General features: G+C 65.4%; 48 protein-coding genes and 3 pseudogenes (2 of these 51 cut by a window edge). 32 read left to right on the top strand and 19 right to left on the bottom strand.

From position 1 onward, the window contains the following. The 3 genes and pseudogenes from MYCSM_RS25670 to MYCSM_RS25660 all read left to right on the top strand — a co-directional run. Positions 1-1007, top strand: the 3' portion of a protein-coding gene (locus MYCSM_RS25670) for an ABC transporter ATP-binding protein (RefSeq protein ID WP_015309093.1). The gene continues 73 nt to the left of window position 1, outside the view; only the last 1007 of its 1080 coding nucleotides appear in the window; its start codon lies off the left edge, out of view; the stop codon is at positions 1005-1007. A 43-nt stretch (positions 1008-1050) separates the two neighbouring features. Continuing rightward, positions 1051-2304 (top strand): DUF4032 domain-containing protein, encoded by a 1254-nt coding sequence (locus MYCSM_RS25665; protein WP_015309092.1) that lies wholly within the window; start codon positions 1051-1053, stop codon positions 2302-2304. Positions 2305-2404: 100 nt separating this feature from the next. Next, positions 2405-3836, top strand: a pseudogene (locus MYCSM_RS25660) (DUF222 domain-containing protein). Positions 3837-3883: 47 nt separating this feature from the next. On the opposite strand, the gene MYCSM_RS25655 reads toward MYCSM_RS25660, so the two are convergent. Continuing rightward, positions 3884-4108 carry a hypothetical protein gene (locus tag MYCSM_RS25655; protein ID WP_015309091.1) on the bottom strand — a complete coding sequence of 75 codons (225 nt, stop codon included), beginning with the start codon at positions 4106-4108 and terminating at the stop codon, positions 3884-3886. A 31-nt stretch (positions 4109-4139) separates the two neighbouring features. Between MYCSM_RS25655 and MYCSM_RS25650 the strand changes: the two genes are divergently transcribed. Next, complete coding sequence (locus MYCSM_RS25650) at positions 4140-6425, top strand: ATP-dependent DNA ligase (protein ID WP_015309090.1); 2286 nt, start codon at positions 4140-4142, stop codon at positions 6423-6425. A gap of 80 nt (positions 6426-6505) precedes the next feature. Then, positions 6506-9487, top strand: coding sequence for a serine/threonine-protein kinase (locus MYCSM_RS25645; protein WP_015309089.1), 2982 nt, complete (start codon positions 6506-6508; stop codon positions 9485-9487). On the opposite strand, the gene MYCSM_RS25640 is transcribed toward MYCSM_RS25645, so the two are convergent. From MYCSM_RS25640 to MYCSM_RS25630, 3 genes are all read right to left on the bottom strand, one after another. Continuing rightward, on the bottom strand, positions 9480-10097 hold the full coding sequence (locus MYCSM_RS25640) for an FHA domain-containing protein (RefSeq protein ID WP_015309088.1): 618 nt from the start codon (positions 10095-10097) through the stop codon (positions 9480-9482). The genes MYCSM_RS25645 and MYCSM_RS25640 overlap by 8 nt on opposite strands. A 275-nt stretch (positions 10098-10372) precedes the next feature. Further along, entirely contained in the window at positions 10373-10789 is a 417-nt protein-coding gene (tsaA, locus tag MYCSM_RS25635) for a tRNA (N6-threonylcarbamoyladenosine(37)-N6)-methyltransferase TrmO (RefSeq protein ID WP_015309087.1), read from the bottom strand. 38 nt (positions 10790-10827) lie between these two features. Next, on the bottom strand, positions 10828-11589 hold the full coding sequence (locus MYCSM_RS25630) for an SDR family NAD(P)-dependent oxidoreductase (RefSeq protein ID WP_015309086.1): 762 nt from the start codon (positions 11587-11589) through the stop codon (positions 10828-10830). A 32-nt stretch (positions 11590-11621) separates the two neighbouring features. Here MYCSM_RS25630 and MYCSM_RS25625 point away from each other — a divergent pair, with 32 nt between their 5' ends. Then, complete coding sequence (locus tag MYCSM_RS25625; protein WP_015309085.1) at positions 11622-12680, top strand: helix-turn-helix transcriptional regulator; 1059 nt, start codon at positions 11622-11624, stop codon at positions 12678-12680. Positions 12681-12787: 107 nt separating this feature from the next. Next, positions 12788-13072, top strand: coding sequence for a hypothetical protein (locus MYCSM_RS25620; RefSeq protein ID WP_015309084.1), 285 nt, complete (start codon positions 12788-12790; stop codon positions 13070-13072). Here the strand turns inward: MYCSM_RS25620 and MYCSM_RS25615 are convergent. The 4 genes from MYCSM_RS25615 to MYCSM_RS25600 are packed head-to-tail and all read right to left on the bottom strand — an operon-like array spanning position 13069 to position 17618. Continuing rightward, complete coding sequence (locus MYCSM_RS25615; protein WP_015309083.1) at positions 13069-14910, bottom strand: CheR family methyltransferase; 1842 nt, start codon at positions 14908-14910, stop codon at positions 13069-13071. The two genes, MYCSM_RS25620 and MYCSM_RS25615, sit on opposite strands and share 4 nt — an antisense overlap. A 46-nt stretch (positions 14911-14956) precedes the next feature. Further along, entirely contained in the window at positions 14957-15715 is a 759-nt protein-coding gene (locus MYCSM_RS25610) for an STAS domain-containing protein (RefSeq protein ID WP_015309082.1), read from the bottom strand. Then, on the bottom strand, positions 15715-16722 hold the full coding sequence (locus MYCSM_RS25605) for a chemotaxis protein CheB (protein ID WP_015309081.1): 1008 nt from the start codon (positions 16720-16722) through the stop codon (positions 15715-15717). The genes MYCSM_RS25610 and MYCSM_RS25605 overlap by 1 nt, the downstream gene beginning before the upstream one ends. A 29-nt stretch (positions 16723-16751) precedes the next feature. After that, positions 16752-17618: a TIGR03619 family F420-dependent LLM class oxidoreductase gene (locus MYCSM_RS25600; protein WP_015309080.1), complete on the bottom strand. Its 867-nt coding sequence runs from the start codon at positions 17616-17618 to the stop codon at positions 16752-16754. Between the two features lie 213 nt (positions 17619-17831). Here MYCSM_RS25600 and MYCSM_RS25595 point away from each other — a divergent pair, with 213 nt between their 5' ends. Together MYCSM_RS25595 and MYCSM_RS25590 are read left to right on the top strand one after the other, a co-directional pair. Beyond that, positions 17832-18104, top strand: a complete 273-nt coding sequence (locus MYCSM_RS25595) for a DUF4235 domain-containing protein (RefSeq protein WP_015309079.1) — start codon at positions 17832-17834, stop codon at positions 18102-18104. Between the two features lie 92 nt (positions 18105-18196). Then, positions 18197-19408 (top strand): MFS transporter, encoded by a 1212-nt coding sequence (locus MYCSM_RS25590; RefSeq protein ID WP_015309078.1) that lies wholly within the window; start codon positions 18197-18199, stop codon positions 19406-19408. Here MYCSM_RS25590 and MYCSM_RS25585 read toward each other — a convergent pair. After that, the gene (locus MYCSM_RS25585; protein WP_015309077.1) at positions 19348-20064 is read right to left on the bottom strand and encodes a DUF4873 domain-containing protein; all 717 of its coding nucleotides are present in this window, start codon (positions 20062-20064) and stop codon (positions 19348-19350) included. The two genes, MYCSM_RS25590 and MYCSM_RS25585, sit on opposite strands and share 61 nt — an antisense overlap. Beyond that, positions 20061-20966, bottom strand: coding sequence for an AurF N-oxygenase family protein (locus MYCSM_RS25580; protein ID WP_015309076.1), 906 nt, complete (start codon positions 20964-20966; stop codon positions 20061-20063). The genes MYCSM_RS25585 and MYCSM_RS25580 overlap by 4 nt, the downstream gene beginning before the upstream one ends. A gap of 116 nt (positions 20967-21082) precedes the next feature. Between MYCSM_RS25580 and cobF the strand changes: the two genes are divergently transcribed. From cobF to MYCSM_RS25555, 6 genes and pseudogenes are all read left to right on the top strand, one after another. Next, complete coding sequence (gene cobF, locus MYCSM_RS25575) at positions 21083-21838, top strand: precorrin-6A synthase (deacetylating) (RefSeq protein ID WP_015309075.1); 756 nt, start codon at positions 21083-21085, stop codon at positions 21836-21838. Positions 21839-21843: 5 nt separating this feature from the next. After that, on the top strand, positions 21844-22245 hold the full coding sequence (locus tag MYCSM_RS25570; protein ID WP_015309074.1) for a phage holin family protein: 402 nt from the start codon (positions 21844-21846) through the stop codon (positions 22243-22245). Between the two features lie 15 nt (positions 22246-22260). Next, positions 22261-22503, top strand: a pseudogene (locus tag MYCSM_RS38445) (DNA-formamidopyrimidine glycosylase family protein); the annotation flags it as partial. A 147-nt stretch (positions 22504-22650) separates the two neighbouring features. After that, on the top strand, positions 22651-23124 hold the full coding sequence (locus MYCSM_RS38440) for a zinc finger domain-containing protein (RefSeq protein ID WP_232425844.1): 474 nt from the start codon (positions 22651-22653) through the stop codon (positions 23122-23124). 9 nt (positions 23125-23133) lie between these two features. Next, on the top strand, positions 23134-23883 hold the full coding sequence (locus tag MYCSM_RS25560) for an SDR family oxidoreductase (protein ID WP_015309072.1): 750 nt from the start codon (positions 23134-23136) through the stop codon (positions 23881-23883). Positions 23884-24078: 195 nt separating this feature from the next. Further along, positions 24079-24450, top strand: coding sequence for a hypothetical protein (locus tag MYCSM_RS25555; RefSeq protein WP_015309071.1), 372 nt, complete (start codon positions 24079-24081; stop codon positions 24448-24450). A 69-nt stretch (positions 24451-24519) separates the two neighbouring features. Here MYCSM_RS25555 and pgi read toward each other — a convergent pair whose 3' ends face one another. Then, on the bottom strand, positions 24520-26187 hold the full coding sequence (gene pgi, locus MYCSM_RS25550) for a glucose-6-phosphate isomerase (RefSeq protein WP_015309070.1): 1668 nt from the start codon (positions 26185-26187) through the stop codon (positions 24520-24522). 50 nt (positions 26188-26237) lie between these two features. Between pgi and MYCSM_RS25545 the strand changes: the two genes are divergently transcribed. Together MYCSM_RS25545 and MYCSM_RS25540 are read left to right on the top strand one after the other, a co-directional pair. After that, positions 26238-27686, top strand: a complete 1449-nt coding sequence (locus MYCSM_RS25545) for an NAD-dependent succinate-semialdehyde dehydrogenase (protein ID WP_015309069.1) — start codon at positions 26238-26240, stop codon at positions 27684-27686. A 77-nt stretch (positions 27687-27763) separates the two neighbouring features. Next, the gene (locus MYCSM_RS25540; protein WP_015309068.1) at positions 27764-29689 is read left to right on the top strand and encodes an acyltransferase family protein; all 1926 of its coding nucleotides are present in this window, start codon (positions 27764-27766) and stop codon (positions 29687-29689) included. On the opposite strand, the pseudogene MYCSM_RS25535 reads toward MYCSM_RS25540, so the two are convergent. Next, positions 29686-29970: pseudogene (locus tag MYCSM_RS25535) on the bottom strand (chorismate mutase); the annotation flags it as partial. The gene MYCSM_RS25540 and the pseudogene MYCSM_RS25535 overlap by 4 nt on opposite strands. 249 nt (positions 29971-30219) lie before the next feature. On the opposite strand from MYCSM_RS25535, the gene pcrA reads away from it, so the two are divergent. Further along, positions 30220-32532: a DNA helicase PcrA gene (gene pcrA / locus MYCSM_RS25530; protein WP_015309066.1), complete on the top strand. Its 2313-nt coding sequence runs from the start codon at positions 30220-30222 to the stop codon at positions 32530-32532. Between the two features lie 224 nt (positions 32533-32756). Here the strand turns inward: pcrA and MYCSM_RS25525 are convergent, their stop codons facing one another. Both MYCSM_RS25525 and MYCSM_RS25520 read right to left on the bottom strand, forming a co-directional pair. Beyond that, positions 32757-33269, bottom strand: a complete 513-nt coding sequence (locus MYCSM_RS25525; protein WP_015309065.1) for a hypothetical protein — start codon at positions 33267-33269, stop codon at positions 32757-32759. An 80-nt stretch (positions 33270-33349) separates the two neighbouring features. Continuing rightward, positions 33350-34429, bottom strand: coding sequence for a M23 family metallopeptidase (locus MYCSM_RS25520; protein ID WP_015309064.1), 1080 nt, complete (start codon positions 34427-34429; stop codon positions 33350-33352). A 250-nt stretch (positions 34430-34679) separates the two neighbouring features. On the opposite strand from MYCSM_RS25520, the gene sucC reads away from it, so the two are divergent. From sucC to MYCSM_RS25505, 3 genes are all read left to right on the top strand, one after another. Continuing rightward, entirely contained in the window at positions 34680-35846 is a 1167-nt protein-coding gene (sucC, locus tag MYCSM_RS25515; protein WP_015309062.1) for an ADP-forming succinate--CoA ligase subunit beta, read from the top strand. Between the two features lie 10 nt (positions 35847-35856). Beyond that, positions 35857-36771, top strand: a complete 915-nt coding sequence (sucD, locus tag MYCSM_RS25510; protein ID WP_015309061.1) for a succinate--CoA ligase subunit alpha — start codon at positions 35857-35859, stop codon at positions 36769-36771. 162 nt (positions 36772-36933) lie between these two features. Beyond that, the gene (locus tag MYCSM_RS25505) at positions 36934-38454 is read left to right on the top strand and encodes an acetyl-CoA acetyltransferase (RefSeq protein ID WP_015309060.1); all 1521 of its coding nucleotides are present in this window, start codon (positions 36934-36936) and stop codon (positions 38452-38454) included. 299 nt (positions 38455-38753) lie between these two features. On the opposite strand, the gene MYCSM_RS25500 is transcribed toward MYCSM_RS25505, so the two are convergent. After that, positions 38754-39602 (bottom strand): LLM class F420-dependent oxidoreductase, encoded by an 849-nt coding sequence (locus MYCSM_RS25500; RefSeq protein WP_015309059.1) that lies wholly within the window; start codon positions 39600-39602, stop codon positions 38754-38756. A 144-nt stretch (positions 39603-39746) separates the two neighbouring features. Between MYCSM_RS25500 and MYCSM_RS25495 the strand changes: the two genes are divergently transcribed. From MYCSM_RS25495 to MYCSM_RS25455, 9 genes are all read left to right on the top strand, one after another. Next, a complete protein-coding gene (locus tag MYCSM_RS25495) occupies positions 39747-40268 on the top strand; it encodes a hypothetical protein (protein WP_015309058.1) in 522 nt (173 codons plus the stop codon). Beyond that, positions 40237-41394 (top strand): type III PLP-dependent enzyme, encoded by a 1158-nt coding sequence (locus MYCSM_RS25490; RefSeq protein ID WP_015309057.1) that lies wholly within the window; start codon positions 40237-40239, stop codon positions 41392-41394. The genes MYCSM_RS25495 and MYCSM_RS25490 overlap by 32 nt, the downstream gene beginning before the upstream one ends. 68 nt (positions 41395-41462) lie before the next feature. Further along, complete coding sequence (gene sfnG, locus MYCSM_RS25485) at positions 41463-42593, top strand: dimethylsulfone monooxygenase SfnG (protein WP_015309056.1); 1131 nt, start codon at positions 41463-41465, stop codon at positions 42591-42593. A 78-nt stretch (positions 42594-42671) separates the two neighbouring features. Beyond that, positions 42672-43514: a DUF5336 domain-containing protein gene (locus tag MYCSM_RS25480; protein ID WP_015309055.1), complete on the top strand. Its 843-nt coding sequence runs from the start codon at positions 42672-42674 to the stop codon at positions 43512-43514. A 60-nt stretch (positions 43515-43574) separates the two neighbouring features. Further along, entirely contained in the window at positions 43575-44972 is a 1398-nt protein-coding gene (locus tag MYCSM_RS25475; protein ID WP_015309054.1) for a cell division protein PerM, read from the top strand. 21 nt (positions 44973-44993) lie between these two features. Then, positions 44994-45623 carry a phosphoribosylglycinamide formyltransferase gene (purN, locus tag MYCSM_RS25470; protein ID WP_015309053.1) on the top strand — a complete coding sequence of 210 codons (630 nt, stop codon included), beginning with the start codon at positions 44994-44996 and terminating at the stop codon, positions 45621-45623. After that, a complete protein-coding gene (gene purH / locus MYCSM_RS25465) occupies positions 45620-47215 on the top strand; it encodes a bifunctional phosphoribosylaminoimidazolecarboxamide formyltransferase/IMP cyclohydrolase (RefSeq protein WP_051073815.1) in 1596 nt (531 codons plus the stop codon). Before purN ends, purH begins: the two co-directional genes overlap by 4 nt. Before the next feature lie 145 nt (positions 47216-47360). Further along, the gene (locus MYCSM_RS25460; protein ID WP_015309051.1) at positions 47361-48743 is read left to right on the top strand and encodes an ATP-binding protein; all 1383 of its coding nucleotides are present in this window, start codon (positions 47361-47363) and stop codon (positions 48741-48743) included. Continuing rightward, entirely contained in the window at positions 48736-50712 is a 1977-nt protein-coding gene (locus MYCSM_RS25455) for a vWA domain-containing protein (RefSeq protein ID WP_015309050.1), read from the top strand. Before MYCSM_RS25460 ends, MYCSM_RS25455 begins: the two co-directional genes overlap by 8 nt. On the opposite strand, the gene MYCSM_RS25450 is transcribed toward MYCSM_RS25455, so the two are convergent. Then, a complete protein-coding gene (locus MYCSM_RS25450) occupies positions 50709-51290 on the bottom strand; it encodes a DUF1707 SHOCT-like domain-containing protein (RefSeq protein WP_015309049.1) in 582 nt (193 codons plus the stop codon). The genes MYCSM_RS25455 and MYCSM_RS25450 overlap by 4 nt on opposite strands. A gap of 499 nt (positions 51291-51789) precedes the next feature. On the opposite strand from MYCSM_RS25450, the gene MYCSM_RS25445 reads away from it, so the two are divergent. Both MYCSM_RS25445 and MYCSM_RS25440 read left to right on the top strand, forming a co-directional pair. Further along, positions 51790-52431, top strand: coding sequence for a hypothetical protein (locus MYCSM_RS25445; RefSeq protein WP_015309047.1), 642 nt, complete (start codon positions 51790-51792; stop codon positions 52429-52431). Then, positions 52428-53471 (top strand): HTTM domain-containing protein, encoded by a 1044-nt coding sequence (locus MYCSM_RS25440; protein ID WP_015309046.1) that lies wholly within the window; start codon positions 52428-52430, stop codon positions 53469-53471. Before MYCSM_RS25445 ends, MYCSM_RS25440 begins: the two co-directional genes overlap by 4 nt. Before the next feature lie 7 nt (positions 53472-53478). Here the strand turns inward: MYCSM_RS25440 and MYCSM_RS25435 are convergent, their stop codons facing one another. The 3 genes in view from MYCSM_RS25435 to MYCSM_RS25425 are tightly spaced (at most 13 nt apart) and all read right to left on the bottom strand, a layout consistent with a single transcriptional unit that may run on beyond the window. Then, positions 53479-54246: an enoyl-CoA hydratase family protein gene (locus MYCSM_RS25435; protein WP_015309045.1), complete on the bottom strand. Its 768-nt coding sequence runs from the start codon at positions 54244-54246 to the stop codon at positions 53479-53481. Between the two features lie 13 nt (positions 54247-54259). Beyond that, entirely contained in the window at positions 54260-55420 is a 1161-nt protein-coding gene (locus MYCSM_RS25430; protein WP_015309044.1) for an acyl-CoA dehydrogenase family protein, read from the bottom strand. After that, positions 55417-57351, bottom strand: partial view of an acetyl/propionyl/methylcrotonyl-CoA carboxylase subunit alpha gene (locus MYCSM_RS25425; protein WP_015309043.1) — the 3' portion only. It continues 3 nt past the right edge of the window; the window shows 1935 of its 1938 coding nt (coding positions 4-1938); its start codon lies off the right edge, out of view; it ends in the stop codon at positions 55417-55419. Before MYCSM_RS25425 ends, MYCSM_RS25430 begins: the two co-directional genes overlap by 4 nt.

Below are 57351 nucleotides of genomic sequence, written 5' to 3'. Positions count from 1 at the left end.
ACCTCGACATCTCCGACGGCGAATTCATCGTGCTGGTGGGTCCGTCGGGCTCGGGCAAGAGCACCGCGCTGCGCATGCTCGCCGGACTCGAGGACATCGACGAGGGTGCCATCGAGATCGGTGGCAAGGACATGACCGGTGTGCCTTCCAAGGACCGCGACATCGCGATGGTGTTTCAGAACTACGCGCTGTACCCGAACAAGACCGTTGCCGAGAACATGGGCTTCGCGTTGAAGCTGCGCGGCGTGTCAGCCGATGAGCGACGCAAGAAGGTCGAAGAGGCCGCGAAGATCCTGGATCTCACCGACTTCCTGGATCGCAAGCCGGCCAAGCTTTCTGGCGGTCAGCGTCAGCGTGTGGCGATGGGCCGCGCCATCGTCCGCGAGCCCCAGGTGTTCTGCATGGACGAGCCGCTCAGCAACCTCGATGCCAAGCTGCGTGTGCAGACGCGTACCCAGATCGCTGCGCTGCAACGCAGACTCGGCACCACCACCGTCTACGTCACCCACGACCAAGTGGAAGCCATGACGATGGGTGACCGAGTGGCCGTCCTGCGGTTCGGCAAGTTGCAGCAATTCGCTTCTCCCAACGACCTTTACGACAAGCCGGCCAATGCGTTCGTCGCGGGCTTCATCGGCTCACCGGCCATGAACCTGGTGACATTGCCGGTCACGGCGGACGGGGTCAAGATCGGTGACTCGACGCTGGAACTCGAACGCGATCAGCTGACCAAGCTCAGTGACGCAGGCCTGTCCGAGGTTACGTTCGGAATTCGCCCCGAGCAGCTCGAACTCACCGATTCGGGCGGCGTGGAGGTCGTCGTCGACCTGGTCGAGGACCTCGGTAGCGAAGCGTACGTGTACACACACGCAGGATCCGGTGTCGAGTTAGTGGCGCGGTGCAACCCGCGCACGGCGCCGAAACTGGCCGACACGGTGCGGCTACGCAGGCATCCCGAAGGGGCGGTTCACCTCTTCCATCCGCAGACGGGCGAACGCATCAACTGATCATGTGTGCGCTTCGGAGGGCGGGAGCGAAGCGACCCGGGAAATGACCGAGTTCCGGCTTCGCACACCATCTCCCGGGCTGCTGGCGCTGCCGTGGGACCGGCCGCTCTCGGAGTGGACCGTCCCCGATGTGCCACTGCGCGACATCGCGGTCGGTCCCAGCCGCCACCTGGTGAAGTTCGTCGACGCCGACGACACACTGTGGGCCGTCAAGGACATGCCACCGCGCATCGCGGCCAAGGAGTACGACGTGCTGCGCAGGCTCGAAGACATGGGCCTGCCTGCTGTGCGTCCCGCAGGACTGGTGCTGCAACCAGAATTCGACACCGCGATTCTGGTCACCCGTTACCTCGAGGGGTCCTGGCAGTACCGCCGGCTGTTCATGCGGCTGCCGCCCGATCAACCCAAGCACCGCGAGCGCCTGTTGGATGCCATGGCGGGCCTGCTGGTGGAACTGCATCGACACGGCGTCTTTTGGGGCGACTGCTCGCTGGCGAACACGTTGTTCTCCCGCGACGGCCAGATCCTTCAGGCCTGGCTCGTCGACGCCGAAACCTCGGAAGTGCACCCGACTTTGAGCCGCGGACAACGTGAACACGACCTCGACATCATGGTCGAGAACGTCGCGATGGGCATGGTGGATCTCGCCGAACGACTGGACCAGTCGGCGTTGGAGGATGTGTTGATCGCCGAGGCGGAGCAGACCAGGGACCGTTACAACAGACTGTGGGACGCGCTTCACGCCGAGCCGATGTTCGACTTCGCCGATCGCTACCGGGTCGAGGGAACCGTGCGCCGGCTCAACGAGCTCGGCTTCGCCGTCGACGAAGTCGCGCTGCAGCCGGTCAGCGACAGTCCGAGCCGCCTCAAAATCCGTGTCGCCGTTGGTGATCGGCGCTACCACGCGCAACGTCTGCAAGAGCTGACCGGCTTGGACGTCGGCGAGGGACAAGCCCAGATCCTACTCGGCGACCTACAGGCGTATCAGGCTGCGCTGTGCCGCGAGGCGGGTCATGACGTCGACGACTCGACTGCCGCGCGGCTGTGGGTCATCGAGGTGCTCACGCCATACGAGCGGCTGGCGCACGACGTCGTCGGCAACAAGGGCACGCCGATCCAGGCCTACTGCGACCTGCTCGAGGTGCGGTGGCTGCTGAGCGAGGAGGCCGGCCACGACGTCGGCACCAACAAGGCGCTTGCGGCGTTGGCCCGCGACGTGATCCCCGTCGACTCCGCGGCGAAACTCGCGATCGCAGAACTGCCGACCGCGCCGATGGCGGTGCTGCGGGACGACTGAATCCACTGTCTGACAGCGCTTTCCACACAGCAACAATCTCTCATCAATCTCTTCGAAAACACGTCGCAATGTCCGTAATAATCGAACATATGTTCGATTCATGGGTTCGGAAGCGGTGCAGGCCACGATTGCCGCGCTGCGCGCCGCCTACGACGGCCTGGCCGCGCTGCCCGTCGATGCGCTCACCAAGCCTGAACTGATCCATGCGCTTGACGAACTCGAAACGCTCACCTGTCAGCTGCCGTCGCAGAGCCATCGCACGCTGGCGCGCTTACAGGCCGAGACCACCGCCAAGGAGATGGGTGCCAAGTCCTGGCGTGATGTGCTGGCGACCCGGTGGCGCATCTCGACTAGTGAGGCCGGTCGTCGGCTCGACGAGGCCGCGCAGTTGGGCACACGCCGCACACTGACAGGCGACCCGCTCGACCCCGAGCTGCCCTGCACCGCGCTCGCCCAGGCTCACGGGTCGATCAATCGCGAACACATCAAGGTCGTGCGCGATGCGATGGACCGCATTCCGTCCGGGGTCGACTCCCTGACCCGGGCCCAGATCGAAGTCGATCTGGTGCGCATCGCCATCGGCGTTGGACCGAAGGAATTGAAGGACAACGCCGATCGCATCCTGTTCCTGCTCGATCAGGACGGTCCGGAGCCTGACGACATCGAGCGCGCTCGGCGTCGCGGGCTGTGGAGAGGACCCCAGGGATCCGACAAGACGATCCCGATCCGGGGCAACATGACTCCCGAAGCATGGGCGATATACGAGGCGATATTCGCCAAGTGGGCCGCGCCAGGGATGTGCAATTTTGACGATGGGCAGCCCTGCTTTTCGGGTACGCCGTCACAGGCCCAGGTAGAACGAGATCACCGTAGTCTGGCGCGGCGCCAGCACGACGCGCTCGTCGCGGTCGGGCGCAGCGTTATGAATAGCGGTGAGCTGGGCCAGCACAACGGGTTGCCGGCCTCGATCATCATCCGCACCACACTGCAGGACTTGGAGAGCCGGGCCGGAGTCGGTGTCAGCGGTGGTGGCACCGTGATTCCCATTGCCGACGTTCGTCCGGCTGGCGGCACAGGCCAGTCCCTATCTGGCGGTGTTCGATAAGGCCACCGGATCGGCGCTGGACCTGTTCCGCGCTCGACGCGTGGCCTCGCCGGCCCAGCGGATCATGCTCATCGCCCGTGACGGCGGCTGTACCAAGCCGGGCTGCACCGTGCCTGCCTACGGCAGCCAAGTCGATCACGCGGCTCGCGATTGGGTCGACGACGGACAGACGAACGTGGCTGAACTCGGCTTGGCATGTGGGCCCGACAACCGCATGGTCGGTCCCGGTGGTTGGGAAACGAGGATCAACCGAGACAACGATGTTGAGTGGATCCCGCCCCCGGCCCTCGACACGGGGCAAGCGCGCGTCAACGATTACCATCGCCCCGAGCGGCTTCGCCGGCCACTCGATGACGAAGATGGGGACGTGCGAAGCCCGAACGGGGACAACGAAAGTCGGGCAGGGCCAGAAGATGGCGCTGAGTGACCGCGCCATAGCGGCAGTGTCGGAGGGGTACGCGAATCAACCTCCGCCTACGTCAGTGGCTGTTCGCCCGGATTGGTGCCGAGCGGGACATCGGGGTTGGCGCCGGTCGCGTCCTCGGTGAACACCTGGTGCGGCATCGGCCTGCAGGTGGCGTTCATCGGCGTCTGGTCGCCAGAGCAGTAGGGGACGAGCTGGTCAGGATCGGCTGACGCGGCAGGGGCTCCGATCAGCGCGACCGCCGCGACCAGGCACGCCGCAAAGATCCTCGTCATAGTCCAACGGTACTGCGGGTAATACCGTGATGTGGTGGATCGATTCGGCCGGGTCAGGCTCACCAACCCGGACAAGGTGCTGTACCCGGCGACGGGGACCACCAAGGCCGAGGTCTTCGACTACTACGTCAACATCGCCGAAGTGATGATCCCGCACATCGCGGGGCGCGCCGTCACCCGCAAGCGCTGGCCCAACGGCGTCGACGAGGCATCGTTCTTCGAAAAGCAGCTCGCGTCGTCGGCCCCCGAGTGGCTCGACCGCGCCAGCATCACACACAAATCCGGCACTACCACCTATCCGCTCATCGACACCGTCGAGGGCGTCGCGTGGCTGGCCCAACAGGCCTCGCTGGAAGTGCATGTCCCGCAGTGGCGATTCGTCGTGGGCGGGCAGGACGGGCGGGCGAACGAGCAGGGGCCCGCCACTCGAATCGTATTCGACCTCGATCCGGGCGCGGGGGTGAGTTTTCGTCAGTTGTGCACGGTGGCCCACGAAGTCCGTGATCTGCTCACCGACATCGGGCTCACGACTTTCCCGCTGACCAGCGGTAGCAAGGGTCTGCACCTTTATGTGCCGCTCGAGGAGCCGATCAGCTCGCACGGCGCATCGGTGTTGGCTCGTCGAGTGGCCCAGCAGCTGGAAAAGACCATGCCCAAACAGGTTACGGCGACCATGACCAAGAGCCTGCGCACAGGCAAGGTCTTTCTCGACTGGAGCCAGAACAACGCTGCAAAAACAACCATCGCGCCGTATTCGCTTCGTGGACGTGAACATCCGACGGTGGCAGCGCCACGCACCTGGGATGAAATTGCCGACCCCAAACTGCGACATCTGCGTTTCGATGAGGTGCTGGAGCGGGTCGACAGGGACGGCGACCTGCTGGCCGATCTCGACGAGAGCGTGCCGCTGACCGATCAGCTGACCAAATACCGCAGCATGCGCGACGCGTCGAAAACCCCGGAGCCGGTTCCGAAAACACCGCCAAAGGCGGGTGATAACAACCTATTCGTAATCCAGGAGCACCACGCCCGCAGGCTTCACTATGACCTGCGCCTGGAGCGAAACGGTGTTCTGGTGAGCTGGGCAGTGCCCAAGAATTTGCCCGACACTCCTGCGGTGAATCACCTTGCCGTGCACACCGAGGACCATCCGCTGGAGTACTTGACATTCCACGGCACCATCCCGAAGGGGGAGTACGGCGCGGGCCAGATGATCGTCTGGGACACCGGGACATACGAGACCGAGAAGTTCAACGACGTACCCCCGGACGGCCCCGCCAAGGGTGGGGAAGTGATCGTCACGTTGCACGGCAAGAAGATCGAGGGCCGTTACGCGCTGATCCAGACCGACGGCAAGAACTGGCTGGCGCACCGGATGAAGGAACAGCAGCAGCCACAAGCAGGCGATCTCGCGCCGATGCTGGCGACGGAAGGGTCCGTCGAGAATCTCAAGTCGTCGCAATGGGCGTTCGAAGGTAAATGGGATGGCTATCGCGTCATCGTCGAAGCGAACCGCGGGCGGCTCAGCGCGCGCTCCCGACGCGGCCGCGACGTCACTGGTGAATATCCGCAATTCGAAGCGCTTGCAGCCGATCTCGCCGACCATCACGTGATCCTCGACGGTGAAGCCGTAGCGCTCGATGACAAGGGCGTGCCGAGTTTCAGCGAGATGCAGAACCGAGCACGGTCCACGCGCGTCGAGTTTTGGGCGTTCGACATCCTGCAGCTCGATGGCCGATCGTTGTTGCGCGCCAAGTACTCAGACCGTCGCCGGCTGCTCGAAGCGTTGGCCGAGGGCGGCGGGATCATCGTGCCCGACACGCTGCCCGGTGACGGCACCGAAGCAATGGAGCACGCCCGCAAACACCGCTGGGAAGGTGTGATCGCAAAGAAGCGCGACTCCACGTACCAACCCGGCCGACGCTCGTCGTCGTGGATCAAGGACAAGATCTGGTGCACGCAGGAAGTGGTGATCGGTGGCTGGCGGCAAGGCGAGGGTGGCCGCTCCAGCGGTATCGGCGCACTGATGCTGGGCATTCCCGAAGACGGCGGGCTGCATTTCGCCGGCCGGGTCGGCACCGGGTTCACCGAAAAGGAACTGACCAAGCTCAAGGGCATCCTCAAACCGCTGCACACCGACGAATCGCCGTTCAACACACGGCTTCCCACTCAGGACGCCAAGAACGTCACGTTCGTCCGACCCGAACTGGTCGGCGAGGTGCGTTACAGCGAACGCACCTCGGATGGCCGGCTGCGTCAGCCGAGTTGGCGCGGGCTGCGCCCGGATAAAGTCCCTGACGAAGTGCGCTGGGAATGATGCCCTAAATCCGGGTTTATGCAGGCTTTGCTCGGTACCTTTGGGGCAAAGCATCCGCTTTTCAAAGGGGGCGAGGCAACATGGCGGGCGAGATTGCGTCTGAGCTGGCTGCAGCCGGTTTCGAGGACGCCGTCGAAGTCGGCCGCGGGGGCGGTGGCGTTGTGTACCGCTGTTACCAGAAGTCCCTCGGACGGATTGTGGCCGTCAAAGTGCTGGCGTCCAATCTCGACGAACACGACCGCGAACGTTTCCTGCGTGAGGGCTACGCGATGGGGGGCCTTTCCGGCCATCCGAACATCGTGAATCTGTTGCAGGTCGGCATGACTGAAAGCAACCGGCCCTACATCGTGATGCCCTATCACGCAGCGGGTTCGCTCGCGGCGCGAGTTCACCGCGACGGCAGGATCTCGTGGCCCGAGGCACTGCGCATCGGAGTGAAGTTGTGCGGCGCGCTGGAAACCGCGCATCGGGCAAACACGCTGCATCGCGATATCAAGCCCGCGAACGTTCTCGTGAATGATTACGGCGAGCCGCAACTGAGTGATTTCGGGACCGCGCGCATCGCTGGTGGATACAAAACGGTGACCGGGTTCTTCACCGGAACGCTGTCCTACACCGCGCCGGAGGTCCTTGAGGGCAAGCCACCAACGGCCCGGGCCGACGTGTACTCCCTCGGTGCGACCCTCTATGCGCTGATCGCAGGTCACGCCGCGCATGAGCGCAAGACCGACGAGGAACTCGTCGCGCACTATCTGCGGATCACCTCGACGCCCGTGCCGGACCTGCGCAGTGAAGGTATTCCGTCCGATGTGTGTGCGGCGATCGAGAGGGCGATGTCGCTCGATCCGACCAAACGGCAGGCGTCGGCGGAGGAATTCGGCCGCGAATTGCAATTGGCGCAACGGCACAACGGGTTGATAGCGGACCCGATGGCCCTCAGTGAACCCGGCGGTCACCACGAGGAGCCGTCCGGGGGCACGCAATCAATGCCGCTGTCGGAGCCGATCGCGGTGGCCCCCCCGGCTGAAGTGCAGTCCAGCCCACTGAGCGAGTCGACGGCGTCAACGCCACCGCCGGACCCGAATATGTTCGCCCACACCGCGTCGGTCAGCGGGTCGAGCCTGCCGTGGCAAGCACTGAGCCCGGCGCCCGCGCCGGAAGGCCCGCCGCAAAAACGGAATCGCAAAAGAATTCTGATCGTCGCGGGCGCCGCTGCAGCAGCGCTGTTGTTGGTGATCAGCGGCATATTCATCGTCACGTCCTCGCGCAAATCTGGTGGCGGCGGAACTCCACCACCTCCGAGCCAACCGACCGTCGAAGCGCAGGCCGGTTGGCGCCCGATCGCCGATGCGCGCGTCGCGCTCGATGCAGTCACCGCCACCGAGGCCGACGGCACCATCTGGATTTTCGGCGGGATGGCGGCAGACAACCGCGTCACCGGCAGCCACGAGGGCTACGACCCTGCCATCGACAGTTGGAAGGGCGGCGAGGATCTGCCGGTTCCCGTGCAGCACGCGATGTCCGGGACATGGCAGGACACCCCCATCGTGCTCGGTGGCTGGCGAACCGAAGGCGCCAATTCGAAGGTCGCAACGGATCGGGTGTGGCGGATCGTCAACAGCCGCTGGACGGAGTTGCCGCCGCTGCTGCAGCCCCGCGCCGCAGGGGCGGCCGCCGTCGTCGGTGACCGTGTCATCGTCACCGGCGGTGTGGACGCCACCGGCAAGCTGCTGAACACCACCGAAATCTTCGACGGCACTTCCTGGAAGCTCGGCGCCCCCATGCCAACTCCGCGACAGATGCTGGGCGCCGCATCGGACGGCAAGCTGGTTTACACCGTCGGCGGCACCAACGGAACGGCTGACCTGTCGGCGGTGGAGGCCTACGACCCGGCTGCGGACACCTGGACGAGCCTGCCCGAAGTGCCGGGGCGACGCAGTGACTTCGGCGCGGCGATCACCGACGGACGCCTGGTGGTGGTCGGAGGCGTCTCGCAGGGTGAGGTGCTCAACAGCGTGGTCGCATTCGATCTCGCCACGAAATCGTGGAATGGGTTGCCGGACTTGGGAACTGCACGACACGGGCTGGCGGTGGCCGGTGTCGGGAAGACGGTGTTTGCGGTCGGAGGGTCGACCAGTGCCGGCGATGACCAAGTCACGTCGTCGGCTGAAGCGCTGAAGCTGGCGCCCCGTAAACCTCAGCCCGCACCGCAATGGCGCTCGTTGCCTGATGCGCCGACCGCGCGGCTGATGACGGCGTGGACGGTGCTCGGCGACGAGATCTGGGTCGCAGGCGGGATGAGGCACGGCGAGACCCTGCAAACAGTCGAGAGCTACAACACCCAAACACGCGAGTGGAAAGCGCAGCCGCCCTTGCCAATTCCGCTGAATCACGCGACTGCGGCGACATATCGCGGCGGGATGGTGGTGCTCGGCGGTGCCCAGGACGCCATCGCCAACGCCTCAAACAAAGTCTTCGCCTTCCGCGACGGCAAGTGGACGGAGCTTCCGCCACTGGCGCATGCTCGGGCAGCCGCGGCGGCGGCTGTCGTCAACGACAAGCTCGTCGTCGTCGGCGGCCAGAACGAAAAGAAACTCGTCCCCCAAACCGAAGTGTTCGACGGGACGTCGTGGACCCAGGCGGCCGACCTGCCGACGCCGCGCGAGCACCTGGCCGCAGTGTCCGACGGCGTCTACGTGTACACGATCGGCGGGCGGTTCTTGAGTGCCGACGACAACTCGTCGGCGTTTGAGCGGTTCGACCCGGGCTCAGGGAACTGGGAGAAGCTCGCGAACATGCCGACGCCGCGCGGGAGCTACGGCGCCGCGTTCATCGACGGCCGGATCGTGGCCGTCGGCGGTGAGGAGCCGACACAGGTACTGGCCACGGTAGAGATGTACGACATCGCCAGTGGGAAGTGGCGCTCGCTGGCGCCGATCAACACCCCGGTGCACGGCGAGGCGGTCGCTGCCGTCGGGTCCACTGTCTACGTGATCGGGGGCGCCGACCGACCGACACACGAAGGCCCGGTCGCGACGGTCGAGGCGCTGGACTTCATTTAGAGGTGTCGCGCAGCTGGGCGATGGTGACCGCGCCACGCCGCAGTGCCTCGTTAGCCAGCCGGACCCTGCGGTCTCCCTCCGACGGGATGGCGAACTTGTCGTACAGGTTCTGCAGGTGCTGCTTGACGGCGGCCTCGGTGACGAACAGCTCGCCTGCCATCCGCTTGACCGATGCGGGCTCGGGGAACGGGTCGTCGGAGACCAGGGGGCGACACAACACCACCAGCACGTCGAGTTCGCGCCTGGTCAGCTGCGGCGGCTGCTCGACGGGCTGCGCCATCACCGTTTCCTCATCGATCTTCCCTTCCCCGGAGTCGCGTACCTCCCAGAAGATCAGCCGCGTCTTGCCGACGCGAACCTCGTCCTTGGACCGCAGGACGCGTTCGGCGGTGATTCGTTCGCCGTTGAGATACGTGCCGTTGCGGCTGCCCATGTCTCGAATCGACCACGCGAACCCGAGGTTCTCCAACACGGCGTGCAGCCGGGAAACGGTTTCGTCGTGCTCGAGGGGCACCTCGTTGCTCGAGGCCTTACCGATGGTCACCCGCTGACCGATCAACGGGATCAATTCCCGGCCCGACGGCTTCGACACTTCCAAGTGGCACGACATGGTGGCAATTCTGGCCCAAGCACCGCGGGTCGTCGGTCGATTGCTCGACGACCCGCGGCGCGGGTGCGGCCAGGTCATGTGGTTTGGGGCGGACCGATGACCTTCCGGGCGGCCGCGATGGCACGCTTGACCGGCGCTGTTTCCAGGATTGGCGGCCAGGGCCACTCGCCACGGTCCCGTCCGGGCGGGGCCTTTGAGGAAGGCGAGCCCGAGGACGAAACCGAAGATCAAGTGCCCGATCAGAGTGATCGGTTTCCTATCCGCCAGGTATGGAGTCAGCGTTGGCCGCGGGGCTCGAGCGCGGACTTGACGTCGATGACCGGCGTCCCGTCGATCGCCTCGAGGCCATGGACCCGCACGTGGAGACCGTCGACTGCCAGCACGGTGACCTGGTGGATGCCGAGCGGATTCGGTCGATGCTGCGACCGGGTTGTGAACACGCCGCGCATCGGGCGGCTGATGTCGCCCCGCGGGTGCACTTGCAGCACGGTCCGGTCGGCCAGGTGCAGCCAGGTGACGATGACCATGTCGTCGCCGGGTTCCAGCCCGTCGAGCGCTGCTCGGACGTCGGGCTCAAACGCCAGCCAGCAGTCGGGAGCGCCCTCGTCTCCCTGGCGTGCGGCCTGCGAAGGATCGATCACCGTCGATTCGACACGCCCGATCGGTCGCAGTACGAGGTCAGGCGAATTCATTCGACGATTATGATCATCGGCCGCTCGCTCTGGCGGCGTCAGGTGATCGTCACGCCACCGTCGACGACGATGGTCTGGCCGGTGACGAACCCGCCGGCTTCGGACGCCAGCCACACCAGCGTCGCCGCCAACTCGACGGGATTGCCCATGCGGCCCAACAACACTCGCGGTTTGAGGCTCTCGATATAACCGGGCTTGTACGCGTCGGTCATCTCCGATTCGAAGAATCCCGGTGCTATCGCGTTGACGCGAATGCCTTTGCGAGAACCCCACTGCTGGGCCAGATCTCGGGTCAGCCCCGAGACGCCGGCCTTGCTCGCGCTGTAGGCAGCCTGCGGCAACCCGGCGGTGGTGATGCCGAGCACACTGGAGATGTTCACGATGGAACTGCCCGGAGCCATCACCTTCGCGCACGCCTGCGCTGCCCAATAGGACCCGTTGAGGTTGATGTCGATGACAGCGCGGAACTCGTCAGGTGTCTCGCGGGTGGCAGGCACCGCGGTGCCCACTCCAGCGTTGTTGACCAGCACATCCACCCGCCCGAACTCGGCCATCGCAGCGTCGACCATCGCCTGGCACTGCGCGGGATCAGCGACGTCCGTCGCGACCGTCAACGCGCGGCGGCCCGCCATCTCGACGAGACGCGCTGTGTCGTACAGCTTGTCTACGCGCCGTGCGGCCAGCACCACGTCGGCACCCGCCTCCGCGCACGCCTGAGCGAATGACACCCCTAAACCGGAGGACGCACCGGTGACGATGACGACCTTGTCGTCGAGTCGGAACTTGTCGAGTACGGACACCAGGTCAGGCTAATCGACGACATTGCAGGTGTATGGTGCGGATACCGGGGGTTGAGCCTGAGCCCTGCCGCTTCGTTCCCCCTGGGGAGTGGATCACAATCGACACGTTCACACCGAAAATTGATCAGCCGACGCAGTGGCAGGTCAGAATCACCGACGCCGGTGAAGCCGAACGGTTCCTCGAGGAGGCGTACGGCGTCAGATTTAGGCTCCGCTGGAACCGTGAACAGCGCCGCAATGACGCACTTCTGACCCACGTCCGTAGGGCGGCGGAGACATTCGCCGTTGACGAGGTGCGGGTGGCCGGCAACGTCGAGGCCGCACCGGACCCGATGAACAAGGTTGTCGGCATATGGCCTGCCGCCGGCAGCGTCTCCAGCGAGTGTGCCGGGTTGTCCGTCGACGCCGCCGCAGACGAGGTCGCGCTGCTGTCCCAGCCGGATCTGCCGCACCGTTCTATCGCCCGTGATCTGCGAGCGACAGCGGTCCTGCTGGATCCCGCAGTGGTGGCCAGTGTTGCGGCCGGCGTTCCGAACGGACAGGCACCTGCGCCCATCCGGTTCACGAGTCTGGAACCGGTAAACGAGGCCGCGGAACGGTTGTGGAAGAACACCGTCGCCTACGTCGCACGGACGGTGTTGTCCGGTGACGCCCCCGTCACGCCGCTGATCGCCGGCCATGCGAGCCGACTGCTGGCAGCGGTGATGCTGTCAACGTTCCCGAACACGGGCGGGCCGCAGTCGACGACGGCCGACCGCACCGACAGCAGGCCGGCCCTGCTGCGCCGCGCCATCGAATACATGGACGCCAACGCGACCAACGACATCTCGCTGGCCGACATCGCCGAGACCATTCACGTCACGCCGCGAGCGGTGCAGTACATGTTCCGGCGTCATCTCGATTCGACGCCACTGCAGTACCTGCGCCGGATCCGGCTTCACTATGCCCACCTGGAGCTCTCGGCCGCTGACCGCAGGAACGACACCGTCACCGAGATCGCCGCGCGCTGGGGATTTGCGCATACCGGACGGTTCGCGGTGCTTTACCGTCAGACGTACGGGCAAAGCCCTCACCAGACCTTGCGGGGGTGAACAACACGGCAAACGGGGACCAGTCGGCGCAATCGCGTGCAGATCGCGCCCGGGGACGCGCAGACGAATTGCGTACACGTCTCGACGAGCTGGCTCACGGATTGCCGGTGACGACCGCGGCGGCACAACAGGCGAAGGTTCGTGCGGGCGAAGCCCTCGAACGGGCGCGCCGGGCGCACCACGCCGCGGCGAACCGACACGTCGAGGCGGAAGACGCCCACCTGCGCGCGGCCGCGGTTCACGAGCAGGTCGCCATGCAGGCCAGTGATCGCAACGTCGGTCCTCATCAAGACGCCGCCGAACGGCACCGTCAAGCCGCGGAGTTCCACCGGTTGGCCGCGTTCGAACAATGGATCGCCGAGGACAACGACGCGCGGCAGCAGCAGCCCTAGTTCTGCGCCTCCATCAACAGCACTGCGCCGTTGATTGAGTTGGAGGAATCGCGAAAAGCCGTGCAGGACACGCGGATCCGTAAAGACCGCCCACGCCGGTTGATCGCGTCGACGGTTGTCTCGCCGAACGAGTCGAGGTCGACGAACGCCTTACCTATCAGGTGCTTGACCTCATCCATGGGCAGCCCGAAGTCCAGCTCCGACAGCATCGCCCCGACGGTCTCCTCCGTCCGCAAGCCCCATAACTCTTCGCAGCCACGATTCCAGATCAGCACCCGCATCTCCGTGTCGACGACCGTCATGCCAAGGTAGATCGAGTCGACCAAGGAGTCGACGAATGCTCTTGCGGTCTCGAGTTCGACACTGCGGGACTGTAATTCGTCGTTGATCGTATGCAGCTCGTCGTTTGTCGACTGCAGCTCCTCGTTCATCGTCTCGAGCTCTTCGTTGGTGGATTGCAGTTCCTCGTTGGTGGTTTCCAGTTCCTCGACCGTCGACTGCAATTCCTCGTTGGTTGTCTCGAGCTCTTCGTTGGTGGATTGCAGTTCCTCGTAGGCGGTTTCGAGTTGCTTGTGGGCGTCGACGACCTTGTCGACGAGCACCTTGTTCGCCGTCACGTCGAAGAAGGCGATCGATATGCCGAGAATGGCATCGTCGGCGTCCGTCAGCGGATTGAGGTGAACCTCATACCAGCCGGTATCACCGCTGACCCGTTGCCATTGCACATCCGGCACCATTGCGGGCCGCTCATTGAGCTTCACCTGCTTGATCTGCGCCCGCAGCTCCAACGGCCGGTAGGAGACGTCGAGGTCGCGCAGTGGTCGACCGATGTCGCGGGCCGACAAGCCGAAGATCTGCTCTGCTTTCTCATTGATCATCGCGACCGTGTCATCGCTGGTCAGCACGATCTGCGGCACTGGATTGGCGTGAAAGGCGAGCTCCCGCACCGAGTTCAGACTAGATAGCGCGCCCTGACGAACCAGCGCGGTGGAGGGCCCGTACTTCTCAACGGCACCGTGTGAACCCGACGCCTTCCGAAACATCCTTGCTTCCAGGTTGATTGGGGTGAACCGGCCCGAATGGCTGAGCAGCATCTCGGCGTGACCGAGAAACAGAATGCCCCGGGGGGAAAGCGCGTAGTGCAGACGGTTCAACACGCCGCGCTGTGTCTCACCGTTCATGTACATCAGGGTGTTCCGGCACGTCAACAGGTCGACCCGCGAGATAGGCGCGTCTCTGACCAGGTCATTGCGGCCGAAGATGACGGCGCGGCGCAGGTCCTTACGGATGTTGTAGCGGCCTGCGGTGCGATCGAAGCAGCTCTCCAACAAGTCTTTCGGAACAGACTCGACCGCTTTGGCTTCATAACTCGCCGCCCGCGCCTGCGCAAGGGCGTGCTCGTCGACATCAGTGGCGTAGATCTTGACTCGACGGCTGAACGCCTCGGCTCCCAGCGGCTCGGCGAGCAGCATCGCCAGACTGTAGGCTTCCTCGCCGGAGGCACAGCCGGCACTCCACACGCGGATGGGATCGTTCGGTCCGCTCCCGGCGAGCACGCCGGGTATGACGTCGCTCTTGAGAAACTCCCACGCGGGCGGATCGCGAAAGAACGTCGTCACGTTGATCAAGATCGTGTTGAAGAGGTCGTTGAACTCGTCCGCGCTCGCCTGCAGAGTGTCGAGGTACTGCTCGAACGAGTCCGCGCCCAGTCTCTCCATCCGGTGACGCACCCGACGCATCAGCGACGAGCGCTTGTAACCCGTGAAATCGAAACCCCGGGAATCGCGCATATAGCGCAATAAAGCTTCGAAAGCCTCGTCGCCTGCTCGCTCGTCCATCAAGTCCCGTCCGCCGATCGGCCTTCCGTGAACTTACTCGCTTCTGCTACAAGCGGTTCTCCGGACCGAGCACGGCCCAGACGGTTTTTCCGGAAGATGTCGGGGCATTGCCCCAAACGCGTGACAATGCGGCTACGAAGCGCAGACCCGATGACATGTGCGTGCGGTCGGATGCCTCGGCTAGTTCGGCGAGATGGTGGCTTTCGTCTTCGACGGCCACCGTGACCGTGGCGCCGTCGGTTTCTAGCCGGACGATCGGCCCGCTGGCCGTGTGCTGCAAGACGTTTTCGACCAGGCTGGTGACGACGATCTTCGCGACCGGGATCAGCTCGCCCACCTCCCACGCCGACAGCCACCCTTCGACGAGCTGACGTGAGCGCGCCAAGCTGCTGATATCGGCAGGCAAGCTACCTCGGGCCCGCCGTCGTCCCTGAATGACGTGATGAGCGCTGCCAAGAGTCGCGTCTTCGACGGTCTGATAGACGGGGACGTACCGGGTCACACCATTGCGCCTCAGCGCTTCCCGGACGTCGGGGCTGCCCGTTACCAACGCTATGGGTACCTCGGGCCACGTTCCGACATGCCAGCGCGCACTTGTGAACACTGCCCACGCCGACGTGGCGGGCACGGTCAGATCCGTGACGTCGACGATCACGGCGGCGGGTTCTGTAAGGGCAGCCTTGATGATGGTGTCGCGCAATGACAGATAGGTGGTGCTGTCGAGGACGCCGTCGGCCTTCAACAGCGTCATGTCGTCAATTCTGTCCGCGGTGACCACCAGTCGTCCGCAAGCGTCGGCCGCCATCAGCCCTTCCGCGATCCTGTCGCGTCCCAGAGCCGCTCCCCGAGCACGGTCATCGCTCGTTCGGCTTCGTCGGCAACTTTGTTGTATCGATCGAAAAGTGTCCCCGGGCCAACTTTCTGCGCCATCCGGCGGGACAGATTCGCCTTCTCCTTCAGGCTTCGAAGGGCCACCCACACCGCGCCCTCGACTTCGTCGTGCCTCGCCTCGAGTAAAGCGTCAGCGGTCCAGGCGTGCCCAACTCGGCAGCGATAGCTCGTATCGCTCAGCGTCATCAGCGAGCCGTTGCAATCGGGGCACGTATATCCCGACGGCGGGCCCAACGTGTCGCCCTCAATCGATACCTCGAACCGCTTTCCCATGGCGATGCGGTTCTCCAGTTCCATGTTGATGTCGGGGTCCATTGGGCGCTCCTTGATCTCTCGATCGGCCAGCCTCTTCAGGACCGCGCCAACCTCGGCGGCCGTCGCCTGCAGATCGGCCACACCCGCGTCGATCGCGTTTTGCGGCATGGTGGGATACAGCGCGTCGTCGGGTTGTTGCACGATCGTGGTTCCCCCTCGCGCCTGGATGGCGCCAAGGCCCGCAACCCCGTCGTCCAGTACGCCGGACATCAACACTCCGATCGCGCGGGGACCGAACTCCAGCGCGACGGAACGGAACATCGCATCGATGGCCGGCCGATATCCGTTCTCAGTGGGGCCCTCCGACAGCACCACTCGGTGACGGCTGACCAGCAGGTGGCGGTCGGGGATGGCGACGTGGATGCGACCGGACTCGAGCGGTGCACCGTTGGCCGCCGAAGCGGCCAGCAGGGGCCCGCTGCGGTCGACGATTTTGCCTAAGACGCTCGGCGCACCTGGCGGCACGTGCAGTGCCATTAGTACCGCGAACGGCAGGTCCGAAGTCAGTCCAGCTGCCAACCGCGTCAGGGCTTCGACGCCACCGGCAGATGCCCCGATCGCGACAACGCCCGAGGCTTGCGCATCTCGTGGCGCTGAGCTCGCCATATCTGATGGTTACCCATCGCGGACGTCAGTCAGACCTTGGCGATGACTTTCTCGGCAAATCGTTCGAGATGGCGGATCTTGGTATCTAGGGGCTCGGTGTCCTGGCCCATGATGTAGGGGTACCGGAAGCCAACGATGACGTCGGTGACGCCGTTGTCTTCGAGGCGTTTGATGCCGTCGAGCGTGTACGCGTCGGTCGAGATGACGTGGATCTCGAAGGGGCCGGTGCGGCCCTCTTCTTCGCGAATCTGGTTGAGCCGCTTGATCAATCGGTCGAGTTCCTCGGGCTGACCGCCGCCGTGCATCCAGCCGTCGCAGCGGGCGGCGCGTCGCAGCGCCGCCTCGGCGTGGCCGCCGACAAGGATCGGGATCGGCTTTGACGGCGCGGGAAGCATCCTCGTTTTCGGGATGTCGTAGAACTCACCGTGGAACTCGAAGTACTCGCCGGACGTCAGCCCCTTGATGATCTCGATGCACTCGTCCATTCGCTTGCCCCGCTTCGCGAACGGGACACCCATCAGTTCGTAATCCTCCGGCCACGGGCTGGTGCCGACCCCGAGCCCGAGCCGGTTGTCGAACAGCGCCGCCACCGACCCGGCCTGCTTGGCCACCAGCGCCGGGGGGCGGATCGGCAGCTTGAGCACAAAGAAGTTGAACTTCAACGTCGTCGTGACCGCGCACAACGCCCCCGCCATTACGAATGCCTCGATGAAGGACTTGCCGTCAAGGAACTCGCGGCTGCCGTCGGGAGTGTAGGGGTATTTCGAGTCGGACTCGAACGGGTAGGCAACGCTGTCCGGGATCGTCATCGCGTGATACCCGGCGGCCTCTGCGGCCTTGGCCAGCGGGATGTAGTAGGTGGGATCCGTCATTGCCTCGGCGAATGTGAAGCGCACCCGGTCATACTAGAACGTGTTCTAGTTTCACGGGTTGCAGTTGCGGGAACGTCAACGCCATGAGCACCCGAAGGCGACCGCGAGTGAGGATCGCAGCGAGGAACGAGCGAGGACCGGAGGGAGTGGGAGTCGAGGCATGAGCACCCGAAGGCGACCGCGAGTGAGGATCGCAGCGAGGAACGAGCGAGGACCGGAGGGAGTGGGAGTCGAGGCATGAGCACCGTGACCAAGGCGATGTACTTTCCGCTGCAGATCGCGACCAGCGTTGCCGGCGGCCTGCTGGCCGGCAAGGTCTTCTCGGAGGTCTGGCAGCGGATCAGCCCGTCGGATAAGGAACCGCCCGATCCGAAGGATTTGGACCGGTCCGGTCGTGAGGCCATCGCGGCCGCCGCGCTGCAAGGCTTGGTGTTCGGCCTTGTTCGGGCGCTGGTCGACCGCGCAGGCGCACACGGGTACCGCGCCGTCACCCATGAGAGCCCCGAGTGAGGGGCGCCGATTTCGGCATGAGCGCTGTGAATTCTGACTATTCAAGACCCTGGTGCAGAAACTGGCGCTTACCGCGCGCCATGATTGCGTAGGTGCGCACCTGGCTGACCCGCAATGTGCGGGTGCTCTCCGCTGTCTCCTTTCTTCAAGACGCGGCGAGCGAACTGCTGTATCCGCTCCTGCCCATCTACCTGACCTCAGTTCTTGGCGCGCCGGCGGCGGTAGTCGGTGCAGTGGAAGGCGCTGCGGAGGGGGCCGCGTCGCTGACGAAACTGGCGGCCGGGCCGCTAGGTGACCGCTTCGCCCGCCGCCCGTTGATCGCGACGGGCTACGGCATGGCCGCACTTGGCAAGGTGATGGTTGCAGCGGCCGCCGGATGGCCGGCCGTGCTGGCTGGTCGCGTTGTCGACCGGCTCGGCAAGGGAATTCGCGGCGCGCCACGCGACGCTCTGTTGGTCGTCGACGTCGACGACGCCGCGCGGGGACGGGTATTCGGCTTCCACCGCGCGATGGACACATTGGGCGCCGTGGTGGGCCCGCTACTGGGCCTTGCTGGCTACGAACTGCTCGACCATCAGATTCCACCCCTACTCTGGGTCGCCGTCGTCCCTGCGGTGTTGAGCGTGGCGCTGGTGTTCCTTGTCCGCGAGACCCGGCGGACGCTGCCCCCTGCGCAACGGCTCGCGATGTTCGCCAGAGTCCGTGACCTCCCTGGCCACTACTGGAAGGTGACGGCGGCATTGGTGGTGTTCGGTCTGGTGAACTTCCCCGACGCGCTGCTTCTGTTGCGGCTCAACGAGATCGGCTTCTCGGTGGTCGAGGTGATCCTGGCCTACGTCACCTACAACGCGGTATACGCACTGGCGAGCTATCCCGCCGGGATGCTGGCCGACCGCATTCCGCGGCCTGCAGTGTTCGGTGTTGGGCTGGTGTTCTTCGCGATCGGCTATACCGGGCTGGGGCTGACCACCGACACGGTGACGGCGTGGCTGCTGATCGGGGTGTACGGATTGTTCACGGCCTGCACGGATGGCGTTGGCAAGGCCTGGATTTCGTCACTAGTCGGTTCGGAAGTGCAGGCAAGCGCGCAGGGCGTGTTCCAAGGTGCGAGTGGTTTCGCTGTGCTGGCGGCGGGCCTGTGGGCCGGCTTCCTGTGGGGTGCCGACGGTCGTGTGCCGCTGCTGATCTCGGGGATCGTCGGCGGGGCATTCGCGGTGGGGCTGCTCGTCGTCGGGCTACGCGGCTATCGGACGACTGTCTCTTCAAGCGCGAACGGTGGGGCCCCGACGCCGACGACCGAATAGCCGCCCTGGGGCGTGCGCTCGGTGATTCGGGCAGCGGATGATCGGTTGCCGATGGTGACGACCGCCGGCTTGGGCAGTCTGTCCGTGCCGGCCAACTCTTCGAGAATCATGCCCTGCCAATGGTATTGGCCATCGATGGGATCGAAGTGGCCGGTCAGCCGAACCCGGGACTCACAACCGTCTTCACCGATGTGCACCGTGGCACGGCCGTCGTAGAGATCGTCTGCCACGGTGACCTGTGAGGTGAGGTCGAAGGCGCGCCGGATGTGCTTGCCGACGCGGCGCCACTGAATCTTTCCCGGCCGCATTTTCTCATTGAAGTACCGCTGCGTGCTGTAGCGGACCTCGATACGGGTACTGCCGGTATCGGCCATCACCTGCAAACACTTTGCGATGTAGCTCTTTTGCGCCGCAACGTCGGGTCCGGTGATCAGAAAGTAGTTCGGCAAGCCATGAATCGCCACTCCGAGATACGGCCTGAGGGCCTCGGGATCGCGGCCGTCGGGCACCCCGTCCGTAGCGATGAGTACCCGGGCGCGCTGCGGCTCGCCCTGCCGCGACGCCAGTGTCCAGGTGTGCGTGCTTTCGTCGAAAACCGGCTTCTGGCTTGCGATCCTGCCGGCATTGATGAATGCGACGTCGTCGATATCGCTCACAGGAAGCCGCTACGCTTCCACATCCGTCGGGCAATCGGGCCCATCAGACCGACCTCCTCGAGAAAAGTGGCCAGCGGGGCGAAACCGAGTATCTGCGTTTGTTGACGATGCTGGCTCTCGCGCGCCATCCGGCGGGCTTCGCGGGCATCCAGCCCGACACGGCGGTACTGGACCTTGTTGGTGAACAGGAAGCGGAAGAACAAACCACCGACCCCGTTGATGTTGGCAACGAAGAACTTCGGAAGCCGCCGCATGTGCGGGGCGCGCTTGCGCAACCCGTCGCGGGCGAACTGGATGTGCCGGGCTTCCTCGGTGACGTGAATACGCATGAGGCGCTGCACCATTGGCTGCAGGTCCGGGTCGTCCATCATCTGTCGCTGCAGCGAGTCGAAGATCTCCTCGCCGATCAGCGCGGCCACCCACAGCATCGGGCCCTGGAACGCGAACGGCAGTGCATTGATGATCACCCGCTGGTAGTACTTGGGCCGCACCGGCTTTGCGCCGACCCGCTCGATGGCCTTGCCGAACATCACCATGTGCCGCGTCTCGTCGCCGAGCTCGGTCAGTTCGTAATGCGTGGCTTTTGCGGTCGGATCCTGATGCATCATCTTGCGCAACAGCGCCTGGTTGAGGATGTTCTCAAACCAGATACCTGCCGACAGCGTGTTGACGAGTTCCTGGCGCGACAATTCGATCTGCTGCGCACGGGTCATGTTGTCCCACAACGGGGTGCCGTACAGCGACACTGTCTTTGGTGGCAGGAAGAACCTGTCCGGATCCAGCGGCGCGTCCCAGTCGATGTCGACGATCGGCGCGTAGGACTTCTTGACCGAGCCCTTCAGCAGGCGCTCGGAGAACTCCTCGCGACCGGCGGCGGCGCTCGCCCGTACCGAAGCGGTCATCACTGACATCCCTTCGTCGCTGTCACCTAGAAAGCTAGGTACCCGATACCGAACATGTCAATACCCCGGGTACCGCATACCTGGGGTAACCGCTGGTCAATGGCATACTCACTGGCGTGACTCGGCGGATCCATGTGATCGGCATCGGCGCTGGCGACCCGGACTATGTGACGGCGCAGGCGGTCGACGCGCTCAACAACACCCAGGTGTTCTTCGCGATGGACAAAGGCTCGGCCAAGGAAGACCTGCTGGCGCTGCGACGCCTAATCTGCGAACGCTTCGTCCGCGAGCCTGCCTATCGGTTCGTGGAGCTGTCCGACCCGGAGCGGGCCGAGGACACCTCGGACACCCCGGCATATCGCCGGGCCGTCGCGGATTGGCACGCGGCGCGGGCGGCGGTCTGGGCCGACGCGATCTCGAGAGAGCTAGCGCCCGGCGGTGTCGGGGCCTTCCTGGCGTGGGGCGACCCGTCTTTGTACGACAGCACACTGCGGATCCTCGACCTCGTCGCGAACCGTGTGGACATCGATTACGACGTGATCCCTGGCATCACCGCGATCCAGGCGCTGACGGCGCGACACCGCATCCCGCTCAACGACGTCGGCGAGCCGGTGCTCATCACCACCGGCAGGCAGCTGCGCGAGAACGGACTGTCCGGCGCCGCGGTCGTGATGCTCGACGGCGACTGCTCGTTTCAGAGTTGCCCGCCGCAGACGCGAATCTGGTGGGGCGCCTATCTAGGTACGACGGATGAGTTGCTGATGTCTGGCACCGTTGGCGAAATCGCCTCCGAAATCGTGGAACTGCGGGCCGAGGCACGCGCCAAGCACGGTTGGATCATGGACACCTACCTGCTGCGCGCGGCACACTAGCGGCCATGGGGAGCTTCCTGCTGCGCGCGGCGCTCACCGGGGTCGCGCTGTGGGTGGTCACCCTCATCGTCCCCGGCATCAGCTTCATCGGCGGGGACACCACGCTGGCGAGGGCCGGCATCATCTTCGTCGTCGCGGTGATCTTCGGGCTGGTCAACGCGATCATCAAGCCGGTCGTGCAACTCATATCGATCCCGCTGTACATCCTCACGCTGGGCCTGATCCACGTCGTCATCAACGCGTTGATGCTGTGGATCACGTCGTGGATCACCGACCACACCACCCATTGGGGGCTGTACATCGAGGATTTCTGGTGGACGGCGATCTGGGCGGCGATCGTGCTGTCGATCGTGAGCTGGCTGCTGTCATTGGTCACCCGCGATGCCGGACGCCGCGTGCGGGATTGACGGCACACTGGACAGATGCCGGAATTACCTGAGATCGAGGCGCTGGCCGATCATCTGCGCAGGCACGCCGTCGGGCTGACCATCGGCCGCGTTGATGTGTCGGCGCTGTCGGTGCTCAAGACGTTCGATCCGCCCATCAACGTGCTGCACGGCCAGACGGTTACCGGTGCCAACAGGTGGGGCAAGTATTTGGGGTTGGCGGTCGGCGAGCTGCATCTGATCACGCATCTGTCACGGGCGGCTTGGCTGCGGTGGTCGGACAAGTTGGCCGCCGCGCCGCTCAAGCCGGGCAAGGGCCCGATCGCGTTGCGCGTTCACCTCGGAACTCCCGGCGACGCACCGGGTTTCGACCTGACCGAGGCAGGCACGCAGAAGCGGCTGGCGGTGTGGCTCGTCGACGATCCGATGGCGGTGCCGCAGATTGCCGCACTCGGACCCGACGCGCTGTCGCTGGATCCCGCCGGGCTCGCGGCAGCGCTGAACGGCAACAGTGGCCGCATCAAGACCGTCATCACCGACCAAAAGGTCATTGCGGGGATCGGCAACGCGTACAGCGACGAGATCCTGCACGTGGCCAAGCTCTCGCCGTTCGCAACCGCGGGCAAATTGACCGATGCGCAGCTGTCTGCGTTGCACGACGCGATGATCAGCGTCCTCACCGATGCGGTACAGCGGTCGGTGGGGCAGCAAGCCGCGACGCTGAAGGGGGAGAAGCGCTCGGGATTGCGCGTGCATGCCCGCACCGGTCTGCCGTGTCCGGTGTGCGGCGACACGGTGCGCGAGGTGTCGTTCGCCGACAAGTCTTTCCAGTACTGCGCGACGTGTCAGACCGGCGGCAAGGTGCTGGCCGATAGACGGCTGTCGAGGCTGCTCAAATAGGCTCAGCCGATGACTCGGCAAAAGATCCTGATCACCGGTGCGTCTTCGGGCCTCGGTGCCGGCATGGCCCGCAAGTTCGCCGCGAAGGGACGCGATCTGGCGCTGTGCGCCCGTCGCAATGACCGGCTCGATGAGCTGCGCGCCGAGCTGCTGGAGCGTCATCCCGGCATCACGGTTGCGGTGGCGTCGCTGGACGTCAACGACCACGAGAAGGTGCCGAAAGTGTTCGCCGAGCTGTCCGATGAACTCGGAGGTATCGACCGCATCATCGTCAACGCCGGGATCGGCAAGGGTGCCCGGCTCGGATCGGGCAAGCTGTGGGCAAACAAGGCGACCATCGAGACGAATCTCGTTGCGGCCCTTGTGCAAATCGAGACGGCGATCGAGATGTTCAGGGCCGCAGGTGGCGGGCATCTGGTGCTGATTTCGTCCGTGCTCGCCAACAAGGGCGTGCCGGGGGTGCGGGCGGCGTACGCCGCGAGCAAGGCCGGGGTGTCGTCGCTTGGCGAGTCGCTGCGCGCTGAGTACGCCAAAGGGCCAATCAAGGTGACGGTCCTCGAGCCGGGGTACATCGAATCGGAGATGACGGCCAAGGCTGACACGACGTCGATGATGGTCGACAACGAGACCGGTACGAAGGCGATGGTCGACGCGATCGAACGTGAACCAGGCCGGGCCGCGGTGCCAAGCTGGCCGTGGACGCCGCTGGTGCACGCATTGCGGCTGCTGCCGCCGCAGATCGCAGCACGTTTCGCCTAGTCCGACTCTCCCGAGCGCGCGTGTTTACATGCGACACGCCGCGAACATGCGCGATGCAGCGCACCCTCGGGCGCCCGCGACCCTGCGGGAAATGCACAGCGATACCGGGGTGTCGTCGGGCAGACACGCACGCTCGCGTTGGTGGTTAGTCGCGCTAGAGGTTTAGTGCTCGGGCGATGGTGGTAGCCGAACTTCATGATCGTGAAACTGACGAAGATGACGCCCATATTGTTCGCGGGCGCAGCGGCAGCTGCGATCGCCGCTGCGCCGATCGCCAGCGCCGAACCGCCGCCGCCCCCGCCGTGTGTCAATGCTGACGGCACCCCGTGCTCGGACATCGGCAATGTTGGCTCAGGCGGTGCCGAGGTGAACATTCCTTACGGCCCGTCGGGCACAGCTGACCCCGGCGGCGCTGCCGGCGAGATCCCCTACGGTCCTGGCGGGTCCGCCGACCAGGGCGGTGCCTCTGGCTCGCTGTCGCCGTACGGGCCAGGTGGCTCGGCAGGCCCGGGCGGGGCCAATGGATGCATCCCGAACGTGGGCTGCATCAACATCCCGGCGGGCTAACTAACTCGCTGAGCAGACGCAAAGTCGCACCCTTGATTCGGAGGTGCAACTTTGCGTCTGTTCGCGCTTCTAAGCGGTGCGGCCACGTTCCGTCCGGTAGCGGCGCACTAGCGCGTCGGTGGAGGAATCCGACTGCTCGGCCGGCGATGCGTCGGTGGTGATCACCGGCAGCAACGCCTTGGCCTGGGTCTTGCCCAGCTCGACGCCCCACTGGTCGAACGAGTCGATACCCCAGATGACGCCCTCGGTGAAGACCTGATGCTCGTACAGCGCGATCAACTGGCCGACCACCGATGGCGTCAACTTCGTGCCGAGGATCGACGTTGTCGGTCGATTGCCGGGCATCACCTTGTGCGGCACCACTTCTGGCGGCGTGCCCTCCGCGGCGATTTCCTCGGCCGTCTTGCCGAACGCCAGCACCTGCGTCTGAGCGAAGAAGTTGCTCATCAGCAGGTCGTGCATGCTGCCGCTGCCATCGGCCGTCGCCAAATCGTCTGTCGGCTGCGAGAATCCGATGAAATCGGCCGGGATCAACCGCGTGCCCTGATGGATCAGCTGATAGAACGCATGCTGGCCGTTGGTTCCCGGTTCGCCCCAGAAGATTTCGCCGGTATTCGTCGACACCGGTGAGCCATCGGCCCGCACGGACTTGCCGTTGGACTCCATCGTCAACTGCTGAAGATACGCCGCGAACCGCGACAAGTCGTTCGAATACGGCAGCACCGCACGCGTCTGCGCGTCGAAAAAGTTGTTGTACCACAAGCCAATCAGGCCCAGCAGCGCCGGCGCATTGGCCTCCAATGGCGCAGTGCGGAAATGCTCGTCGACGATGTGGAAACCGGCCAGGAAGTCGGCGAACCGCTCGCGGCCGATCGCAGCCATCACGCTCAAACCGATTGCGCTGTCGACCGAATACCGTCCACCCACCCAGTCCCAGAAGCCGAACATGTTGTCGGTGTTGATGCCGAAGTCGTCGACCAGCTTCTTGTTCGTCGACACCGCAACGAAATGCTTCGATACGGCCGCATCGCCCAATGCGTCGGTCAGCCACCGGCGCGCGGCTGTCGCGTTGGTCAGCGTCTCCAGCGTGGAGAACGTCTTCGACGCGACGATGAAAAGCGTTGTGGCAGGCTCGAGTCCGTCAAGCTTGGCAACCAGATCGGCCGGGTCGACGTTCGAAACGAAGCGCGCCGAGATGCCCGCGTCGGCGTAATGCCGCAGCGCGCTGTACACCATGACGGGACCCAGATCCGAGCCGCCGATTCCGATGTTGACGACGGTTTTGATGCGCTCACCGGTGGCGCCCGTCCACTCGCCGCTGCGCAGCCGGTCGGTGAAGTCGCCCATCTTGTCCAGCACCGCATGCACATCCTCGACGACGTTCTGCCCGTCGACCACCAACTCGACGCCTGCCGGATCGCGCAGCGCCGTGTGCAGCACCGCGCGATCTTCCGAGGTGTTGATGTGCACGCCGGAGAACATCGCGTCGCGACGCTGCTCCAGTCCGGCGGTACGCGCCAGGTCGATCAGCAACTTCAAGGTGTCGCGGCTGACCCGGTGCTTGCTGTAGTCGATGTAGAGGTCGCCGACCGTCAACGCCAGTTGGGTACCGCGTTCGGGGTCTTCGGCAAAGAACTCGCGCAGCGTCTTGGTACCGATTTCGTCATGATGGCGCGCCAAGGCCTGCCAGGCGGGAGTGGCTGCAATATCGGGGATCTGCTGCGTCTGGGAGGTCATGTTGGAAACCCTAATGCGGGCGGTTGAACAAAGGTGTAAATGATGGAGGCATGGACACCACCGCTCTGCTGAAGTCAGTGCCCACCGGTCTGTGGATCGGCGGTGAGGAACGCCAAGGCAAGTCGACATTCAACGTTCTTGACCCCTCCGATGACGAGGTCCTGATCGCCGTCGCCGACGGCACCCCAGAAGACGCGATCGCCGCGCTGGACGCCGCCTGCGCCGTCCAGGAGGACTGGGCGGCCACCGCGCCCCGCGAGCGTGGCGAAATCCTGCGTGCGGTCTTCGAGAAGATCACCGAAAAGGCCGAAGACCTCGCGACCCTGATGACCCTCGAAATGGGCAAGGTGTTGCCCGAAAGCATGGGCGAGGTCAAGTACGGCTCGGAGTTCTTCCGCTGGTTTGCCGAGGAGGCGGTCCGCATTGGCGGCCGGTACACCCCGAAGCCCGCAGGCGACGGCCGCATCATCGTCACCAAGGGTCCGGTCGGCCCGTGTTACGCGATCACCCCGTGGAACTTTCCGCTGGCGATGGGCACCCGCAAGATCGGCCCAGCGGTGGCCGCCGGGTGCACCATGATCGTCAAGCCTGCCCAGGAGACCCCGCTGACCATGCTGCTGCTGGCCAAGCTGATGGACGAGGCCGGCCTGCCCAAAGGCGTGCTGTCGGTCATCCCGACGAGCAAGCCGGGCGACGTGACCACCGCGCTGATCGACGACGGTCGGCTGCGCAAGCTGACCTTCACCGGGTCGACCGGCGTCGGCAAGGCGCTCGCCAAGCAGGGCAGCGACAAGCTGCTGCGGCTGTCGATGGAGCTCGGCGGCAACGCGCCGTTCGTGGTGTTCGACGACGCCGATGTGGACGCCGCAGTCGACGGCGCGATCCTGGCCAAGATGCGCAACGGCGGTGAAGCCTGCACCGCGGCCAACCGCTTCCACGTCGCCAACGCGGTGCGCGAGGAGTTCACCGAGAAGCTGGTCAAGCGGATGAGCGAGTTCACGCTCGGCAAGGGCATCGACGAGTCCGCCACGCTGGGCCCGCTGATCAACGCCAAGCAGGTCGCCACCGTCGAGGATCTGGTGTCCGACGCGGTGTCGCGCGGCGCGACGGTCGCGGTCGGTGGCGTCGCCCCAGGCGGCCCCGGCAACTTCTACCCGGCGACGGTGCTGGCCGACGTCCCCGCCGACGCCCGCATCCTCAGGGAGGAGGTGTTCGGGCCCGTCGCGCCGATCACAGGCTTCGACGCGGAGGAGGAGGGCATCAAGGCGGCCAACGACACCGAATATGGGTTGGCGGCCTACATCTACACGCAGTCGCTGGATCGTGCGCTGCGGGTGGCCGAGAGCATCGACGCCGGCATGGTCGGCGTGAACCGCGGCGTGATCTCCGACCCCGCGGCCCCATTCGGCGGCGTCAAACAGTCCGGCTTCGGCCGCGAGGGTGGCACCGAGGGCATCGAGGAATACCTCGAGACGAAATACATCGCGCTGACGAACTAGGCGACGAGTCGTAAAAGTCCCTGCACCTCGGCGTGTCGGGGACTTTTGCGTCTGTTCGCGCGGGAAAGATCTCCGCAGTGACAGCGGATCGCGGCCACTCGATTCCCGCACTGGACGGTATCCGTGCGGTCGCTGTCGCGCTCGTCCTCGCCGAGCACGGGGGTCTCCCCGGCGTCTCCGGCGGATTTCTCGGCGTCGACGTCTTCTTCGTGCTGAGCGGATTCCTGATCACCTCACTGCTCCTCGAAGAATTCCGTAACAACGGGCGAATTCGGCTGCGCGACTTCTGGATTCGGCGTGCTCGACGCTTGCTGCCCGCGATGCTCGTGATGGCGCTCGCGGTGGTGGCGATGCGCAGACTCTTCCCGACCGAGGCCACCGCTTCGCTGCGCGACGATGCCGTCGCCTCCTTCTTCTGGATGTCCAATTGGGCGTTCGTCGCACAGCAGACCGACTACTTCTCGCAAGGCGCCCCGCCGTCGCCGCTGCAGCACACGTGGTCGCTCGGCGTCGAGGAGCAGTACTACCTGATCTGGCCACTGCTGGTGATCGCCGTCGCCGCGCTGTCCTGGAGGCGTCTCCGATCGGCCGTCTTTGTGCTGGCTGCCACCGGCGTCGTCGCATCGGCGACGGCCGCCATCTTGATGGCGCCCCAAATCAACCGGGTGTACTTCGGCACCGACACCCGTGCGCAGGCCCTGCTGATGGGCGCCGCAGCAGCCGCGCTGCTAGTCCGGGACTGGTCGGTGCTCACCGACGGCGCGACGTTGATTCGCACGCGCTACCGGCGATGGGCCGGGACCGCGCTCTCGGTCGTGGGACTGGCGATGCTGGCGGCATTGGCGCACTTCGCGACGGGCGGCGCCCGCGACTTCCGCTACGGACTGTTGATCCTGGCGGCGGTGGCCGCAGTCCTCGTCGTCGCACCCGTGGCGCTGGACCCGGGCTCGCCCGTCGCGCGGGCACTGGCATGGCGGCCGCTGGTGTGGCTGGGCGCGATCTCCTACGGCGTCTACCTCTGGCACTGGCCGATCTTCCTGGCGCTCAATGGGGAATGCACTGGCTGGTCCGGCTGGCCGCTGTTCGCGCTGCGGTGCGCCGCGACGGTGGCGGTGGCGACGGCGTCGTGGTGGTTGCTCGAGCAGCCCATCCGGCGCTGGCGGCCGGTGATCGTCCCGATGTTGCCGTTGGCGGGTGCGACGGCGGCGACGGCGGCCGTGGTGACGATGACGGTGCTGCCGGTCGACGTGAGACCAGCCGACCCGGGCACCAGCAGCATCGACTCCGCGGCGCTGGTCTCACCCGAGGTGCCGGTCGAGGTGAAGTCGCCGTCGGGCCAGCTGGCGCCGGGGACCAAGCGGGTGGCGGTGTTCGGGGACTCGGTGGCATGGACGTTGATGCGGTACCTGCCGCCGACGCCGGGGCTGAGCTTCACCAACTACACGACGATCGGGTGTGGCGTGGCCCGCGGCGGGCCCTATCGGTATGCGGGCGAGACGCTGAACCAGAAGCCGGAATGCGATTCGTGGCCGGCGCGGTGGTCCCAGCGGATCAACCACGACCGGCCGGACGTCGTGCTGCTGATCATCGGCCGCTGGGAGGTCGTGGATCGGGTCAACGAGGGCCACTGGACGCATATTGGCGACGACGCGTACGACGCGTATCTGGGGGGTGAGCTAGCGCGTGCGCTCGACATTCTGACGTCGACGGGCGCGCACGTGGTGGTGACGACCGAGCCGTACAACCGGCGCGGTGAGCGGGCCGACGGCAGCCTGTATCCCGAGGATCAGCCCCAGCGCGCCGACAGCTGGAACACCTTGTTGCGCAACGTGATCGGTACGCGACCCAACGTCACCCTGCTCGACCTCAACAAGAAGTTGGGTCCGGACGGCTACTACACCAACAAGGTCGACGGCATCAAGATGCGCATCGACGGCGTGCATCCGACGCCGGAGGCGGTCAAGTGGTTGACGCCGTGGCTGGCCGACGCGCTGAAGCGCTAGTGGCCGAGGCGGCCGCGGCCAAGGCGCAGTAGCAGCATCGCGAGGTCCTTGCCGTCGGGGCCGAGCTCGCTGTAGCGCTCGATCACCTTCATCTCGCGGCTGTGCACCAGCCGGGTGCCGCCCGAGGCCATCCGGGCCTTGCCGATCAGCTTGGATACCTCGGTGCGCCGCTTGACGGCTGCCAGGATCGCCGCGTCGAGCTCGTCGATTTCGCGGCGCAGGTCATCAATCTCAGCCACGGGTTCCGTTTCGATAGTCATTGTGGGCTCCTCGTTGTGTGGGTTGTCGGTCTCATCCGGTTTCGGGCCTCACACAAAGAGACGAGCCCCGGATCCGGAAGCGGACCGCGGGGCTCTTGGAAGCAGCTAGACCACGGGCACCGCTGGCCGGTACCCGTAAAAAAATCGGCGATGAGCCGCTTGCGCGAAGAGCATCGACGAAGGCTGCTTGATGAGCACGTCTAGAAGTGTGCCATTTGAGGCCGTGGCAGCGCAAAGGGTGTCGCCGCTCGGCGGTAAGTTGGGGCAGACATGAGTTTGCACGTGACCGACCTGAATTCCGACTCCGAAGCCCTGCTGGACGGCCTGAACCCGCAACAGCGCAATGCAGTGCTGCACGAGGGCACGCCCCTGCTGATCGTCGCCGGCGCTGGCTCCGGCAAGACCGCGGTGCTGACGCGGCGGATCGCCTACTTGCTGGCCGCCCGCGAGGTCGGCGTCGGCCAGGTGCTGGCCATCACGTTCACCAACAAAGCCGCGGCCGAGATGCGCGAGCGCGTGGTGCAGCTAGTCGGCCCGCGGGCCCGCGCGATGTGGGTGTCGACGTTCCACTCCACCTGCGTGCGGATCCTTCGCAATCAGGCGTCGCTGCTGCCCGGGCTGAACTCGAACTTCTCCATCTACGACGCCGACGACTCGCGGCGGCTGCTGCTGATGATCGGCAAGGACATGGGGCTGGACACCAAGCGGTACTCGCCGCGGTTGCTGGCCAACGGGATCTCCAACCTGAAGAACGAGCTGATTGGTCCCGAGCAGGCGGCCTACGACGCGTCGAACGCGATGGAGGATCTGCCGCGGATCATCGCCGAGGTGTTCGCGGAATATCAGCGTCGGTTGCGCGCGGCCAACGCGCTGGACTTCGATGACCTGATCGGCGAGACAGTCGCTGTGCTGCAAGCGTTTCCGCAAATTGCGCAGTACTACCGCAGGCGGTTCCGGCACATCCTGGTCGACGAGTATCAAGACACCAACCACGCGCAGTACGTGTTGGTGCGCGAGCTGGTGGGTCGCGAGACCGAGGACGGTGTCGCGCCGGCCGAGCTGTGCGTGGTTGGCGACGCCGACCAGTCGATCTACGCGTTCCGCGGCGCCACTATCCGCAACATCGAGGACTTCGAACGCGACTTCCCCAATGCCACAACGATTCTGCTCGAACAGAACTACCGCTCGACGCAGAACATCCTGAGCGCTGCGAACTCCGTGATCTCCCGCAACGCCGGGCGGCGCGAGAAGCGGTTGTGGACCGACGCCGGGGAGGGCGAGCTCATCGTCGGCTACGTCGCCGACAACGAGCACGACGAGGCGCGCTTCGTCGCCGAGGAGATCGACGCACTCGCCGACAGAGGCGAGATCACCTACAACGACGTCGCCGTCTTCTACCGCACCAACAACTCGTCGCGCGCGCTGGAAGAGGTGTTCATTCGCGCGGGCATTCCGTACAAAGTCGTTGGCGGCGTTCGCTTCTACGAACGCAGGGAGATCCGCGACATCGTCGCGTATCTGCGGGTCCTGGACAACCCCGGTGACTCGGTGAGCATGCGGCGAATCCTGAACACACCGCGCCGCGGCATCGGCGATCGCGCCGAGGCATGCGTCGCGGTGTACGCGGAGAACACCGGGCTGAGCTTCAACGACGCACTGCAGGCGGCCGCGGAGGGTAAGGTGCCGATGCTGAACACCCGCTCGGAGAAGTGCATCGCGAGTTTCGTTGAGCTGCTTGACGATCTGCGTGGCAAGCTGGATGACGAGCTCGGCAATGTCGTTGAAGCCGTCCTCGACCGCACCGGTTATCGGACCGAGCTGGAATCCTCCAGCGACCCACAGGACCTCGCGCGGCTGGACAACCTCAACGAATTGGTCAGCGTCGCACACGAATTCAGTACCGACCTGGCCAACGCACAGGCGATGGGTGAAGTCGACCCGACCGACGAGGATATTCCCGACACCGGCGTCCTCGCCCAGTTCCTGGAGCGGGTGTCGCTGGTCGCCGACGCCGACGAACTGCCCGAGCACGGCGCCGGTGTCGTGACGATGATGACGCTGCACACCGCAAAGGGGCTGGAGTTCCCGGTGGTGTTCGTGACCGGCTGGGAGGACGGCATGTTCCCGCACATGCGGGCACTTGGCGATCCGACCGAGCTGTCCGAAGAGCGGCGGCTGGCCTACGTCGGCATCACCAGGGCCAGGCAGCGGCTGTACGTCAGCCGGGCCAGGGTCCGGTCGTCGTGGGGCCAGCCGATGCTCAACCCGGAATCCCGGTTCCTCAAGGAGATCCCGCAGGAGCTCATCGACTGGCGGCGCGTCGAGCCGCCACCGTCGCTGTCAGCACCCGTCAGCGGTGCAGGCAGGTTCGGCATGCAGCGCCCGTCGCCGACGCGCTCAGCGGCAGGTAAGCGCCCGCTGCTGGTGCTGCAGCCGGGGGACCGGGTCAACCACGACAAGTACGGCCTCGGCCGGGTCGAGGAGGTGTCCGGCGTCGGTGAGTCAGCGATGTCGCTGATCGACTTCGGCAGTGCCGGGCGGGTCAAGCTGATGCACAACCACGCGCCGGTGTCCAAGCTGTAGGCCGACCCCCGCTGTGCCTCTCCCAGGGGGCGGGTGTCGAATTGCTGGGCACAAAGCGATGTAAACGGCAGCGCGCGCCGCGCCGAACGACGCCGCTTGGTTCGCGAGATCGCAGTTGTTGTGCAGTGCACTCGAACTTTCCCGCGATAACTGCAATTTCGCGGTCAAGCCCCGGCGTCGGGCTCGAAACCTACGTTTTGGCCCTGACGTTGAGATGCGACGGCCTAGCTTGACCCGCTGCGCGACCAGTGGCGCGTCGACGGCAGCAGCGCCAGCAGGATGCTCGCGGCGGGCAGTACGGGGATGCCGTAGACCACCGGCGAGAGTTTGGCTCCCGCGACGAACAAGCCAGCGAAGATCAGCAGCGCGACGACCGCGCCCACCCCGATCAGCAGCCTGGCCATTCGCCGCCGCAGCAGCAGCGCGATCAGCCCGCCGATGAGCGCCGCGGCGGACACCGCAGTGAGAAATCCGATCGCCACACAGAACAGCCGATCCGATCGCCACCAGCCGGTGATCAGGTCGACGGCGATGACGGCGGTGGCCCAGCCGGTCAGGATTGCGGCGACGGCCGCCGCGATAGCCGTGTTCGGCTTGGCTTGCTTCCGCCGCGGCGTACCCACTGCGGCTGGCCTGGCTCGCGGGATGTAACTGGTCTGCGGGTCGGCAACGGCGAGGAATTCGCCGGTCGGATGACGCCGGATGATGCTGGTCTGCGGCTCAGACTCGGCGGGCATCGGCGCCGACGGCGTGCCACCGTTTCGTCGGATGCGTGGAGGATCGGGAGGGGTTGGTTCGGACGGGCCGTCGCTCACATCTAGCCAACGTAGCTGCCGGGGCTAAGTCCCCGCTGCGCAAGCCACGGCACCGGGTCGATCCGGTTGGTGCCGTTGATCAGAACCTCGAAATGGCAATGCGGACCAGTCGAGTTACCCCGGTTGCCCATCGTCGCGATCTGATCGCCCGCCAGCACCCGGTCGCCCTTGCTCACCAACCACGTGTTGACGTGGCCGTAGAGCGTCACGGTGCCGTCGGCATGCCGGATCTTGACCCAGGCGCCGTAGCCGGCCGTCGGGCCCGCGTCGATCACCACACCGTCGGCGACCGCGTAGATCGGGGTGCCGATCGAGTTGGCGATGTCGATGCCGGCGTGCAGCACGCCCCAGCGATAGCCGAAGCCGGAGGTGAAGACGCCCTTGGTGTACATCACGAACAGCGGCCGGTTCAGCCGCGCTTCGCGCTCGGCCCGCTCCTGGGCGAACGCCGCGGCCTTGGTGACCTCCTCGGCGTGCACCGACGCGTTGGCGGCGGGGGCGACGGAGACGATCTGCATGCCGTCCGGTGACCCGGTGACGAGTCCACCGCTCATCGTCGAGGTGTCGGCGGCGAGAACAGCCTCGGTCGGCTTCTTGTGATCCGACGCGTTCGACATCGTGTACGCGCCGGCCGCGGTCGCGCCGACGGCCATCGCTGCGACCATCAGCCGGCCCTTGACGGGCACTTCCTGCTTGCGATGCAGACCCCGGCGGCCGGAGATGTCGATGATGTCGGTCTCGTCGACGCCGTCGCTGGTGTCGGTGTGGCTGTCGCGGTAGCCGCGCGACGAGCGATGCTCCTCGCGCGGATCCGGCCGGAACTTCGAAGGGACGGCGAGCCGAAGCGGGACCAGATCGTCGGTGTCGTGCAGGTCGTCGAGCTCAGGCGCGCGGATGACTTGCGACTCGCGGTCGAACGCACAGTTCTCGCGAAACTCCAGATCAGCGAGGTCGCCAAATTCGTTGAACGGAATGATGTCGGTGATCGCGGCGTCGTAATTGACTGCCGCGTAAGCATTTCCGTTGGAGGGGTCGTTCGTCGAGACTCCGTCGGGAGCTGGAGACAAACGATGCCGAGCCAACCTGGAATGTCCTTTGAGTCGTGACCGAAACGTGATCTAGACCAGAGGCACGTTAACCAAATCCCAATGTTGGTTGCAACCCGAGGGAGTATTCCGCCGGGCGATTGTGACTTGTATCACGTGCCGGGCGGCGGTGAGATCTACCACATGAGCGGTAGGCGGTTCGGAAGCCGCTACGTCGTGTGGATAAAGTTCCCCCTGGCCCATCGGGTGCAAACCTTCGAAGTCAACGCACAGAGACAGTGAGTTCATGGATCTCTTCGAATACCAAGCGAAAGAGCTGTTCGCGAAGCACAACGTGCCCACCACGCCGGGTCGGGTGACCGACACCGCCGAGGGCGCCAAGGCCATCGCCGAAGAAATCGGCCGGCCCGTCATGGTCAAGGCACAGGTGAAGGCCGGCGGCCGCGGCAAGGCCGGTGGCGTGAAATATGCGGCCACCCCCGACGACGCTTTCACCCACGCGCAGAACATCCTCGGCCTGGACATCAAGGGTCACATCGTGAAGAAGCTGCTGGTCGCCGAGGCCAGCGACATCGCCGAGGAGTACTACATCTCGTTCCTGCTCGACCGCGCCAACCGCACCTACCTGGCGATGTGCTCGGTCGAAGGTGGCATGGAGATCGAAGAGGTCGCGGCAACCAAGCCCGAGCGGCTGGCCAAGGTGCCGGTCAACGCCGTCGAGGGCGTCGACCTGGCGTTCGCGCGGTCGATCGCCGAGCAGGGTCACCTCCCCGCGGAGGTGCTGGACGCAGCGGCCGTGACGATCCAGAAGCTGTGGGAGGTCTTCGTCGCCGAGGACGCCACGCTGGTCGAGGTGAACCCATTGGTGCGTACGCCGGACGACCAGATCCTCGCGCTGGACGGCAAGGTCACGCTCGACGCCAATGCCGACTTCCGCCAGCCCGGCCACGTCGAGTTCGAGGACCGCGACGCCACCGATCCGCTGGAACTCAAGGCCAAGGCGAACGACCTCAACTACGTCAAGCTCGACGGTGAGGTCGGCATCATCGGCAACGGCGCGGGCCTGGTGATGTCCACGCTCGACGTCGTCGCGTACGCCGGCGAGAAGCACGGTGGCGTGAAGCCGGCGAACTTCCTCGACATCGGCGGCGGCGCCTCGGCCGAAGTGATGGCCGCAGGCCTCGACGTCATCCTGAACGACGTTCAGGTCAAGAGCGTTTTCGTGAACGTGTTCGGCGGCATCACCGCGTGCGACGCGGTCGCCAACGGCATCGTTCAGGCGCTGAAGATCCTTGGCGATGAAGCCAACAAGCCACTGGTGGTCCGGCTCGACGGCAACAACGTCGACGAGGGCCGTCGCATCCTGGCCGAGGCCAACCACCCATTGGTGACGGAGGTCGGCACGATGGACGAGGCCGCCGACGTAGCCGCTGCCAAGGCCGCGAGCGCCTGAAAGGACTGAAATGGCAATCTTTTTGACAGCAGACAGCAAGGTCATCGTTCAGGGCATCACGGGCGGCGAGGCCACCACGCACACCGCGCGGATGCTCAAGGCCGGCACCCAGATCCTCGGCGGCGTCAACGCGCGCAAGGCCGGAACGACGGTGTCGCACGTCGACAAGGAAGGCAACGACGTCGAGCTGCCGGTGTTCGGCACCGTCAAAGAGGCGATGGAGAAGACCGGCGCCGACGTGTCGATCATCTTCGTGCCGCCAAAGTTCGCCAAGGACGCGATCATCGAGGCCATCGACGCGGAGATCCCGCTGCTCGTCGTGATCACCGAGGGAATTCCGGTGCAGGACAGCGCATATGCGTGGGCGTACAACCTCTCTAAAGGTGGCAAGGAGGGCCCCAAGACCCGCATCATCGGGCCGAACTGCCCCGGCATCATCACGCCCGGCCAGTCGCTGGTCGGCATCACGCCCGCCAACATCAGCGGCCCCGGCCCGATCGGGCTGGTGTCCAAGTCCGGCACGCTCACCTACCAGATGATGTTCGAGCTGCGCGATTTCGGCTTCACCACGTCGATCGGCATCGGCGGTGACCCGGTCATCGGTACCACGCACATCGATGCCATCGAGGCCTTCGAGAAGGACCCCGACACCAAGGTCATCGTGATGATCGGCGAGATCGGCGGCGACGCCGAGGAGCGTGCCGCCGACTACATCAAGGCCAACGTGTCCAAGCCGGTCGTCGGCTACGTCGCGGGATTCACCGCGCCCGAGGGCAAGACGATGGGCCACGCGGGCGCAATCGTGTCGGGTTCATCAGGCACCGCGCAGGCCAAGAAGGAAGCCCTCGAGGCTGCGGGGGTGAAGGTGGGCAAGACCCCGTCGGAGACCGCGCGCCTGGCCAGGGAGATCCTGCAGAGCCTGTAGCCCTAACCGCCGCGAGCGTGCATGTCTGTACGCCGACACGCCGTTGGTTGCGTACATTTTGTGCACGCTCGCGAGGTTCCGTTGTGAACTAGCCCGCAGGATTAGGAACGCGTTCTAGTTATCGATTAGCCTGACGAATTAACACGTGTCAGGAGGTCTGTAATGGTCGATCCGCGCACTCCGGTGGTTGTCGGGGTCGGCCAGTTCACCGAGCGCATCGACGACGCCGACTATCGCGGCATGTCGGCGGTGGACCTGGCGGCGGCCGCAGTGTCGGCGGCGCTGGCGGACACCGGCGCTGCCGGAGTCGCCATGGCCGTCGACACAGTCTTCGGGCTGCGGCAGTTCGAGATCTCAGGACCGATGCCTGCCGCGTTGGGCAAATCGAACAACTATCCACGATCGGTCATGCGACGCGTCGGTGGCGATCCCGCGCGCGTGGTGCTGGAACCCGTCGGGGGACAAAGCCCGCAGAAGCTCGTGACTGAGGCTGGCAACGCGATTGCGGCGGGCGAGGCCGACGTCGTGATGATCATGGGCTCCGAGCCGGGGTCGACGGCGCGCTACTTCGCCAATCGGGATGACAAGCCGGATTTCACGGAGCACATCGAGGGTCAACTCGAGGACCGCGGCCATCAGATCTTCAGCTACATCGACGACTACACCATTCAGCACGGCCTGACCGGCGCGCCGGTTCAGTACGGGCTGCTCGAAAATGCCCGCCGGGCACGGCTCGGGCTCAGCGTCGCCGACTATCGCCGCGAGATGGCCGAACTCTTCGCCCCACTGTCGAAAGTGGCTGCGAAGAACCCGTTTTCGTCCTCGCCGGTTGAGCGTTCGGTGGAGGAGATCCTCACCGTCACTGACGACAACCGGATGATCTGCGACCCATATCCGCGTCTGCTTGTCGCACGCGATCAGGTCAACCAGGGCGCCGCCGCGGTCATGATGTCCGTCGAGGCGGCCCGACGACTAGGCGTGCCCAAGGAAAAGTGGATCTACGTGCACGGCCATTCGGACATGGTCGAGCAGGCGACGCTGGACCGCGCCGACCTCGGCGCCAGCCCCGCATCGGTGCTGGCTGTGCGAGAAGCCTTGCGGGTGGCTGAGATTGGCGTCGACGACATCGCCACCTTCGATCTCTACAGCTGCTTCCCGTTCCCGGTCTTCGTCATCAGCGAGGCCCTCGGCATCGACGGTGACGATCCGCGCGGGCTGACGCTGACAGGCGGCCTGCCGTACTTCGGCGGCCCCGGTAACAGCTACTCGCTGCACGCAATCGCCGAGACAGTGAACGAAATGCGCCAGACGCCAGGGCGATTCGGGTTCGTCGGCGCCAACGGCGGCATCATGAGCAGGTACTCCGTCGGCATCTACTCCACCGCGCCCGTCGAATGGCACACCGACCGCAGCGAGGCGCTGAAGCGAGAGATCGCCGCACTACCGAAGGTGCCCGTGACAAAAAATCCCGACGGCGCCGCGACCATCGAGACCTACTCGGTGCGCTACGACTGGCCGATCCGCACCGGCATCATCGTCGGCCGCCTCGACTCCGACAACAGCCGGTTCATGGCCACCACCGAAGACGACGACCTGGTCGCGCTGATGTCCGACGGCGATCCCCTGGGCGCCGCGATCAGCGTGTGGTCGACCGACAACGGCAACCGCGCTAGCCTCGCTTAGTCTGCGACGTGCGTCCTCGGGATTCGAGCCGGTTTCGCTTCGGCTGGTTTCCATTTCGGCGGCGATGTTCGGCGTGTGGATCGTCGAACACCCGGGCGATGAGTGGGCTGATGGATGGCATGTCATGTCCTTTCGATCAGTAGCGCATGCTCATGAAAGGACGCCCGTGGTCTCCACCCCATCGGAGCCACTCGTGAATGGTGTCCCCCGTACACCTCAACTGTTGTCGCGCGTTCGGTATACGCGGCGCGTAGACCCCTACGCGTTTTTTCGCGCTGGTACTACGTAGCGACGAGGAGTTAGACGAGCGCCGCCAGTTTGCCCGCCAGGCGCTCGACGTAGCCCGCGACCTCAGCCTCGGACTTGTCGGGCAGCCCGAACAGCACCTCGGTCACGCCGAGGTCGGCCCACCGGGCCAGCTTGTCGGGATCCGGCTTGAAGTCCAGCGCGACGATCTGCGGGGCGCCGTCGCGGCCGGCCGCCGCCCAGGTGTCCTGCAGCAGCTTGACCGGCTCGTCGATGTCGAAGTCGCGCGGCGTGGTGATCCAGCCGTCCGCAGACCGGGCGACCCATTTGAAGTTCTTCTCGGTACCCGCCGCGCCGACCAACACCGGAATGTGCGACTGCACCGGCTTGGGCCACGCCCACGACGGCCCGAAGTTGACGAACTCGCCCTCGTACGACGCCTCTTCCTCCGTCCACAACGCCCGCATCGCTTCCAGGTACTCGCGCAGCATCGTCCGGCGCCGCCCCGGCGGCACGTTGTGGTCAGCCAATTCGTCTGTGTTCCAACCGAATCCGACACCCAGGCTGACGCGGCCGCCCGACAGGTGGTCCAGTGTGGCGATCGACTTGGCCAGCGTGATCGGGTCGTGTTCGACCGGCAGTGCCACCGCTGTCGACAACCGCACCCGCGACGTCACCGCACACGCCGCGCCCAGCGAAACCCACGGATCCAGGGTGCGCATGTAGCGGTCGTCGGGCAGCGACTCGTCTCCGGTGGTGGGGTGGGCGGCCTGCCGCTTGATCGGGATATGCGTGTGTTCGGGCACGTAGAACGTGGTAAAGCCGTGCTCGTCGGCCAGCTTGGCCGCGGCTGCCGGGGCGATGCCGCGGTCGCTGGTGAAAAGTACAAGCCCATAGTCCATGCCAAGAATTAGAACGTGTTCCAGTCTGACGGGCAAGGGCGGGGTCCCTGCGGCTGCTCCACCGGTACGTACGTAGCCGGTAGGCACAGAACACGTAGTCGTCTACGCACAGGTTGAATCGCCCGGGGCGGCAGGGTTCCTAGTGTGAGCACCGGGGGGACGACACGCAACAAACTGCGCGAATGGGTACGCCGCTACCTGCCGTGCGAAATTGCCGGAACAGTGGGCGAGCTGGGCGGGGCCGCAGTCGCGTACCTGGCGACCGGCTCACTCGCGGCGGCGGCGATCACCGCAACTATCGGTGCGTCGGCCGGCTACTACGCGGCGGCATACGCCTGCGCGCTGCGCTGGAGCTATCGCGACCATCATCAGCTGCGATGGCCGGTCCGCGCGCTGGTGTCGAATCTGATCGGATTGCGCAGTGTGGCCGTCGAGTTCGGCCCTGCGGAGCTGATCGACAGTGTCGCCGTCCGGCCGTTCGCGTTCTACGCCGGCCCAATAATTTTCGATAACACCATCGGCGGCTGGATCTTCGGCAAGCTCGTCGCCGATCTCGCCTTCTACTTATGCGCCATCTTCGCTTACGAGCGGTTCACGGGTCTGCTTGTGCGACCAGATACAGAGGAGGTGAGCAATGAATCCGCTCCGCAGATTGCAGCTGCGTGAGGAAATGCGCACAGACGCAGGACGACTCGCCGCGCTCGCCGAACGTCACGGCACGCCGCTGCTGGTGCTGCAGCCTCATCTCGTTGCACGCCGATACCGCGAACTGACCGACAAGCTGCCAGGTATCCGCTTGCACTACGCGGTCAAGGCGTCTCCGCATCCGCTTGTGTTGTCGACGATCGCGATCTGTGGTGGCGGATTCGACGTTGCGACCAGTGCCGAGGTCGACCTTCTTCAATCGCTCGGACTACCGATGGACCGCGCCATCCACACCAACCCGATCAAGAAGCCCACCGACATTGACCACGCATATGCGGCGGGCATCCGCACGTTCGTCGTCGAAAATCCTTGCGAGGTACAGAAATTCGCGGGCCGGCCAAGCGACATCGAGTTGCTCGTGCGGCTTGCGTTCCGCAACCCCGCTGCAAAGTCTGACCTGTCGTCGAAATTCGGCGTTGAACCCGTCGATGCGGAGCTGCTCGTCAAACACGTCATCGCCGCGGGCGTCCAATTCGCCGGGTTCAGTTTCCACGTCGGCAGCCAAAGCGCGTCGGCTGCGCCCTACGGCGCGGCACTGCGCCAGACCCTCGGGCTCGTCGCGCACATTGCCGAGAGCCTCGACGTGCGCACTCGCGTCATCGACATCGGCGGCGGTTTCCCGGTCGCCTATCGCGATTCCGTGCCATCCATCGACGCCGTCGCCGACATCATCGACGACGTGCTCGGTTCGCGGCGGGACGACTTCACGTTCTTGGCAGAGCCGGGACGGTATCTGGCAGCGGACTGCATGACGTTGCTCACCAGCGTCGTCGGCACCGCGGAGCGCGGCGGCCAGGTCTGGCACTACCTCGACGACGGGGTCTATGGCAGCTACTCAAATGTAATGACAGAGGACGTCCACCCACCGATACTCGCGCTGCGCGAACTCACCGACGGCGCCGCCGCGGCCCGCCCGGTGACACTTGCAGGGCCGACGTGTGACAGCGCCGACGTGATCACCCGTGACTACCCGATGCCTGCGCTTGACGTCGGCGACATCCTGGTAAGCCCCATGATGGGCGCCTACACGAGCGTCACTGCGTCGCGGTTCAACGGGATCCCGGTTACGCCCATCGTGATGGGCTAGTCGGTTCTTAGGTTCACGGCGATCGTTACCGCTGACCGACGCCGTCTCTGTTGGTGGGATGGCACACCATGACGACTGAACGCATCGCAGACCACGTCAAGTTCGCCTACTGGGTGCCCAATGTCAGCGGTGGCCTGGTCACCAGCGACATCGAGCAGCGCACCGACTGGAACTACGAGTACAACGCCAAGCTCGCGCAGACCGCCGAGAACAACGGTTTCGAGTACGCGCTGTCGCAGGTTCGTTACGAGGCCAGCTACGGCGCTGAGTATCAGCACGAGTCGACCAGCTTCAGCCTGGCCCTGCTGCTGGCCACCCAGAAGCTGAAGGTCATCGCGGCGGTGCACCCGGGCCTGTGGCAGCCCGGCGTGCTGGCCAAGCTCGGCGCGACCGCCGATCACCTGTCCGGTGGCCGGTTCGCCGTCAATGTGGTGTCCGGTTGGTTCAAAGACGAGTTCACCCATCTGGGCGAGCCGTGGCTGGAACACGACGAGCGCTACCGCCGCAGCGCGGAGTTCCTGCAGGTGCTGCGCAAGATCTGGACCGAGGACGACGTGGACTTCCGCGGCGACTTCTACCGCATCCACGACTTCACGCTGAAGCCCAAGCCACTGAACACGCCCGAGCGGCCCAACCCGGAGATCTTCCAGGGCGGCAACTCCACCGCTGCACGCCGCAACGGCGGCCGCTACGCGGACTGGTACTTCTCCAACGGCAAGGATTTCGACGGCGTCACCGAGCAGGTCGTCGAGGTGCGCGACCATGCCCGGGATGCGGGACGCGAGGTCCGCTTCGGGCTCAATGGATTCATCATCGCGCGCGACACAGAGAAAGAAGCGAAGGAAGTCCTCAGAGAAATCGTCGACAAGGCCAACCGTCCCGCCGTCGAGGGATTTCGCTCCGCTGTGCAGCAGGCCGGCAACTCGACATCCGACAAGCGCGGCATGTGGGCCGATTCCACGTTCGAGGACTTGGTGCAGTACAACGACGGGTTCCGCACGCAACTGATCGGAACACCCGAGCAGATTGCGGAACGCGTTGCGGCGTACCGCAAACGCGGTGTCGACGTGATCCTCGGGGGCTTCCTGCACTTCCAGGAGGAGATCGAGTACTTCGGTTCGCGGGTGCTGCCGCTGGTGCGGGAAATCGAAGATTCCGAACAAGATTCGGTTGATTCGCCGGTGCTGGTGTCCGCCTGAGTGCAGACGGCCACCGCCTCCACATGCGGGTGCGCTAGCGTGGTTATCTGAATCGCTTCGGCCAGTACAGGAGAGGTCATGACCTACCCGCCCGGTAGCCCCGGATATCCACCCGCGCAGCAACCGACAACTCAGTTTGCAGCGCCCACTCAGCAGTTCGGCAAGTTGCCCGAACCCGCTTCTGCCGCTCCTACCGCCGAGGGCCCGAGCAAGTTGCCGGTGTATCTGACCGCCGCGGTGGCGGCGCTTGGTTTGGCGGTGTATCTGTCGAGCTACGCCCCGCAGTTCGCGGCGAGTGCCGACTTCTTCACACCCACGTTGCTCGACCTCGGCGTGGTCGCGTCACTTCTCGGCGGTCTGATCGCCGGTGTCGGCCTGATCCCCAAGCAGAGGACGGTGCCGGCCCTGGTGGCGGTGCTTTCCGTGCTGGGCTTCTTGCTTGCGATCGCGATCGTGCTCACCGCACCGCAAGGCGTCGAGATCAAGTACGGCCTTTACCTGATCATCGCGTTCAGCGTGGTGCAGGCCATCATCGCTGTCGCGGTGCTGTTGTTCGATGCCGGGGTGATCACCCCGCCCGTGCCGAAGCCGCGCTACGAGCCCCAGCAATACGGCCAGTACGGCGCTCCGGCACCGTATTACGGACAGCCTCATCAGCAAGGCCCGCCGCCCCAGCAGCAACACCGTCCCGGCTATCCGTCGCAATATGGCGGTGGCTACCCGGGCGGCCAGTCAACAGGCGGTTACTCCGGCGGCCAACAGGGCGGCCAGCAGGGCGGGCCGCCGACCCCGCCAACCGGATTCCCGACCTATGGGCAGCCGCCGTCATCAAGCAACGCCGGCAATTCGAGCAGCGCACCGACGACACAGGTGCCCGCGCAGCCGTCGTCTTCCACACAGTCCGCCCCGCCGCCGTCGTAGTCTGGGCCGCGCGTGCGTCAACTTCGCGCGCGTGACCTAGCGCGAGGAGCGGCCCCACCCGTGGATCAACGACCAGTCGGCACACGCCAGGCGCGTGAGCTGCTTCGGGTCGCATTCGGGCCGTCTGTCGTTGCGCTCGTCGTCATCGCTGCGGTGGTGTTGCTGCAGTTGCTCATCGCCAACAGCGATATGACTGGCGCCCTCGGCGCGATCGCCAGCATGTGGCTGGGTGTGCATCAGGTGCCGGTGTCCATCGGCGGTCGCGAGCTCGGCGTGATGCCGCTGCTGCCGGTGCTGGGCATGGTGTGGGGCACGGCGCGCACGACGGCGGCGGCTACATCGGCTGCCGGAGGCTCACGGCAGCCGACATCAGACACCGTGTCCTGGTTCGTCACGCGCTGGGTGGTCGGGGCGGCGCTGGGCGGGCCGCTGTTGATCGCCGCGATCGCGCTGGCCGTCATCCACGACGCGGCATCGGTGCTGACCGAACTGCAGACACCGAACGCGCTGCGGGCCTTCGGCGGTGTGCTGGCCGTGCATGCGATCGGCGCGGCGATCGGCGTCGGCTCGCGCGTCGGCCGTCGAACCCTGCTTGCCTCGCCGCTGCCGAAGTGGCTGCCTGACGCGTTGCGCGCGGCGGCTGCCGGGGTGCTGGCGCTGGCCGGGCTGTCTGGCGTCGTCATGGTGGGCTCGCTGGTCGTGCACTGGTCGACGATGCATGACCTGTACGCGATCACCGACTCGGTGTTCGGGCAGTTCAGCCTGACCGTGCTGTCGGTGCTGTACGCACCGAATGTGATGATCGGCACGGCCGCTGTCGCGGTCGGGTCCAGTGCGCACGTCGGGTTGGCCACATTCAGTTCGTTCACGGTGTTCGGCGGCGACATTCCGGCGTTGCCGGTGTTGGCGGCGGTGCCCTCGCCGCCGCTCGGCCCGGTATGGGTGGCGCTGTTGATCGCGGCGGCAGCATCCGCGGTGGCGGTCGGTCAGCAGTGCGCGCGGCGACCGCTGCCGCTGGTACCCGCGCTGGGCAAGCTGATCGTCGCGGCCGTCGCAGCGGCGGCGGCCATGGCGCTGCTCGGCTTCGCCGGCGGCGGTCGGCTTGGCAACTTCGGTGACGTCGGTGTCGACCAGGTCACGTTCGCACCCGCGGTGTTCGTCTGGTTTGTCGGCATCGGTGGGCTGACGGTCGCGCTGTCGGGCGGCATCGCGCGACGGCCCAAGCGGGTCAAGCCGGTGCCCGCGCCCGAACCGGAGCCCGAACCCGAACTCGACGAGGACGAGATCCTCGACGACGAGCCGGACATGCTCGACGACGACTATCCGCTGGACGATGTCGACACGACCGCCGACAGTGCGCCTGCGGTAGCCGAGGCGTATCCCGAGGACCCCGAGGATCACTTCGTTGCCGACGACGACGACGCCACCCGCGGCGGTAAGGGTGAAACCGCCGATTAGGCACCCACTATTGTCTCTTTCGTGCAGCAACCGCTTCGAGTGCCTCCCAGTGCACCGGCGCGGCTCATAGTTCTGGCGTCCGGAACCGGTTCGCTGCTCGAATCGTTGCTCGACGCCGCAATCGATGACTACCCGGGCCGCATTGTCGCGGTCGGCGCTGACCGCGACTGCCGGGCCCTTGAGATCGCCGCCGCGGCGTCGCTGCCGACCTACACAGTGCGGCTGGGCGACTATGCGGAGCGGGATGCCTGGGACGCGGCGATGACCGAGGCCACCGCCACCCACGAGCCGGATCTGATTGTGTCCGCGGGGTTTATGAAGATCCTTGGTCCGCGCTTTCTTGCCCGCTTCATGGGCCGCATCGTCAACACCCATCCTGCGCTACTGCCCGCATTCCCTGGTGCGCACGCGGTGCTCGAGGCGCTGGCCTACGGGGTCAAGGTGACCGGATGCAGTGTGCATCTCGTCGACGCCGGAACAGACACCGGCCCGATTCTCGCGCAACAGCCCGTTCCCGTCCTCGATGACGACGACGAGGCGACACTGCATGAGCGCATCAAGGTTGTCGAAAGACGGCTGCTGGTAGACGTTTTGGAAGCCCTGGCCACCCGCGGCGTGACCTGGACCGGACGAAAGGCGACGATAGGATGACAAGACGCGGACGAGAGGAGCACGAAATCGATGTGGCACGCAGGCCTATTCGCCGCGCACTGATCAGCGTCTACGACAAGACCGGGCTTGCCGACCTGGCTCGTGGCCTCCACGACGCTGGCGTGGACATCGTATCCACCGGCTCAACAGCTAAAACCATTGCAGGCGAAGGTGTTCCGGTGACCCCCGTCGAGGAGGTCACCGGCTTCCCCGAAGTGCTCGACGGCCGGGTGAAGACGCTGCACCCACATGTGCACGCCGGTCTGCTGGCCGATCAGCGCAAGCCCGAACATGTTTCGGCGCTGGCAGACCTCGGTATCGCCGCCTTCGAACTCGTGGTCGTCAACCTGTATCCGTTCACCGAGACCGTCGAGTCCGGCGCAAGCATCGACGAATGCGTCGAACAGATCGACATCGGCGGCCCCTCGATGGTGCGCGCCGCGGCGAAGAACCATCCCAGCGTCGCGGTGGTCGTCGATCCGCTCGGATACGACGGGGTGCTGGCGGCCGTTCGCGCCGGCGGGTTCACGCTTGACGAGCGGAAAAAGTTGGCGTCGTTGGCTTTTCGCCACACCGCCGAGTATGACGTCGCCGTGGCGTCGTGGATGGGATCGGTGCTCGCGCCGGACCAGCCGTCGGCGCCGTTGCCGTCCTGGCTCGGTGCGACGTGGCGGCGGACCGAGGTGCTGCGCTACGGCGAGAACCCGCACCAGCAGGCCGCGCTGTACCGCAATGACGCTGCGTGGCCCGGCCTGGCACAGGCCGAGCAGGTGCACGGTAAAGAGATGTCCTACAACAACTACACCGACGCCGATGCCGCCTGGCGCGCCGCGTTCGACCACGAAGAAATCTGTGTCGCGATCATCAAGCACGCCAACCCATGTGGCATCGCGGTCTCGTCGGTCTCGGTGGCCGACGCGCACCGCAAGGCTCACGAATGCGACCCGCTGTCGGCGTTCGGTGGGGTGATCGCCGCGAACACCACCGTCAGCGTGGAGATGGCTGAAACCGTCGCCGAGATCTTCACCGAGGTGATCATCGCGCCCGCGTATGAGCCGGGCGCGGTGGAAGTGCTTGCGCGCAAGAAGAATATCCGTGTGCTCGTCGCCTCGGAGCCGCAACCGGGAGGCGCTGAGTTCCGGCAGATCAGCGGCGGCCTGCTGCTGCAGCAGCGCGACGCGATCGACGCGGCGGGCGACGACCCGAACAACTGGACGCTTGCCACCGGTTCGCCCGCGGACCCGCAGACGTTGGCGGATCTGAAGTTCGCGTGGCGGGCGTGTCGTGCGGTCAAGTCCAACGCGATCGTCGTCGCCAAGGATGGCGCAACGGTCGGTGTTGGCATGGGGCAGGTGAACCGCGTCGATGCGGCTCGGCTGGCCGTCGAGCGTGGCGGCGATCGCGTCGTCGGTGCAGTGGCCGCGTCCGATGCGTTCTTCCCGTTCCCCGACGGGCTGGAGACGCTGACCAAGGCAGGCGTGAAAGCCGTCGTGCATCCCGGTGGGTCGATGCGCGACGACGTCGTCACCGAAGCGGCCGCCAAGGCGGGAATCGCGCTGTACCTGACGGGCGCCCGGCACTTCGCCCACTGAGGTCCTGCGCGACGGGCCCATACGCAAGTCAGGGACGATCGCGGGCCGTTATTTGCACAGCATGGTCACTACATCGAGGGCCGCTGCAGCCGGCGGCCTGAGGCGGCCCCGCGCGGCAACTCGACAGCAGTCGTAACGTGAAGTGGTGACCCAACCTCATGATCTGCCCCGGACCGTCGGCGAGCTGAAAGCCTCCGGTCATCGCGAGCGGGGCGTCAAAGGCGAGATCCGGGAGAACTTGCTGGCCGCGCTGGCCGAGGGCCGCGACGCGTGGCCCGGCATCCTCGGCTTCGAAGACACCGTGATTCCGCAGCTGGAGCGGGCCCTGATCGCCGGCCACGACGTGGTGCTGCTCGGCGAGCGCGGGCAAGGCAAGACGCGCCTGCTGCGCGCACTGACCGGGCTGCTCGACGACTGGACGCCGGTGATCGCGGGCGCCGAATTGAACGAGCATCCATACACGCCGATCACGCCGGAGTCGATCCGCCGGGCCGCCGAGTTAGGCGACGAGCTGCCCGTCGCGTGGCGGCACCGCAGTGAGCGGTACACCGAGAAGCTGGCCACCCCCGACACCAGCGTGGCCGACCTGGTCGGTGACATCGACCCGATCAAAGTGGCCGAGGGCCGCAGCCTTGGCGATCCGGAGACCATCGCGTACGGCCTGATTCCACGGGCGCACCGCGGCATCGTTGCCATCAACGAGCTGCCCGACCTTGCCGAGCGCATTCAGGTGTCGATGCTGAATGTGATGGAGGAGCGCGACATTCAGGTGCGCGGCTATACGCTTCGGCTGCCGCTCGACGTGCTCGTCGTCGCCAGCGCGAACCCCGAGGACTACACCAACCGCGGCCGCATCATCACCCCGCTCAAGGACCGGTTCGGCGCCGAGATCCGCACCCACTATCCGTTGCAACTCGAGGCGGAAGTCGGTGTGATCAAACAGGAGTCGCATCTGGCTGCGGAGGTGCCCGAGTACCTACTGCATGTGCTCGCCCGATTCGCCAGACATCTTCGCGAGTCGCATTCGATCGATCAGCGGTCCGGTGTTTCGGCGCGGTTCGCGATCGCGGCTGCGGAGACGGTCGCCGCCGCGGCCCGGCACCGTTCAGCCGTGCTCGGCGAGTCGGAGCCGGTGGCACGGGTGTGCGACCTCGGCACGGTCATCGACGTGCTGCGCGGCAAGTTGGAGTTCGAATCCGGCGAGGAGGGCCGCGAGCAGGCCGTGCTCGAACACCTGCTGCGGCGCGCCACCGCGGACACCGCGCAGCGGCTGCTTGGCGGCATCGACGTCGGACCGTTGGTGACCGCGATCGAGGCCGGTTCGGCGGTCACCACCGGTGAACGGGTTTCAGCCAGAGCCGTTTTGGATGCGGTGCCGGAAGTGCCCGCGATCGCCCAAGTTCAGCAGCGCCTCGGTGCGCACTCCGATGGTGAACGCGCCGCCGCCGTCGAATTGGCCTTGGAGGCACTGTATCTGGCCAAGCGAATCGACAAGGTCAGCGGCGAAGGCGAAACCGTCTATGGCTAGACACGGACACTCGTCGCGGTATTCGCGATACACCGGTGGGCCGGATCCGTTGGCGCCGCCTGTTGATCTGCGTGAGGCTCTGGAGCAGATCGGCCAGGACGTCATGGAGGGCGGCTCGCCGCGGCGGGCGCTCTCGGAGCTGATGCGACGCGGCACCAAGAACATGCGTGGCGCTGATCGGCTGGCGGCCGAGGCGAACCGTCGACGACGGGAGTTGTTGCAGCGCAACAACCTTGACGGCACGTTGCAGGAGATTAAGAAGCTGCTCGACGAAGCCGTGCTGGCTGAGCGAAAAGAGTTGGCTCGCGCGCTCGATGACGACGCTCGCTTCAACGAGTTGAGGATCGAGTCGCTTCCGCCATCCCCGGCGAAGGCCGTGCAGGAGCTGTCCGACTACGACTGGCGAAGCCAGGAGGCGCGCGAAAAGTACGAGCAGATCAAGGATCTGCTTGGCCGCGAGATGCTCGACCAGCGGTTCGCAGGCATGAAGCAGGTGCTGGAGAACGCCACCGACGAGGACCGCCAGCGCGTCAACGAGATGCTCGATGACCTGAACGATTTGCTGGACAAGCACTCTCGCGGCGAGGACACGCAGCAGGACTTCGACAACTTCATGTCCAAGCACGGCGAGTTCTTCCCGGAGAATCCGCAGAACGTTGACGAGCTGCTCGATTCGCTGGCCCAGCGGGCAGCGGCCGCACAGCGGTTCCGCAATAGCCTGTCGGCCGACCAGCGGGCTGAACTGGATGCGTTGGCGCAGCAGGCGTTTGGTTCGCCGTCGTTGATGAATGCGCTCAATCGGCTCGATGCGCACTTGCAGGCGGCGCGACCGGGGGAGGACTGGACCGGCTCGTCGCGGTTCTCAGGCGATAACCCGATGGGGATGGGCGAGGGCACCCAAGCTCTCGCCGATATCGCCGAATTAGAGCAGCTGGCCGAGGCTTTGTCGCAGAGCTATGCCGGCGCGACAATGGACGACGTCGACTTGGACATGTTGGCCCGCCAGTTGGGAGACGACGCGGCCGTCGATGCCAAGACACTCGCCGAACTCGAGCGGGCGCTGGTCAACCAGGGCTTTCTGGACCGCGGCTCCGACGGGCAGTGGCGGCTGTCTCCGAAGGCAATGCGGCAGCTGGGTCAGACGGCATTGCGCGATGTGGCGCAACAGCTTTCGGGCCGCCACGGAGAGCGCGACACTCGCCGCGCCGGAGCCGCAGGCGAATTGACCGGCGCGACGCGGCCATGGGCATTCGGTGATACCGAGCCATGGAACGTCACCCGGACGCTGACCAACGCTGTGTTACGACAGGCCGGTGCCGGCGTCGCCGAACTGCCGATGAGAATCACGGTCGACGATGTCGAGATTTCCGAGACCGAGACCCGGACGCAGGCCGCGGTGGCGTTGCTGGTCGACACGTCGTTCTCGATGGTGATGGAGAACCGCTGGCTGCCGATGAAACGCACGGCGCTGGCGCTCAATCATCTCGTCAGCACCCGGTTCCGCTCGGATGCGTTGCAGATCATCGCCTTTGGCCGCTATGCGCGCACGGTGACCGCCGCCGAACTGACCGGGCTGGAGGGTGTCTACGAGCAGGGCACCAACCTGCATCATGCGCTGGCACTGGCGGGACGGCATCTGCGCCGGCACCCGAATGCGCAGCCGGTTGTCCTTGTCGTCACTGATGGTGAGCCGACGGCGCATCTCGAGGATGTAGACGGCGAGGGATCTTCGGTCTTCTTCGATTACCCGCCGCATCCGCGCACGATCGCCCACACGGTCAAGGGATTTGACGATATCGCCCGGCTGGGCGCACAGGTGACGATCTTCCGGCTCGGCAGCGATCCGGGCCTGGCGCGGTTCATCGACCAGGTGGCGCGCCGCGTCGAGGGCAGGGTGGTAGTGCCCGATCTGGACGGGTTGGGTGCTGCGGTCGTCGGCGACTATCTGCGTTCGCGGAGGAGACGCTAGATTGCCTTGCGCTTCTTGCGCCTAACGGTGACGCTTCCCCACAGCGAAAACCCGCGAATTCGCACGCACGGCGCGCCGGGTGACCCTTCGCCGTTGACGGTTTGGTCGAATGTGCCCATCACGCCGATGCCGCGGAGGTCGACGTTCACCTCGGGCGGCACCAGGATGGTCTGCCCGCCCATGATCGAGTACGAGTGAATCTCCACCTCGGGTGACGTGAAGTCCGCGTACCGCAAATCCACTACGCCGCCGCCCCACAGCGCGAAGGTCGTCATGCGCTTCGGGACGTTCCAGCGGCCACGGCGCTCGAAGCCGCTCATGATCGCCAACAGCAGCGTCGACGGCGCCGGTCGGCAGGGACCGCCGGTGCGCGCCCTGGTGACGGCACCAGGAAGATCGGCGCTGATCCGGTCGAGTTCGTCGTAGGTCTGCGCGGCGTATGCCCTGGTCAATCGGTCCTCGTAGTCGCTCAGCTGAAGCCGACCCTGGGCAGCGGCATCGGTGAGCAACTGCGCCACCTCGATCCGATCGGTGTCTGCAGCACGCATCGAACCGTTCCGCGACGCTGGAGTGCTCATCAACGTCGAGCCTACGACGAACGCTGGCGCATGCAAGGCCGTTGGCCAAACTGTGCTCTGCGCTATCCCGGCGAAGCCGCTAGATGAGCAAACTTTATCCGGTTTGGGCGCGGTACTCGGCAACGCCGATCGTGCCGATGGGCCCGTCCGGCCCAGGGTTTGGCCCAGTCCGATGGCCCGGCACCGGCAAGTCAATCACCGAGCGGCGGCCCGGGCGGCCCGACAGGGATATATACGCGCTAACCCTGCGCGTGTATGAACCGCCGGGTCCCCGGGTATCCGCGGCCCCCCATCGGATCTCCGTCGGCCAACTCGACCCGGTGATCAGAATGCGGCTGGCCATGGACCCAGATTCTGCGGGCGGCTCGAACGGGACGCACAGATGGCCGAACGTCACTGATCGACCTCACGGAGACCATTCGCTATCGTGTCCACGACAGCACGCGACCGACAGGAAGTAAGCCCTTGTCACGCATCCGAGGCCGTTCAGGTGGCGTAGATGACGACCGACGGCACTGACCGCCGCACTGCTCCGGGAAGCCCTGAGGCCAGCAATGTTGAAATGGATGCACCCGGTCAATCCCGCGACACATCGAAGCATCCACAGCGGCTGATGCGGCGGACCACGCTGCAGGAGCGGCTCGAGGAGTCGCGCGTCGGCAAGCGGGTCATCAGCGCAGTAATCCTGGTGATACTTGGTGTCCAGGTCGTGTGGTCTATGCCTGAATCAGCTATCAGACGGGACCTCATGCCCCTTGTGGAACCAGCCAACGTCATCAATGTCAACGAACGCTGGTCGATGTTTGCACCGAATATCGGGCAGAGGGTGGAGAATTTCGAGGTACAAGTCACGATGGCCGACGGAACGACTCGCGTCTGGAGAGTCGAGCCGGCCGCACGGCTCGAGAAGATCTTCTGGCCGAGTCGCTTGCCACTCATGACCGAAACCGCGATGCGTCAACAAGACGGGCGGAAAGAGCTGGCCCGATGGATCGTGCGCCAACTCACCGGACCGTCTGAACGGCCCGTCAAAGTGGTGATGATGTTTCACTTCAGGGTCTTGCCGCCGCCGGGAGAGTCTTCAAAGAACCCAACCGGAACTAAGGTCATCTACGAAGAAGCGTTGACGGGGCAACGATGACTACGCCGAAGCGCTCGCGTGCCGCGTCGCAATTGGATGTGGTGAGGAACTGGTGGGCGAGCTTCTGGTTTTCACCCGAACCCGCATACGCTCTTGGTCTGGTTCGAATGGCGTTTGGTGCGCTGATGGTGTACGTGACGCTCGATTTGCGTCCGGTGCTGACCGTTCTTTTCAGTAAGGACGGACCTGTACCCGCCCAGCCCACTGCCCGAGACTTCCATTGGATCAATGCCTACCAGCTCGGACTATTTCAAATTTGGGACGGCAATACGGCACTTCTGATCGGCTGGATCGCGCTACTGCTATCCGCGATCTCGCTGACTGTAGGTTGGCATAGCCGGTTTGCCGCCCTAGCTGTCTGGATTCTTTTCCTGTCATTCATCAGGCGAAACCCGGGGATTTTCAATGCCGGGGATCATGTGATGGCTAATACGGCACTCATCTTGACGATTTCCGCCTGCGGCGCGGCGTTGTCCCTTGACCAGCGACGACGAACCGGCCGTTTTTGGTCTGCGCAGGAAAGGCTTCACTGGCCCATTCGACTGATTCAGGTCCAACTTGCACTGATCTACTTCTTCACGGCTCAGACGAAGTTGATCGGCCCAGCCTGGAATGACGGCACCGCCGTCTCATTCCCGTGGCGGATATATCAGGAGTGGGCCATTCTGCCCGCTCCGCTGTGGGTTGCTGAACAGCCATTTCTGGTAAATGTCGCGACGTGGAGCACGATAGCAATCGAACTTTCATTGGCGATCCTCGTGTGGAACAAGCGGTTGCGTTACCCGGTACTGGTCGCAGGAGTCGTTTTGCATATTGCGATTTGGCTCACTCTCAATATCGCGTTCTTTAGCATCGCAATGCTGATCCTTTATCTCGCCTGGGTGCCGTGGCAGACGGTGCGCGACATCCCCGATAAAGCCAAAAGGATTTGGAGCCGGCTCAAGCGGCGAACCCCGAGGCGGAACGGATCCGTCCAGAATTTGGGCGGAGTATCGCCCGGCGAGACGATTCAGCCCGAAACCGCAACCGAGAGGACATGACCGGTGCTCACGGCTGCCACTTCGGCGGCCGTTTCTGCAAGAAGGCGAGCATGCCTTCGCGCGCTTCGCCTGAGGTGAACAGGTCCACCGACTGTTTTGTCAGCCCGTCGGCGTCGCGATCAAAGGCTTCCAGGAGGCTCGCGGTGGTCAACGCCTTCGAGGCCGCCAGGCCCTGCGGCGATGCTTTACAGATCGTGGCAGCGAGGTAGGACACCGTGGCGTCGACGTCGTCAGTGGCGATTGTGATCAGGCCGATGTCTGCGGCTTCGGCGGCGCCGAACTTCTCTCCGGTCAGGAAGTATCGGCCCGCGGCGCGGGCCGTCATTTTTGGCAGCAAGGTCAGCGAGATGATCGACGGCGCGACGCCGATGCGTGCTTCGGTCAATGCGAAGGTGCTGGCCTGCCCGGCGACCACGATGTCGCAGGCGCCGACCAGCCCGAGGCCGCCGGCACGGACGTGGCCGTTGATCGCGCCGATCACCGGCATCGGCAACTCGAGGATCCGGCGGAGCAAGTGGGTGAGTTCACGGGCTTGATCGACGACGACCTCTCCGGGGTCCCGCACCGATGCTTCGGCGAGATCCGCTCCGGCGCAGAATGTTCCGCCGGTGTGATCGATCACCACGGCCCGCACGCCTGACTCTTCGGTGGCGTCAGTGAGGCCCTGGTGCAGCTGGTTGACCAGCGCGGTGGACAGCGCGTTGCGGTTGTCCGGCGAATCGAGCGTCAGCCGGGCGACGCTGCTCTCGACGGTGTAGTGAACGAGCGTTGGCATTCTGACGGGCCCCCTAATAAGACCGGGGCAGACCAAGTGAGGTCTGCGCCACAAAGTTGAGCACCATCTCACGGCTGACCGGTGCGATGCGGGCCAGCTTCGACGCGGTCACCGCGGCGGCGATGCCGTACTCCTTGGTCAGTCCGTTGCCGCCCAAGGACTGCACGGCCTGGTCGACGGCGCGCACCGACGCCTCCCCGGCCGCGTATTTGGCCATGTTCGCCGCTTCGGCGGCACCGGCGTCGTCGCCGAGGTCGTAGAGCGTGGCCGCCTTCTGCATCATCAACTTTGCCAGTTCGATCTCAATGTGGTTCTGCGCCAACGGATGCGACAGTCCCTGATGCGCGCCGATCGGCGTCTTCCACACCTGGCGGGTCTTGACATAGTCCACGGCCTTGTTGATCGCGAACCGGCCCATACCGACCGCGCTGGCCGCGCCCATGATCCGCTCCGGGTTCAGCCCGGCGAACAGCTGCGCGATCGCGGCGTCCTCGGAACCCACCAGCGCGTCAGACGGCAACCGGACCTCATCGAGGAACACCTGGAACTGGCTCTCCGGGGTGACCAATTCCATGTCGATCTTGGTCCAGCTCAACCCCTTCGTGTCGGTTGGCACGATGAACAGGGCGGGCTTGAGGTTGCCCGTCTTGTGATCCTCAGTGCGGCCCACGATCAGCACGGCCTGCGCCTGGTCGATCCCCGAGATGAACACCTTCTGGCCCGACAGGATCCAATCGCTTCCGTCGCGGCGGGCGGTGGTGGTGATGCGATGGCTGTTCGACCCGGCGTCAGGCTCGGTGATGGCGAATGCCATGGTGGTCGAACCGTCGGCGATGCCGGGCAGCCACCGCTTCTTCTGCTCGTCGGTGCCGAACTTGGCGATGATCGTGCCGTTGATCGCAGGGGAAACCACCATCATCAGCAGCGGACACCCGCCGCCGGACATTTCCTCCATCACCAGCGACAGTTCGTACATGCCGGCGCCGCCACCGCCGTACTCTTCGGGCAGGTTGACGCCGATGAAGCCGAGTTTGCCTGCTTCGCTCCACAATTCGTCGGTGTGCAGTCCGGCTCGGGACTTCTCCAGGTAGTAGTCCTGGCCGTAGTTGGCGGCCATTGCGGCCACAGCCTTGCGCAGCGCCTGCTGTTCCTCGGTTTCGATGAAGCTCGTCATTGTGTGTCTCCTTGCGGGTTGTCCACTCGGGCAAGTACGGCGCCGACGTCGACCTGCTGGCCGGTCTCGACGTTGAGTTCGGCGAGCACGCCGTCGCTCGGGGCGATCACGGTGTGCTCCATCTTCATCGCCTCCAGCCAGATCAACGGCTGGCCCGCGGCGACAGTGTCGCCCACCGCTGCGCCGATGCGCAGCACCGAACCCGGCATCGGCGCGAGCAGCGACCCCCGCGCCACCGAGGCGTCGGGATCCGGAAAGCGGGGCAGCGCAACGAGTTGCACCGGCCCCAGCGGGGAGTCGACGAACGCGTCGCCGTCATAGCGAGCGACGTCGAACGGCCGGTCCACACCGTCGACCGAGAGCACGACGCGGTCGGGCCGCGCGCTCACCAGTCCCACGTTGTCATAGCCGGGCAACTGCACGCCGGTGCGCGTGAATCGGTATCGCACCTCATGGGTGTTCCCGGCGGCGTCGCTGTAGGACTTTGTCTGGTAACCCGAGGCGAGGTTGCGCCAGCCGCTGGGCGCCGCGGTGAACACCGTTGCGGTATAGCGGTTTTGCGCCGCATCGGCAAGCGCGGCGGCCAACGCCGACAGTTCAACCGCCCGATCGTCAGCCAGCGACGCGGCCAACTCGGCCAAGCCGTGGGTGTCGAAGAACGCCGTATCGGTGGCGCCGTCGAGGAACGCCCGATGCCGCAGCACATTCACCAGCAGGTCGCGGTTGGTGCGCACGCCGTGGATGCGGGTACGGGCCAGCGCGTCGGCGAGCACGCCCGCCGCCTGCCGGCGGTTCGGAGCGTACGAGATGACCTTGGCGATCATCGGATCGTAGAACACCGAAACGACCGAACCGTCGACGATGCCGGTGTCCAGCCGGACATTCGCGGGCACCGCGAAGTGGTGCACGGCCCCGGCCTGAGGCTGCCAGCCCTTGGCCGGGTCCTCGGCGTACAGCCGGGCCTCGATCGAATACCCATGTGACGGTGGGGGTTCCGGGTCGAGCCGACCGCCGTCGGCAACTTGTAGCTGCAGCTCGACGAGGTCGAGCCCGGTGGTCTCCTCGGTGACCGGATGCTCGACCTGCAGCCGGGTATTCATCTCGAGGAAGAAGAAATCGCCGCGCTCGTCGGCCATGAACTCGACGGTCCCCGCGCCGGTGTAACCGATCGCGGACGCGGCCAGGCGAGCCGCGTCGAACAGCTTGGCGCGCATGCCCGGCGTGCTGTCGACCAACGGCGACGGTGCTTCTTCGATGATCTTCTGGTGGCGTCGCTGAATCGAGCATTCGCGTTCGCCAACCGCCCACACCGTACCGTGTTGATCGGCGAGCACCTGCACCTCGACGTGATGACCGGTGGCCAAGTAGCGCTCGCAGAACACCGTCGGATCGCCGAACGCGGACTGCGCCTCGCGGCGCGCGGCCTCCACTTGCGCTGGCAGCTCAGCCAATTCGCGGACCACCCGCATGCCACGGCCACCGCCGCCGGCCGACGCCTTGATCAGCACGGGTAACTGCTCGGCGGTGACGGTGTCGGGATCGAGCTCGTCGAGCACCGGCACGCCTGCCGCGGCCATCATCTTCTTGGCCTCGATCTTCGAACCCATCGCGGCGACGGCCGCCACCGGCGGCCCGATCCAGGTCAGACCCGCGTCAATCACGGCGGCAGCGAATTCCGGGTTCTCCGAGAGAAATCCGTACCCAGGGTGAATAGCGTCGGCACCCGCGGCACGCGCCGCGTCGACCAGCTGCCGCGCGTCCAAATACCCGTTGCGGCCCGCTAGGCGCACCCGCTCGTCCGCATCCGCCACGTGCGGGGCTGAGGCGTCCGGATCGGTGTACACCGCGACGGTACCGATGCCGAGGCGCCGGCAGGTGTCGAACACCCGGCGGGCGATCTCACCGCGGTTGGCCACCAGAACCTTAGTGAT

Source organism: Mycobacterium sp. JS623 (genome assembly GCF_000328565.1).
GTDB lineage: Bacteria > Actinomycetota > Actinomycetes > Mycobacteriales > Mycobacteriaceae > Mycobacterium.
This window is presented reverse-complemented; position numbering and strand designations above follow the sequence as displayed.

What these genes read in the sequence shown, in the direction of transcription:
- MYCSM_RS25440 (WP_015309046.1), top strand. Translation starts at nt 52,428, where the DNA reads ATGACTACGCCGAAGCGCTCGCGTGCCGCGTCGCAATTGGATGTGGTG.
- MYCSM_RS25525 (WP_015309065.1), bottom strand. Translation starts at nt 33,269, where the DNA reads ATGCCCGCCGAGTCTGAGCCGCAGACCAGCATCATCCGGCGTCATCCG.
- MYCSM_RS25645 (WP_015309089.1), top strand. Translation starts at nt 6,506, where the DNA reads ATGGCGGGCGAGATTGCGTCTGAGCTGGCTGCAGCCGGTTTCGAGGAC.
- MYCSM_RS25665 (WP_015309092.1), top strand. Translation starts at nt 1,051, where the DNA reads ATGACCGAGTTCCGGCTTCGCACACCATCTCCCGGGCTGCTGGCGCTG.
- pgi (WP_015309070.1), bottom strand. Translation starts at nt 26,187, where the DNA reads ATGACCTCCCAGACGCAGCAGATCCCCGATATTGCAGCCACTCCCGCC.
- pcrA (WP_015309066.1), top strand. Translation starts at nt 30,220, where the DNA reads ATGAGTTTGCACGTGACCGACCTGAATTCCGACTCCGAAGCCCTGCTG.
- MYCSM_RS25555 (WP_015309071.1), top strand. Translation starts at nt 24,079, where the DNA reads ATGATCGTGAAACTGACGAAGATGACGCCCATATTGTTCGCGGGCGCA.
- sucC (WP_015309062.1), top strand. Translation starts at nt 34,680, where the DNA reads ATGGATCTCTTCGAATACCAAGCGAAAGAGCTGTTCGCGAAGCACAAC.
- sucD (WP_015309061.1), top strand. Translation starts at nt 35,857, where the DNA reads ATGGCAATCTTTTTGACAGCAGACAGCAAGGTCATCGTTCAGGGCATC.
- MYCSM_RS25430 (WP_015309044.1), bottom strand. Translation starts at nt 55,420, where the DNA reads ATGACGAGCTTCATCGAAACCGAGGAACAGCAGGCGCTGCGCAAGGCT.
- MYCSM_RS25560 (WP_015309072.1), top strand. Translation starts at nt 23,134, where the DNA reads ATGACTCGGCAAAAGATCCTGATCACCGGTGCGTCTTCGGGCCTCGGT.
- MYCSM_RS25445 (WP_015309047.1), top strand. Translation starts at nt 51,790, where the DNA reads ATGACGACCGACGGCACTGACCGCCGCACTGCTCCGGGAAGCCCTGAG.
- MYCSM_RS25570 (WP_015309074.1), top strand. Translation starts at nt 21,844, where the DNA reads ATGGGGAGCTTCCTGCTGCGCGCGGCGCTCACCGGGGTCGCGCTGTGG.
- MYCSM_RS25450 (WP_015309049.1), bottom strand. Translation starts at nt 51,290, where the DNA reads ATGAGCACTCCAGCGTCGCGGAACGGTTCGATGCGTGCTGCAGACACC.
- MYCSM_RS25640 (WP_015309088.1), bottom strand. Translation starts at nt 10,097, where the DNA reads ATGTCGTGCCACTTGGAAGTGTCGAAGCCGTCGGGCCGGGAATTGATC.
- MYCSM_RS25545 (WP_015309069.1), top strand. Translation starts at nt 26,238, where the DNA reads ATGGACACCACCGCTCTGCTGAAGTCAGTGCCCACCGGTCTGTGGATC.
- MYCSM_RS25615 (WP_015309083.1), bottom strand. Translation starts at nt 14,910, where the DNA reads ATGGACGAGCGAGCAGGCGACGAGGCTTTCGAAGCTTTATTGCGCTAT.
- MYCSM_RS25480 (WP_015309055.1), top strand. Translation starts at nt 42,672, where the DNA reads ATGACCTACCCGCCCGGTAGCCCCGGATATCCACCCGCGCAGCAACCG.
- MYCSM_RS25605 (WP_015309081.1), bottom strand. Translation starts at nt 16,722, where the DNA reads ATGGCGAGCTCAGCGCCACGAGATGCGCAAGCCTCGGGCGTTGTCGCG.
- purH (WP_051073815.1), top strand. Translation starts at nt 45,620, where the DNA reads ATGACAAGACGCGGACGAGAGGAGCACGAAATCGATGTGGCACGCAGG.
- MYCSM_RS25435 (WP_015309045.1), bottom strand. Translation starts at nt 54,246, where the DNA reads ATGCCAACGCTCGTTCACTACACCGTCGAGAGCAGCGTCGCCCGGCTG.
- MYCSM_RS25595 (WP_015309079.1), top strand. Translation starts at nt 17,832, where the DNA reads ATGAGCACCGTGACCAAGGCGATGTACTTTCCGCTGCAGATCGCGACC.
- MYCSM_RS25655 (WP_015309091.1), bottom strand. Translation starts at nt 4,108, where the DNA reads ATGACGAGGATCTTTGCGGCGTGCCTGGTCGCGGCGGTCGCGCTGATC.
- tsaA (WP_015309087.1), bottom strand. Translation starts at nt 10,789, where the DNA reads ATGAATTCGCCTGACCTCGTACTGCGACCGATCGGGCGTGTCGAATCG.
- sfnG (WP_015309056.1), top strand. Translation starts at nt 41,463, where the DNA reads ATGACGACTGAACGCATCGCAGACCACGTCAAGTTCGCCTACTGGGTG.
- MYCSM_RS25625 (WP_015309085.1), top strand. Translation starts at nt 11,622, where the DNA reads ATGGTGCGGATACCGGGGGTTGAGCCTGAGCCCTGCCGCTTCGTTCCC.
- MYCSM_RS25505 (WP_015309060.1), top strand. Translation starts at nt 36,934, where the DNA reads ATGGTCGATCCGCGCACTCCGGTGGTTGTCGGGGTCGGCCAGTTCACC.
- MYCSM_RS25500 (WP_015309059.1), bottom strand. Translation starts at nt 39,602, where the DNA reads ATGGACTATGGGCTTGTACTTTTCACCAGCGACCGCGGCATCGCCCCG.
- MYCSM_RS25455 (WP_015309050.1), top strand. Translation starts at nt 48,736, where the DNA reads ATGGCTAGACACGGACACTCGTCGCGGTATTCGCGATACACCGGTGGG.
- MYCSM_RS25610 (WP_015309082.1), bottom strand. Translation starts at nt 15,715, where the DNA reads ATGGCGGCCGACGCTTGCGGACGACTGGTGGTCACCGCGGACAGAATT.
- MYCSM_RS25580 (WP_015309076.1), bottom strand. Translation starts at nt 20,966, where the DNA reads ATGACCGCTTCGGTACGGGCGAGCGCCGCCGCCGGTCGCGAGGAGTTC.
- MYCSM_RS25490 (WP_015309057.1), top strand. Translation starts at nt 40,237, where the DNA reads ATGAATCCGCTCCGCAGATTGCAGCTGCGTGAGGAAATGCGCACAGAC.
- MYCSM_RS38440 (WP_232425844.1), top strand. Translation starts at nt 22,651, where the DNA reads ATGGCGGTGCCGCAGATTGCCGCACTCGGACCCGACGCGCTGTCGCTG.